The 57,671-nt window shown below is 53.9% G+C and carries 47 protein-coding genes (1 of these 47 running past the window's edge); 21 read left to right on the forward strand and 26 right to left on the reverse strand.

What is annotated here, in order from left to right; all coding sequences use genetic code 11:
* Nucleotides 1-113 precede the first annotated feature (113 nt).
* The 7 genes from AAAH10_RS15040 (at nt 114) to AAAH10_RS15070 (ending at nt 9,885) form a co-directional block, all read left to right on the forward strand.
* Nucleotides 114-1,022 (forward strand): ABC transporter substrate-binding protein, encoded by a 909-nt coding sequence (locus AAAH10_RS15040; protein ID WP_343565058.1) that lies wholly within the window; start codon nt 114-116, stop codon nt 1,020-1,022.
* Nucleotides 1,019-3,022 carry a Fe(3+)-hydroxamate ABC transporter permease FhuB gene (fhuB, locus tag AAAH10_RS15045; RefSeq protein WP_343565059.1) on the forward strand — a complete coding sequence of 668 codons (2,004 nt, stop codon included), beginning with the start codon at nt 1,019-1,021 and terminating at the stop codon, nt 3,020-3,022. The genes AAAH10_RS15040 and fhuB overlap by 4 nt, the downstream gene beginning before the upstream one ends.
* Nucleotides 3,022-4,074, forward strand: coding sequence for a siderophore-interacting protein (locus AAAH10_RS15050; RefSeq protein WP_343565060.1), 1,053 nt, complete (start codon nt 3,022-3,024; stop codon nt 4,072-4,074). The genes fhuB and AAAH10_RS15050 overlap by 1 nt, the downstream gene beginning before the upstream one ends.
* An 89-nt stretch (nt 4,075-4,163) precedes the next feature.
* Nucleotides 4,164-4,661 (forward strand): RNA polymerase sigma factor, encoded by a 498-nt coding sequence (locus tag AAAH10_RS15055; protein ID WP_343565061.1) that lies wholly within the window; start codon nt 4,164-4,166, stop codon nt 4,659-4,661.
* Nucleotides 4,662-4,751: 90 nt separating this feature from the next.
* Nucleotides 4,752-5,768 carry a FecR family protein gene (locus AAAH10_RS15060; RefSeq protein WP_343565062.1) on the forward strand — a complete coding sequence of 339 codons (1,017 nt, stop codon included), beginning with the start codon at nt 4,752-4,754 and terminating at the stop codon, nt 5,766-5,768.
* Nucleotides 5,769-5,889: 121 nt separating this feature from the next.
* A complete protein-coding gene (locus tag AAAH10_RS15065) occupies nt 5,890-8,211 on the forward strand; it encodes a TonB-dependent receptor (RefSeq protein WP_343565063.1) in 2,322 nt (773 codons plus the stop codon).
* Nucleotides 8,212-8,403: 192 nt separating this feature from the next.
* Nucleotides 8,404-9,885 carry an alkaline phosphatase gene (locus tag AAAH10_RS15070; RefSeq protein WP_343565064.1) on the forward strand — a complete coding sequence of 494 codons (1,482 nt, stop codon included), beginning with the start codon at nt 8,404-8,406 and terminating at the stop codon, nt 9,883-9,885.
* A gap of 40 nt (nt 9,886-9,925) precedes the next feature.
* Here the strand turns inward: AAAH10_RS15070 and AAAH10_RS15075 are convergent, their stop codons facing one another.
* The 6 genes from AAAH10_RS15075 to AAAH10_RS15100 are packed head-to-tail and all read right to left on the reverse strand — an operon-like array spanning nt 9,926 to nt 16,559.
* Nucleotides 9,926-11,209, reverse strand: coding sequence for an Hsp70 family protein (locus AAAH10_RS15075; protein WP_343565065.1), 1,284 nt, complete (start codon nt 11,207-11,209; stop codon nt 9,926-9,928).
* 48 nt (nt 11,210-11,257) lie between these two features.
* Complete coding sequence (locus tag AAAH10_RS15080; RefSeq protein WP_343565066.1) at nt 11,258-12,067, reverse strand: 4'-phosphopantetheinyl transferase family protein; 810 nt, start codon at nt 12,065-12,067, stop codon at nt 11,258-11,260.
* Nucleotides 12,042-12,818: a 2,3-dihydro-2,3-dihydroxybenzoate dehydrogenase gene (gene dhbA, locus AAAH10_RS15085; RefSeq protein WP_343565067.1), complete on the reverse strand. Its 777-nt coding sequence runs from the start codon at nt 12,816-12,818 to the stop codon at nt 12,042-12,044. Before dhbA ends, AAAH10_RS15080 begins: the two co-directional genes overlap by 26 nt.
* 14 nt (nt 12,819-12,832) lie before the next feature.
* Nucleotides 12,833-13,705, reverse strand: coding sequence for an isochorismatase (locus AAAH10_RS15090; protein ID WP_343565068.1), 873 nt, complete (start codon nt 13,703-13,705; stop codon nt 12,833-12,835).
* A gap of 15 nt (nt 13,706-13,720) precedes the next feature.
* Complete coding sequence (locus tag AAAH10_RS15095) at nt 13,721-15,355, reverse strand: (2,3-dihydroxybenzoyl)adenylate synthase (protein ID WP_343565069.1); 1,635 nt, start codon at nt 15,353-15,355, stop codon at nt 13,721-13,723.
* Nucleotides 15,356-15,371: 16 nt separating this feature from the next.
* Entirely contained in the window at nt 15,372-16,559 is a 1,188-nt protein-coding gene (locus AAAH10_RS15100; protein ID WP_343565070.1) for an isochorismate synthase, read from the reverse strand.
* A 98-nt stretch (nt 16,560-16,657) separates the two neighbouring features.
* Between AAAH10_RS15100 and AAAH10_RS15105 the strand changes: the two genes are divergently transcribed.
* The 3 genes from AAAH10_RS15105 to AAAH10_RS15115 are packed head-to-tail and all read left to right on the forward strand — an operon-like array spanning nt 16,658 to nt 22,781.
* A complete protein-coding gene (locus tag AAAH10_RS15105) occupies nt 16,658-18,250 on the forward strand; it encodes a condensation domain-containing protein (RefSeq protein WP_343565152.1) in 1,593 nt (530 codons plus the stop codon).
* Between the two features lie 25 nt (nt 18,251-18,275).
* Nucleotides 18,276-21,410 carry a non-ribosomal peptide synthetase gene (locus AAAH10_RS15110; protein WP_343565072.1) on the forward strand — a complete coding sequence of 1,045 codons (3,135 nt, stop codon included), beginning with the start codon at nt 18,276-18,278 and terminating at the stop codon, nt 21,408-21,410.
* Nucleotides 21,411-21,431: 21 nt separating this feature from the next.
* Nucleotides 21,432-22,781: a condensation domain-containing protein gene (locus tag AAAH10_RS15115; protein ID WP_343565074.1), complete on the forward strand. Its 1,350-nt coding sequence runs from the start codon at nt 21,432-21,434 to the stop codon at nt 22,779-22,781.
* Between the two features lie 67 nt (nt 22,782-22,848).
* Here AAAH10_RS15115 and AAAH10_RS15120 read toward each other — a convergent pair whose 3' ends face one another.
* The gene (locus AAAH10_RS15120) at nt 22,849-25,758 is read right to left on the reverse strand and encodes a condensation domain-containing protein (RefSeq protein WP_343565076.1); all 2,910 of its coding nucleotides are present in this window, start codon (nt 25,756-25,758) and stop codon (nt 22,849-22,851) included.
* 427 nt (nt 25,759-26,185) lie between these two features.
* Between AAAH10_RS15120 and AAAH10_RS15125 the strand changes: the two genes are divergently transcribed.
* Entirely contained in the window at nt 26,186-28,309 is a 2,124-nt protein-coding gene (locus AAAH10_RS15125; protein WP_343565079.1) for a TonB-dependent receptor, read from the forward strand.
* Nucleotides 28,310-28,406: 97 nt separating this feature from the next.
* On the opposite strand, the gene AAAH10_RS15130 is transcribed toward AAAH10_RS15125, so the two are convergent.
* From AAAH10_RS15130 to AAAH10_RS15145, 4 genes are read right to left on the reverse strand one after another with little or no spacing between them, the layout of a single operon-like run.
* Nucleotides 28,407-29,369 (reverse strand): ABC transporter substrate-binding protein, encoded by a 963-nt coding sequence (locus AAAH10_RS15130; protein WP_343565082.1) that lies wholly within the window; start codon nt 29,367-29,369, stop codon nt 28,407-28,409.
* A 14-nt stretch (nt 29,370-29,383) separates the two neighbouring features.
* The gene (locus AAAH10_RS15135; RefSeq protein ID WP_343565084.1) at nt 29,384-30,463 is read right to left on the reverse strand and encodes a FecCD family ABC transporter permease; all 1,080 of its coding nucleotides are present in this window, start codon (nt 30,461-30,463) and stop codon (nt 29,384-29,386) included.
* Nucleotides 30,460-31,524 (reverse strand): FecCD family ABC transporter permease, encoded by a 1,065-nt coding sequence (locus tag AAAH10_RS15140; protein WP_343565086.1) that lies wholly within the window; start codon nt 31,522-31,524, stop codon nt 30,460-30,462. The genes AAAH10_RS15135 and AAAH10_RS15140 overlap by 4 nt, the downstream gene beginning before the upstream one ends.
* A complete protein-coding gene (locus AAAH10_RS15145) occupies nt 31,521-32,309 on the reverse strand; it encodes an ABC transporter ATP-binding protein (protein WP_343565088.1) in 789 nt (262 codons plus the stop codon). The genes AAAH10_RS15140 and AAAH10_RS15145 overlap by 4 nt, the downstream gene beginning before the upstream one ends.
* A 130-nt stretch (nt 32,310-32,439) precedes the next feature.
* On the opposite strand from AAAH10_RS15145, the gene AAAH10_RS15150 reads away from it, so the two are divergent.
* Together AAAH10_RS15150 and AAAH10_RS15155 are read left to right on the forward strand one after the other, a co-directional pair.
* Nucleotides 32,440-33,741 carry an NtaA/DmoA family FMN-dependent monooxygenase gene (locus AAAH10_RS15150; protein ID WP_343565090.1) on the forward strand — a complete coding sequence of 434 codons (1,302 nt, stop codon included), beginning with the start codon at nt 32,440-32,442 and terminating at the stop codon, nt 33,739-33,741.
* Nucleotides 33,742-33,795: 54 nt separating this feature from the next.
* The gene (locus tag AAAH10_RS15155) at nt 33,796-34,833 is read left to right on the forward strand and encodes a siderophore-interacting protein (protein WP_343565092.1); all 1,038 of its coding nucleotides are present in this window, start codon (nt 33,796-33,798) and stop codon (nt 34,831-34,833) included.
* 78 nt (nt 34,834-34,911) lie between these two features.
* Here the strand turns inward: AAAH10_RS15155 and AAAH10_RS15160 are convergent, their stop codons facing one another.
* From AAAH10_RS15160 to choX, 7 genes are all read right to left on the reverse strand, one after another.
* Nucleotides 34,912-36,414 (reverse strand): CoA-acylating methylmalonate-semialdehyde dehydrogenase, encoded by a 1,503-nt coding sequence (locus AAAH10_RS15160; protein ID WP_343565094.1) that lies wholly within the window; start codon nt 36,412-36,414, stop codon nt 34,912-34,914.
* 144 nt (nt 36,415-36,558) lie between these two features.
* The gene (pdxR, locus tag AAAH10_RS15165; RefSeq protein WP_343565096.1) at nt 36,559-38,064 is read right to left on the reverse strand and encodes a MocR-like pyridoxine biosynthesis transcription factor PdxR; all 1,506 of its coding nucleotides are present in this window, start codon (nt 38,062-38,064) and stop codon (nt 36,559-36,561) included.
* A 176-nt stretch (nt 38,065-38,240) separates the two neighbouring features.
* On the reverse strand, nt 38,241-38,531 hold the full coding sequence (locus tag AAAH10_RS15170) for a hypothetical protein (protein WP_343565098.1): 291 nt from the start codon (nt 38,529-38,531) through the stop codon (nt 38,241-38,243).
* 127 nt (nt 38,532-38,658) lie between these two features.
* Nucleotides 38,659-39,849, reverse strand: coding sequence for a DUF3095 domain-containing protein (locus AAAH10_RS15175; protein ID WP_343565100.1), 1,191 nt, complete (start codon nt 39,847-39,849; stop codon nt 38,659-38,661).
* Between the two features lie 166 nt (nt 39,850-40,015).
* Nucleotides 40,016-40,708 (reverse strand): transporter substrate-binding domain-containing protein, encoded by a 693-nt coding sequence (locus AAAH10_RS15180; RefSeq protein ID WP_343565102.1) that lies wholly within the window; start codon nt 40,706-40,708, stop codon nt 40,016-40,018.
* Between the two features lie 382 nt (nt 40,709-41,090).
* Nucleotides 41,091-42,608, reverse strand: coding sequence for a choline-sulfatase (gene betC, locus AAAH10_RS15185; RefSeq protein ID WP_343565104.1), 1,518 nt, complete (start codon nt 42,606-42,608; stop codon nt 41,091-41,093).
* A 73-nt stretch (nt 42,609-42,681) separates the two neighbouring features.
* Nucleotides 42,682-43,629, reverse strand: a complete 948-nt coding sequence (gene choX, locus AAAH10_RS15190; protein ID WP_343565106.1) for a choline ABC transporter substrate-binding protein — start codon at nt 43,627-43,629, stop codon at nt 42,682-42,684.
* 130 nt (nt 43,630-43,759) lie between these two features.
* Here choX and AAAH10_RS15195 point away from each other — a divergent pair, with 130 nt between their 5' ends.
* On the forward strand, nt 43,760-44,650 hold the full coding sequence (locus AAAH10_RS15195; protein WP_343565109.1) for a LysR family transcriptional regulator: 891 nt from the start codon (nt 43,760-43,762) through the stop codon (nt 44,648-44,650).
* Nucleotides 44,651-44,689: 39 nt separating this feature from the next.
* On the opposite strand, the gene fliP is transcribed toward AAAH10_RS15195, so the two are convergent.
* The 5 genes from fliP to csrA all read right to left on the reverse strand — a co-directional run bounded on the left by fliP (nt 44,690) and on the right by csrA (nt 47,276).
* A complete protein-coding gene (gene fliP, locus AAAH10_RS15200; RefSeq protein ID WP_343565154.1) occupies nt 44,690-45,397 on the reverse strand; it encodes a flagellar type III secretion system pore protein FliP in 708 nt (235 codons plus the stop codon).
* A gap of 112 nt (nt 45,398-45,509) precedes the next feature.
* Nucleotides 45,510-45,893 (reverse strand): hypothetical protein, encoded by a 384-nt coding sequence (locus tag AAAH10_RS15205; protein WP_343565110.1) that lies wholly within the window; start codon nt 45,891-45,893, stop codon nt 45,510-45,512.
* A 40-nt stretch (nt 45,894-45,933) separates the two neighbouring features.
* A complete protein-coding gene (locus AAAH10_RS15210; protein ID WP_343565112.1) occupies nt 45,934-46,284 on the reverse strand; it encodes a hypothetical protein in 351 nt (116 codons plus the stop codon).
* 12 nt (nt 46,285-46,296) lie between these two features.
* Entirely contained in the window at nt 46,297-46,875 is a 579-nt protein-coding gene (locus AAAH10_RS15215; RefSeq protein WP_343565113.1) for an EscU/YscU/HrcU family type III secretion system export apparatus switch protein, read from the reverse strand.
* 146 nt (nt 46,876-47,021) lie between these two features.
* Complete coding sequence (gene csrA / locus AAAH10_RS15220) at nt 47,022-47,276, reverse strand: carbon storage regulator CsrA (protein WP_343565114.1); 255 nt, start codon at nt 47,274-47,276, stop codon at nt 47,022-47,024.
* Between the two features lie 296 nt (nt 47,277-47,572).
* Here csrA and flgB point away from each other — a divergent pair, with 296 nt between their 5' ends.
* The 7 genes from flgB (at nt 47,573) to AAAH10_RS15255 (ending at nt 53,594) form a co-directional block, all read left to right on the forward strand.
* Complete coding sequence (gene flgB / locus AAAH10_RS15225; RefSeq protein ID WP_343565115.1) at nt 47,573-47,971, forward strand: flagellar basal body rod protein FlgB; 399 nt, start codon at nt 47,573-47,575, stop codon at nt 47,969-47,971.
* An 18-nt stretch (nt 47,972-47,989) separates the two neighbouring features.
* Nucleotides 47,990-48,400 carry a flagellar basal body rod protein FlgC gene (gene flgC / locus AAAH10_RS15230; RefSeq protein ID WP_343565117.1) on the forward strand — a complete coding sequence of 137 codons (411 nt, stop codon included), beginning with the start codon at nt 47,990-47,992 and terminating at the stop codon, nt 48,398-48,400.
* 77 nt (nt 48,401-48,477) lie between these two features.
* Complete coding sequence (gene fliE / locus AAAH10_RS15235; RefSeq protein ID WP_343565118.1) at nt 48,478-48,786, forward strand: flagellar hook-basal body complex protein FliE; 309 nt, start codon at nt 48,478-48,480, stop codon at nt 48,784-48,786.
* Between the two features lie 119 nt (nt 48,787-48,905).
* Nucleotides 48,906-49,172, forward strand: a complete 267-nt coding sequence (gene fliQ, locus AAAH10_RS15240) for a flagellar biosynthesis protein FliQ (RefSeq protein WP_343565119.1) — start codon at nt 48,906-48,908, stop codon at nt 49,170-49,172.
* A 40-nt stretch (nt 49,173-49,212) separates the two neighbouring features.
* A complete protein-coding gene (locus AAAH10_RS15245) occupies nt 49,213-49,980 on the forward strand; it encodes a flagellar biosynthetic protein FliR (protein WP_343565120.1) in 768 nt (255 codons plus the stop codon).
* Between the two features lie 8 nt (nt 49,981-49,988).
* The gene (gene flhB, locus AAAH10_RS15250; protein WP_343565122.1) at nt 49,989-51,074 is read left to right on the forward strand and encodes a flagellar biosynthesis protein FlhB; all 1,086 of its coding nucleotides are present in this window, start codon (nt 49,989-49,991) and stop codon (nt 51,072-51,074) included.
* Between the two features lie 114 nt (nt 51,075-51,188).
* Nucleotides 51,189-53,594, forward strand: coding sequence for a response regulator (locus tag AAAH10_RS15255; RefSeq protein WP_343565124.1), 2,406 nt, complete (start codon nt 51,189-51,191; stop codon nt 53,592-53,594).
* A gap of 51 nt (nt 53,595-53,645) precedes the next feature.
* Here the strand turns inward: AAAH10_RS15255 and AAAH10_RS15260 are convergent, their stop codons facing one another.
* From AAAH10_RS15260 to AAAH10_RS15270, 3 genes are all read right to left on the reverse strand, one after another.
* Nucleotides 53,646-55,850 carry a TonB-dependent receptor gene (locus AAAH10_RS15260; protein ID WP_343565125.1) on the reverse strand — a complete coding sequence of 735 codons (2,205 nt, stop codon included), beginning with the start codon at nt 55,848-55,850 and terminating at the stop codon, nt 53,646-53,648.
* Nucleotides 55,851-55,868: 18 nt separating this feature from the next.
* Nucleotides 55,869-57,155, reverse strand: coding sequence for an MFS transporter (locus AAAH10_RS15265; RefSeq protein ID WP_343565126.1), 1,287 nt, complete (start codon nt 57,153-57,155; stop codon nt 55,869-55,871).
* 101 nt (nt 57,156-57,256) lie between these two features.
* On the reverse strand, nt 57,257-57,671 hold the 3' portion of the coding sequence (locus AAAH10_RS15270; RefSeq protein ID WP_343565128.1) for a TetR/AcrR family transcriptional regulator. The gene runs 233 nt beyond the window's last position; the window shows 415 of its 648 coding nt (coding positions 234-648); its start codon lies off the right edge, out of view; its stop codon occupies nt 57,257-57,259.

Raw genomic sequence — 57,671 nt, forward strand, 5'->3', positions numbered from 1 at the left:
GCAATTTGTTGATGATCTGCTCTGGTGTGTAACGACGTTGCTTTCCCATTTGATTTCTCCTTATTCGCGGGTGGAATAAGTCAAAATCCGAACTCAAACAATGGAACACTTCAATGGGGGCAGGTCAAGGGCTTCAGGCTTTGCCATCCCCTGCTTCTGCGTTGTTACTCAAAACGACAACTGCCGGAAGTGAGGGAGGCAAGATCGAAAGCTACCCCCGTCGCATTGTCTGTCTTGATCTCGGGTCGTCTTCTACGCTTATAAGGCTCGGATTGCCCCCTGTGGGCGTTATTGATGGTGCTTTCTGGGAGTACTGGGTTGGAGAACCCGAATTGCCGGACAGTGTCGTTGATATCGGGCAGGATCTGGTGATCAATCTGGAGGCGGTTTCTCGCCTGAAGCCGGATTTGGCGATTATCACTTCCTACACGGAAAGCCACAGGGCTGCTCTGGAAAAAATAACCCGGGTCCACTCCATTCCTGTCTTTGACGGGAAGGGGAATCCCATGAAGGTGTCCCGTCAGACAACTCTGGAACTCGGGGAACTTCTGGGATTGGAAGCAGAGGTTCAGGATTATCTGGCCGGCTTTGACCGGAAGATGGAAAAGGCGCGTGAACTTGTGGCGCGGAATGATTTTGCTCCGGTTGCCATGGTCAATTTCATGGATGATCGCCATGCGAGGATTTATGGCGAACATTCCATGTTTCAGGATGTGCTGGATTTTATCGGCCTGCAGAATGCCTGGAGCGGATCAACAAATTACTGGGGTTTTCAGACAATTGGTCTGGAGCAGCTCGCTATTGCTGCCAATGCCTTTGATGAAATGGACCTTATTGTCTTTGAGCCAATGGTTGATGATGTGAAAAGAACGATGAAAGAGAGCCCTCTGTGGACAAATCTCTCCTTCGTGAAACAGGACCGCTTCGTCATTTTCCCCCCTGTTATTGCCTTTGGAATGTTGCCGACAGCGGAACGTTTCCTCGATCTGCTGGTGGATTATCTGGAAAGTCGCTACACATGAGCGAAACACAAAGAAACTATGCGCCGGTTCTGGTCATGTTGCTGGGGCTGTTGGCCCTGGGATTGTCCTGGCTGTTGATGGGGCACGACCTTCAAGGCCTGCTCAACGGTGGTCTTCAGACGGATCACTATTCTATCGGGCAAATGCTTGTGCTTCATTCCGGTTTGCCCAGAATGACTGTGGCGATTATGTCCGGTTTGGCGCTGGGATTGTCCGGCGCTGTTTTGCAGCTTGCCCTCAGAAACCCCCTGGCCTCTCCGACAACAATGGGCGTGTCATCAGGGGCCTATCTGGCTCTGGTCATTGCCAGTCTCTACTTCCCGTCTGTTCTGGAACATGGGCGTGAAGCCGTGGCTCTGACCGGTGCAGGTTTGACCGCACTGATGGTATTCGGGTTGATGGCTCGGGGGGACTTTTCACCTGTTTCGCTCATTTTGGCCGGTTTGATTGTCAGCCTTTACTGTGGTGCTCTGGCCTATATTCTGGTTTTGCTGAATGAACGCTATCTGGCGACCCTGTTTATTTGGGGGGCTGGTTCCCTTTCCCAGCAGGGATGGGGAGGCGTGCAGGATCTCTTGCCTCAGCTTTCTGTTGTTCTCATTCTTTGTGCACTGCTGGTCCGTCCTTTTTCTCTTCTGATTTTGGGGGACAGCAGCGCATCTTCGCTGGGAGTGTCTCCGCGAACAATCCGCTTTTTCGCTGTTGCCCTTGCAATTGCAGCCGCAGCCCTGGTGACCAGCGCTGTCGGAGTGATCGGATTTGTCGGGCTTGTGGCCCCGATGATCGTTCGCTTGTGCGGGGCGCGAAGGGTTGTCTCCCAGATCGTTTGGGGCGCGCTGATGGGGGCTGTCCTCTTGTGGTTTACGGATGCAGGCATTCAGTTGCTGTCGGGGACATTCCGTGAATTTGTTCCGACCGGAGCGGTTACAGCCCTGTTGGGAGCTCCGCTGTTGCTTGTTCTGATTCCCCGGATGAAGTTTGATACGGTGCTTCAAAAGGCAGAATTGCCCCCGGTCTGGCGTGCCGGATCCGTTCAGTTGTCTCTGGTAATTTTCAGTGTACTGGCTGTCCTTGTCCTTGTCATGGCAATCGGGCTTGGACGCGGTGAAGCCGGTCTGGGATGGAGCCTTGATCTGACAAACACATGGGAAGAGCTTTATCAATGGCGTGTTCCGCGTGTCCTTTCAGCTTTTGGTGCGGGCATTCTTCTGGCACTTTCCGGTTTGATCCTTCAGCGCCTGACAGGAAACGTGATGGCAAGCCCGGAGGTTCTGGGCATTAATGCAGGTGCCATGATCGGTGTTGCAGTCTGTCTTTTTCTGGTTGGTAACAATGCCGGAACCCTGACAGTGGGTGCCCTGTTCGGAGCGAGCGCTGTTCTGGCGGCGCTTTTTGCCTTTGGACGGAAAAGCGGGTTCCAGCCTGAGAGAATGATCCTGATTGGTGTGGCACTGGGGGCCTTGATTGATGCCCTGATCAGCGCACTCGCGGCATCCGGAGACTTGCGGGCCGTTCATTTGTTGCGGATTATGTCCGGATCAACCTACGGTGTTTCACTGGAGGCTGCTGTTGTGGCCCTGATTATGGGTGTTGTCTTTCTTGTGCCGCTTTTGTGGGGCGCGCGCGGGATGGAACTTCTGGCGCTTGGCGACAGGGTTTCCGGTGCGTTGGGCATGAACGTCAGGCGGACGCGGTTTGTTCTGTTTGCTGTCGCAGCCTTTCTGACAGCAGGTGCAACAGTTCTGATCGGACCCCTGAGCTTTATCGGTCTGATGGCTCCGCATGTTGCACGGGCCATGGGGATCTGGCAGGTACGGGCCCAGTTGCTGGCTTCGGCTCTGATCGGGGGGACGCTGCTGGTGCTGGCAGACTGGATTGGTCGCATGCTGGATTATCCCTATGAAATGCCGGCCGGTTTGCTGTCTGCTCTGGTCGGGACACCTTTGTTGCTGATTTTGCTGAGCAGACAAAATGCTCTGGCCAGAAGCGGGAGTGCGTGATGCTGTCTTCAAGTCTTACTCTGGAATTGCCCTCTGCCGATGAAATCCTGCGTCAGCAGATTCCTCATATCGAGGAGCACGGACTTCATGCCCAACCGCTGGAAGACGGTCGTTTTCTGATCGAGAGCGAATATGGTCTGCTGTATCTTTCCGCAGATCAGGAGCAGATGACCTTCGCACTTGAAACGCAGAGGGAAGAGGCGCTGGAATTCATGCGCAGCTTTCTCAGTGAATATCTTCTGGAGCACATGCCTTTCCTTGCGGAAGAGCACCTTGTCTGGAAAGGGCATGTTCCGGATGAGGGAACACCATCCAATTTCCGGGTGATGACAGTGGTCAGGCGCGAGGTCCTGCATGAAGGAATGCTTCGCCTGACGCTCTCCGGCGAAGGACTGGAGAGCTTCTGCCATGGTGGCTTGCACTTTCGCCTGCTCTTGCCGGTCAATCCGGGACGACCACCGGTATGGCCCGTCAGGGCGCGTTCGGGTAAGGTCCGGTTTCCGGAAGGGGAAGAGGCGCTGTACAACCGTGTCTATACGGCACGGTTCGTTCGGCCGGAAGCCGGTGAACTGGACTTCGATCTGGTCCGACACGCTGGCGGTGTTGCGTCCGACTGGGCTGAAACGGTGGAACCCGGATCTGTCGTCGGCGTTATGGGACCGGGCGGAGGTGGCTTTCCCGATGCCAGGTGGCTCTTGATGGGGGGGGATGAGACAGCGCTTCCTGCGATCTCCAGAATTCTGGAAAACTGTGCCGCCGATGTGTGCGGACAGGTCTTTCTTGCAACGCGTCAGGCGGACTGGAAAGTCGGGTTGAAAAAACCTTCGGGTGTTGAGATTGCGTGGCTGGAGGACGATGGTGTCGCTCTTCCCAAAGCCCTGCTTTCAGCTCGGATCCCCGATATGGAGGGCAGTTATGTCTGGTTTGGCAGTGAGCAGCAGCAGGCGCGTGAGGTTCGGAAGGTTTTGAAGTCTGACTGGCAATTGAAAACAGATCAGTATTACTGTGCAGCCTACTGGAACAGACAGGCCAGTGGGGAACCGGAGCTGTAGGGCTCTGGTCGGCATTTTAATTGATATTGAAAATCAATCTTATTTGTATAGTATGTGGCGCAAATTGAGTTATAGCCCAGCTGGTATAAATGAAGCAGAGTGATGTTCAGCACTATTATGATTCCTATGGAGTGGAACTCCATAATTACCTGAAAAAACAGGTGAAATCACCGCAGGTTGCCGCTGACCTCAGTCAGGAGCTTTTCGTCAGACTGCTGAACAGCGAACCTGCAGGCAAACTCGACAATCCACGGGCCTATCTGTTTCGTCTGGCTTCAAACCTTCTGGTCGATCATTTCCGGAAGAAAAATCCTGCAGCACCTCTTGAGGGGGCTGATGTCCTTGATGCAATGATGGACCGCTCCCCGGACCCGGAGCAAAGCCTTCTTGATCGGGAGAGGAACGGACAGATTCGCAGGATCGTCCGGGAGCTTCCGGCAAGGCAGCGGGAAATTATAACCCTGCACAAGTTTCATGAAATGAGTTACGCGGAAATCGCTGAGAGGCTCGGGATTTCAAAAAACACCGTCATGGTCCACATGGTCAGGGCCCTGAACACCTGCCGCATTAAAATGGGTGGGAAATAGAATGTCTGTTGGAGTAATTGTTTTCTGTGCGTTAAACGTCTTGAGTCCCGAGAGATGCTGCGATCAGTGCCCGCGAAAGAGCAAAAAGACATGGTAAAAGAGCAGGAAAACCTGACGATTGAAGAGCGTGCAACGGAGTGGTTTGTAGCCTTGCGGGACCCGGATTTGTCCGAAGAACGACGTCTGGCCTTTGAAAACTGGCTTGCCCGGGATGAAAACCATCGCAAGGCCTATCAGGATATTCAGGAACTCTGGGACCTTGTGCCGGAAGTTGGCGAACCTGCCGTTTCGCAGGATATTCTTGAAGCTGCTGAGCTTCTGGAATTCAGGCAGAAGGGGAGAAGGAACAACGGAATTCCCAAGGGGGAAAGGACAGGACATGGCTTCCGGTCCTGGGCCGCGGCTGCAGCTGTGCTGCTGATGGTCGGAGCCGGTTATCTCTCTTTGCAGGGGCAGTGGCTGTTTGCCGATTATACAACGGCGTCGGGGGAGCAGACTCTTGTGGAGTTGCAGGATGGTTCTTCGGTTCTGCTCAATGTCTGTTCTGCTGTTTCTGTCCGCTTTGATGAGCAACAGCGCCACGTTTCCCTGTTTGAAGGCGAGGCCTACTTCTCTGTTGAGAAGGACAGGGGGCGTCCGTTTGTTGTCGAGACCGAACTGGGAAGCGTGCATGTTCTGGGAACGGCTTTTGCCGTCCGCAGGATTGGAGACAGTTTAAGGGTTTCTGTCACTGAAAACACCGTGAGGCTTGAAGGCCTTCGGGAGGCTCCTGTTGTCTTGCAGGAGGGAGAGACCATTGAGCTTGAGGCAGAACAGCTGAGTGTCAAGCGGCCACTGAACAGGCTTTTTGATCTGGCCTGGATGAAGGGGCGTCTGGTTTTTGAAAACGCGCCTTTGACAGATGTCCTGAGTGAACTGGAGCGTTATGGAGAGAGAAGAATTCTGGCAGTTGGCCCGGCTCTCGACGATATCTCTGTGACCGGTTCCTTTCCGCTTGATAACGTGGATGCGGTTCTGGAGGATCTTGAGAAAAGCCTTCCTGTGCGACTGGTCAGGGTTTCCGGTTATCTGGTCTTCGTTTATCCGGAGAACTGGACGCATTCGTAAAAAAATATTTTTTTGTGTAATTGCTTTTCCCGTTTCTGTCGTCTTCACAGCATACAATCAAAAATGAGAGGCATTCGCATTTGTGATGTGCCTCCCTGCAGTGAAGAAATCGAGATTGCATATGAAGACCAGTATCAGTTTGTTTGCCTTGGGTTTGGCCATAGGTATCGGGGTCGCGACCCCTGTTGTTTCACAGTCTGTTTATGCGCAGGAAAGTCGGGTTTTTGACTTTTCGATCAAGGCGCAGCCCCTGTCTCTGGCCCTGCTGGAATTCGGGGAAAAGACAGGTTACCAGATCCTCTTTGATTCCCGTCTGGCACAGGGAACCCTCTCGAACGGAGTAACAGGTTCCTACCGTGTTGATGAAGCTCTCCGGGAGCTGCTGAAAGGCTCTGATCTCAGCTACAGCATTACAGACAACAACACGCTGATACTGGAAGCAGGACAGCTTGAACAGAGTGGTGAAACGCTGACACTGGACCCCATTACTATCACCGGTGAGGGGGTGGCCCGGAGCCTCAGAGACACCGCTTCGAGTGTTTATGTTGTCGATGGTGAGCGCATTCAGGAAAGTCCGGGACCGCAGACAATTGAAACCGTGATCAATCAGGCTCCCAATGTGCTTGTCAACGGAACCAACAGTCTGGCACCGACCATTCGGGGATCGGATACAACCGGCCCGCTGACGGCAGCGCGGGGGCTGATCGGTGGTGCGCGTCCCCGCAGTACCATCAATATTGATGGGCGGGATTTGACCTACAACGAATATGTCTTTGGACGATTTTCTGTCTGGGATACCAGGAAGGTCGAGGTTTTCATGGGACCACAGACAACCAACAGCGGGCGGAACTCGATATCCGGAGCTGTCTTTGTCGAAACCAATGATCCGACTTTTGACTATGAGTTTGACAGTCAGGTGCTGGTCGGTTCCTCCAACACCCAGCAGTATTCTGCCGTTGTTTCCGGCCCCCTGATCGAAAACCAGCTTGCTGTGCGCGCTGCGATTGACAGCAGAAACCACGATACCTTTGTGACCCAGACGGGGCTGAGGCCCGATTTCCCTGTGAGTGCGCGTGACGATGATTATCTGAACGGCCGGCTGAAGTTTCTGCTCCTGCCAGATGATATTCCGGAGCTCAGCGCAAAACTGACGCTTGCCCGAAACGACAGTGTAAGACCCCAGTCCGAAGCGGTTGATCTGCCGGCAGAAAATCTGGTGAGAAACAACGATGAACACTCCGTTCTGGAAAACTCGACCAACAGTGCCGTGCTGGATCTGGAATATGAAATTGATGATACTTTCACTCTGAGGAACGTGTCCTCGATCACCCGGTCGGAAACGAAGCGCCGTCAGGAGCCGGGTTATGGCAATACAGATATCGAGCTTGATGAATATGCATCCGAACTCTACCTCGACTTTGATCCGGTTACCCTGCCTTTCAAGGGCCTGATCGGTACCTCTGTGCTGAAAAGTGACCAGGAGGATTACTTCAACACCTCCATTATCACCTTCGGAACCGGTGAGTCGGACTATGATGACGAGCAGTTGAGCTTCGGGCTCTTTGGCGAGGTGACCTATTCCTTTACAGAGGCTCTGGATCTGACACTGGGGCTTCGCTATCAGTACGACAGACAAAAGCGCGTTGGTGAAAACCGGAACGGGCTGGTTGCCATCGCTCTGGACTATGAGGAAAGCTTCGATGCCTTCCTGCCCAAAGCGGCTCTGTCCTACGATGTAAACGATGAGCTGACCATCGGGGCGAGCGTTTCAAAAGGGTTCAATCCCGGAGGAGCGACGCTGGACTTTACGACCTTCACGCCGGACACCTTCGACGAGGAAACGCTTGTCAACTATGAGCTTTTCACCCGGGCGAGTTGGCTGGACAACCGTCTTCGGACCAATGCGAACATTTTCTACACTGACTTCAAGGATGCCCAGCGTCTCTCTGTGGTCAATGGTGTGACCCAGCTCGACAATGCTGATGATGCGCGCTCTTTCGGTGCCGAGCTGTCCTTTGAATACAATCATTCGAAAGAACTGGATTTCTTTGGTGGCATGGGTCTGCTGCAGACAGAAATCGAGAGCTTTGAGGGCTCATCGACTGTTGTCAACGGGAACGAGTTTCAGCGTGCGCCGAATTACAATGCGACCTTCGGTGTGAACTATCGCCCCTTCGAAGGCTGGCAAATTACGGCCAATGGCCGGTTGAGTGATGGTTACTTCTCGGATGATGCCAATACAGAGATCAACAGGGTTGATTCCTTCTTTGTGGCGGATGCCAGGCTTTCCTACAGCTACAGGAATATTGAAACCTTTGCCTATGTGACGAACATCTTTGACGAATTCTATGAACTCGAAAAAAGACAGCACGGCACTGCAACGGCCTTTTCCATCGTCGGGGATCCCCGCGAAGTCGGTGTCGGACTGCGGGTGCGGTTCTGATCTGATGGCTGTCAACTCGCGGAAACAGGGGATGTTACGGACATCCCCTGTTTTGTATCCATAAGTTTTATAGCGAAATCACAATTTTGTAAGTTTTGTGACAGAGGATTTGTTGTAAAGTTTACAGCTGTAAGCAGCTGCTTGTGTGTTGCACTCCTTACTCGCTTAACAAATAAAAACAGGGATAAAGATATGAAACGCCTTCTTATCACCTCAACAGCTTTGAGTCTGTTGGGAACAGCGGCCTTTGCCGATGGCCATCTTCCACAGGAAAACAACGACTGGTACAAGGCTGCGCAACAGGAACTGAAAGCCAAAATGGCTGTGGCGCCAATCACAGGCAAGGCCAAGAATGTCATTGTTCTGGTGGCAGATGGAAATGGTGTTGGCAGCAACTATGCAACGCGTATCTATCAGGGCCAGCAAAAGGGTGGCTTTGGTGATGAAAACGTTATGTCCAAGGAGCAGTTGCCGCATCTGGCGCTGGTGAAGACCTATAACGTCAATGCACAGACACCTGACTCAGCGGGAACAGCCACTGCGCTTTTCAGTGGTGTGAAGACCAAGGCGGGTGTGATCGGTGTGGATGAAACGCTCAATCGCGGAGATTGCAGCACTGTTGAAAGCGCGTCGGTTGCCTCCATTGCGGAAATTCTCTCTGATGCCGGAAAATCCGTTGGTCTTGTGACCACAGCGCGTCTGACCCATGCGACGCCTGCTTCTGCTTACGCCCATGCGGCTGACAGGAACCACGAAGACGATTCCAAGCTGCCTGAAGGCTGTACAACTCCCGATATTGCATCGCAGTTGATCTCTGCGATGGAAAAGGGAACTGTCGATCTGGCAATGGGCGGCGGTCGTCGTCACTTCCTGCCGAAAGAGGCAAGGGACAATGAGGGCAAGAACGGCAAGCGTACAGACGGCAAGAACCTGATTGAGGCAGCAAAGGCCAATGGCGTCCAGTATGCCTGGGACAGCAAAACGGCGGATGCGCTGAAACTGGATGGTTCTCCTGTTCTCGCTCTCTTTGAGTCCTCTCACATGAAGTATGAAAACGATCGTGCCGGAGAGCCGTCACTTGCCGAGATGACGGAGAAAGCGATCAGGGCTCTTTCGAATGATCAAGACGGCTACTTCCTGGCCATTGAGGCCGGACGTGTGGACCACGCCAATCATGATGGCAATGTGCACCGCACTGTGACTGACGGTGTGGCCTTTGATGACGCTGTCCGGGTTGCCATGGAAATGACCAATCCGGAAGAAACGCTGATTGTTGTGACGGCTGACCATGACCACTCCATCGGTTTCAACGGAACCTGCGGTCGTGGAACACCCATTACGGGTCTGTGTTACGGCGTGGACAACAACGGTGTGAAGCACACCGGTGAACTCAACCTTGCCAACGACGGGAAGCCCTATTCTGTCGTGGGTTACCTGAACGGTATTGGTTCCATTCTGTCCGAAGGCGGGCAGGGATCCCGTCCGGTTGTGACACAGGAAGAAGCTGTTGATCCGGATTACATCCAGCAGGCTCTGATTCCGATGGATTACGAGACCCACTCTGCTGTTGATGTGGCTGTCTATGCCCGTGGTCCCTGGGCTCATTTGCTCAACGGGACTGTTGAACAGAACTTCATCTTCCATGTTATGAAGTATGCTGCAACCGGACACTGATCTGTCCACCGGAAAAAGCCTCCCGAAAAGGGAGGCTTTTTTATGCTTCCAGAGCCTCGAGGGCCAGTCCCTGACAAACGGCCGAGAGCTTGTCCATTTCCACCATTCGGGCACGGGGCAACATGGCACGGGTTGCATCTTTCAATGCTGTCAGATTGGTTGAGCCACCGGTCATAACTGCATGTGACACCTGATCTGCGCGAATATTGCCCAGTTGAAGCGTTTCTGTGATGGCCCTGTTAAAGCGGTCCAGATCGCTTTGAAGGATTTCAGAAACCTCCTGCAGGTCCAGTGATGTTTCTAGCCCGTGCTCAATGGCTTTGAGGTTCATGCTCCATTGATCCTGCGAGGACAGCGCGATCTTGGCTTCCTCGACAGTGTTGCAGAGGCTGTGCCCGAGTTCCCATTCGATCACGGTTTTCAGCCGCTGCATTTCTTCCCGTGCGGCGCCGTTCTGGATGATCCAGTTCACGTCGGACCGCTTTTCGCGTCCATAGAGGAAAACAATCTCTGACCAGGTGGCCAGCATTTTGAAAACCCAGTCCGGAAGCAGCAGGTTTTTGTCACCTTTTAAAAGTGTTTTGTATCCCAGCAGGGGCATGACCTTGGCAAGAGACAGTGCCTTGTCAAAGTTCGTCCCGCCCAGACGGATACCGTGGTTGGCGAGAATGGCCTCTTTTCTGAGAGTTTCGGACGCGCCGCCAGAGGCAAAATCGAGAAGGGTGAAATCTGTTGTACCCCCACCCACGTCGACGATCAGGGCAATGCCCTGATCTGTTTTGTCTCTGTTCGTCGCAGCAAAGCAGCGCGCTGCCGCCAGAGGCTCGTATTGAAAACGGATGTCTTTGAATCCCGTTTCTTCCAGAATGCTGCGAAGGGAATTCTCTGCGGCATCATTGTGCGTCGTGCTGTTGTCAACAAAATGAACCGGGCGCCCCTCGACAACGCGCTCGAGTTTCTGCCCGGAGTGTTTTTCCGCACGGATTTTGACGCGCTCAATGTAATCCTGAATCACAGATGTAAAGGCGCGACGCTGTCCGTTCAGGACGGTCTGTTCGCTGATCAGGCCTGTTCCCAGCAGGGACTTGATCGAGCGCAGAAGACGTCCTTCCTCACCGTTGAGGTAATCCTGGATCGCCTGACGTCCCATGGTGATTTTGGGCTCGTTGTTATAATAGAAAAGGGCTGTTGGCATGGTGATCCTGCCCTCTTCCAGTGGACAAAGAGTGATTCTGCCATCCAGAGCCAGGCCGATTGCAGAGTTACTGGTGCCGAAGTCGAGACCGCAGCTGATCATCGCAGAGCCTTTCCGTTCAGGTCGCATGGAGGCGCCTGATCTTTTTCCAGGAGATGTGTGTCGAGGGAGGACCGCTTATAGGGGGCGCTGGCTGCTCATGCAACCTGTTTGTTGTTCTTTCCTGACACGAACCGATGTAAGGACAAGGTCCTGTGTGGCCTGATAGCAAAAGGGAACAACATGACCGCTTGCCCAGCGCGGAGACAGATCTTCTGTCAGGCGCAGGAGGCCTGTGCCGGGTGTGAGCAGCCTGAACAGTTCGGAGCTTTTGAAATCGGAATAACGGGGAATGTCAGGATAGAGAGCCTTGAAGAGGCTTTCCTTCGCAGAAAATAGAAGTGTCAGCATCCGTGAATTCATTTGCCGGCTCCAGAGCGCCTGTTCCTTTTGTCCCAGAATGACACTGGAAATCGCCGGAAGTTCTTCGGGCAGAATGGTTCTCTCGAGATCCACTCCAATGCCCCGGTAAAGGCGGGAAGGACCAACAGCCGCAATGGCGAGGTTGTGGCTGTGTGTGATGGAACCCGTCAGACCTTCCGGCCATGAGGGAGAACCATCCGGGTTGCGTGTGGGGAAGCTTTTCTGCCCCCTGGTTTTCTGGATTGCTTCTGCTGCACAGAGCCGTCCGGCGATGAATTCTCTCTGGCGTCTGGCAAGGGCATTTTGCAGCTGATCCGGAAGGTCCAGAGCGCGGGGAGCTGTCAGCTTTTTATCAAATCTCATGGCGATGAAAAGACAGTCGTCTGTGCTTTCAGGCCACGGGGATATTTCTACAGGGCAATTGAGAGGCAGTCTGTGAAGACCATCAGGCCCGCAATCCTGAAGGGCTGCGGGCCTGATGCTGGTTGAAAGCTGTTGGTTATGCTGCAAGTGTTGCGCCGCCATCAACGACGATATCCTGCATGGTGATATGGCCGGCCTGATCGGAAGCCAGAAACAGCACGACATCGGCGATGTCATCCGGTGTTGCAATCTTGCCGAGGGGAATACCCAGCTTGTAGTGTTCCGGCAATCCGGAAATCAGACGATCCCTTGCTTCCGGTGCACTGAGCATGCCCTGTAACATGGGGGTGTCCGTTGAACCGGGCGACACCACGTTGCAACGTACTCCATAGGGCGCAAGTTCCAGTGCAGCAGTATGGCTGAGACTGATCAGGGCTGCTTTCGAGGCTCCGTAACCAATCATGCCAATGCGGGGAACGTGGGCGGCGTTGGAAGCAACGTTGACGATACTGCCATGGCGCTGTTTCCTGAAAACGGGTGCCCATTGCTGAAGCATGAAGAAAACACCACCGGCATTGACGCTGATGCTTTCCTGCCAGTCTTTCGGATCTGTGTCCTCAAGAGTGCCGAGGCGCAGGACCCCGGCAGCGTTGATCAGGATGTCGAGCCTGTCGGCTTCGGCCTTGAGGCCGTTGCACAGGCTTTCGACCTGTTCCGGATCGCTGATGTCTGCCTTCAGCAGTCTGAAGGCAGGAGGAACGTCCACGGAACAGTCACGGTCAAAACCCGTAACGTCTGCTTTCAGTTCTGACAGGCGTTCGGCAATGCGTCGCCCGATGCCGCGTGCTGCACCGGAGACCAGAACACGTTTGCCTTCGAACAGGTCTGCAGGAACCGGACTGTCTGTTCTCATGTCATGATATCCGTTCAGGCTGCCAGTTTTTTCTGTTCAATCAGTTCCTGCCAGGCCTTCAGCGTTGGAACGCGGGCAAGCTCTTCAAAGCCGACGACGATGCCGCGCTCCTTGAGTTCCGCAGCAAGCTTCATCACCTGCAGGGAGTCCAGACCGTAGAAGATCAGGTTTTCTTCCGGATCGATCTCCTCGGAATCCTCGATCAGTTGCTGCACACGGGTTGCAAGCCACTCGGCCAGTGGTTCATCCTCTGCGGCGTCACCGGTGACCTGTTGTGTATGGACCACGTGTCCGCATCGTGTTGCAACATACTGAAGAGCCATTCTGTGCTCGGCTTCGGAGAAGTCTGCAACAGCGTCGCCGACCATGAAGGCCTGAATGTCGTTCATAAAGGCGTCGACAGAAGTGACCATGCAGCCAATGTGAGCGTAAACCCCGCCGACCAGCAACTGGTCGCGGCCCCAGTCCTTCATGCGCTGCTGCAGATCGGAGCGCTGGAAGGCACTGTAACGCCACTTGGTCAGGACAACATCGTTTTCATCGGGTGCGAGTTCGTCCGAGACCTTTTGCAGTTCCGGATCAACAACAGTCAGGCCGGGCCCCCACATGTCGTTGAGCAGTGCGCGGTCTTCCGGAGACTGGTTGTGAGGCTGTGCGGTATAGACGACCGGAACACCGTTTGCCCTGGCCCATTTTTTCAGGCGGACAAGATTGTTTGTCAGTGTTTTGACCAGTTCGCCGTCCTCGCTGTAGAAGCGCAGGAAATAACGCTGCATATCATGGATGAGGAGAACAGCACGTTTACTGTCCGGGCTCCAGGGAGTCTTGTTGACCGGAAAGCTGGAAGGAACGGGCATTGGATAGTCGGCAATTTTTGGGATGGCCATTTTTTGTCTCGTTTTCTATGCTGTGAGGGCTGTGGGATGAGCCTTGGCTGCGAGCTGGTTGCGCAAGGCTTTCTTGTCAATCTTGCCGACGGCTGTCAGCGGCATCTGATCAATAAAGAGAATGCGGTCCGGAAGCTTGTACTGGGCAATCCCGAGATCCATGAGATGGCGTTTCAGGGCAATGGCTTTCAGATCGGAGTGGTCCGGGACAATGAAAGCGCAGCTTTTCTCGCCTAGACGCTCATCTGCGATGGCAACAAGAGCGGCTTCCCTGACACTCTCGTGGCGGAGCAGAAGGTTTTCGACCTCTTCCGAGGCAACCTTCTCGCCACCGCGGTTGATCTGATCCTTGATGCGTCCGACAACGCGCAGGTTGCCTTCTGCTGTTTTCATTACCAGATCGCCGGAGTGGTAAAACCCGTCCTGATCAAAGGCTTTCGCATTCTGTTCCGGACTCAGGAAATACCCCCTGAAAGTGTAGGGTCCCCGGGTTGCCAGAGCGCCGGCCTGACCATCGGGAACTTCTGTGCCGTCTTCATCAAGGATCCGGATTTCGTCGTCGGGGCTGATTGGTCGGCCCTGCGAGGTCAGGATCTGCTCTTCGGGATCGTCGGGTCTGGTGTAGTTCACCAGACCTTCAGCCATGCCGAAGACCTGCTGTAGCTGGCAGCCGAGCTTTGTCTTCACGGATCGGGCAAGAGTTTCGGCAAAGCTGGCACCGCCAACCTGTAACAGTTCAAGCGAAGCAAGCGAGGTCGAATCCTTCTCAGCATGCTCAAGCCAAAGCTGAACTGCCGAAGGCACCAGCGCTGCCATTGTCACCTGATGCTTTCTGATCTGTTCAAAGCAGATCAGAGGCTCCGGGCTGGAGGTCATCACGACTGAACCGCCTGCATGGAAAACGCCCAGAGCACCTGGCGAGCTGAGCGGGAAATTGTGTCCGGCCGGAAGGGCACAGAGAAAACGGGTTTCAGGCGTCACCTTGCAGATTTCCGCACTGGCTCTGATGCTGTAGTCGTAATCGTTGTGAGTGCGCGGGATCAGCTTCGGTGTACCGGTGCTTCCGCCGGAAAGCTGGAAAAAGGCAACAGCATCAGCAGGCGAGGGCGAAGGTTTGAAGGACGGAGAGCCCTCTTTCGCGAGGACGGCGGTCAGGTTTTTCTCTCCGTTTTCCTCGCCTGCCAGCAGTACAGTTTGCAGGTTGGGCTGTTCGGACTGTAACTGGCTGATAAAGTGATCATTGGCGAAAAGCTCGTGCTGTCTTGAAGCAATCAGCAGCTTTGGCTTGATCTGATCAGCGTAGGAGGAAAGTTCAAGTGCACGGTGACTGAACAGAGCGTTGACCGGTGCCACTCCGGCTTTGAGCAGGCCGAAGAAAACCACATGGAACCCTGCAGTGTTCGGGAGCTGAACGAGGGCGGTGTCGCCTTCTCCCAGACCCTTGTCCTGCAGGAAGGACGCAAGATTTCCGGCCTGCTTGTCGAGTTCTGAATAGCTGAGAGTTCTGTCACCGCAGATCAGCGCGGTCGCATCAGGCCGCTCCCGAACCTGCTCGTCCAGGATGCGGGTGAGGGGTTGATCGATCCAGTAGCCTTTCTGACGGTAAAGATCCGAAAGCTGCTCCGGCCAGGGGGTGTAGGGGATTTTCATAGTCTGATCCTGTCGCCTAGGCCCCGAGACCGCATGCATTGAGCATGGTGCTCATTTTGGTCTGGATCTCGTTCCATTCAGAGTCAGGCTGGGATGCTTCAACAATGCCTGCACCTGCAAAGACCCGGATGACATCGTTGTGGACAATACCGCTGCGGATGGTAATCACCCACTCTCCGTTCCCCTGCAGATCGCTCCAGCCGACAATGCCTGTGAAGAGGCCGCGTTCAAAGGGTTCCACAAAACGGATCAGTCTGTGAGCCAGCTCGGTCGGGAAACCGCAGATGGCAGGTGTCGGGTGAAGAAGACAGGCAACCTGAAGCGCTGTCATGGACGGATCTTTCAGCTCGGCTTCAATAACGGTGGAGAGATGCCAGAGCGCGGATGTGCTCAGAAGGGAGGGACTGTCCGGAACAGAGAGTTCGGCACAATGAGGTTCCAGAACCCGTTTCATTTCCCGAATGACAACGCTGTGTTCGTACTGGTCCTTTTCCGAACCAAGAAGCTTTTCGGCGACGGCATGATCCTGCTCGGGATCAGCCTGGCGTTTGGCGGAACCGGCGAGCGGATTACAGGTGATGTGACCGCCCGTCTTGCGCACCAGAAGCTCGGGGCTGACGCCGATCAGCTTGCTGCCATCCGACAGCGGAATACGGAACTGATAACCGTCCTTGTTTTGTGCTCTCAGACTGGCAAGCAGCTGTTCCACATCGACAGTTTCTGCAAACTGGAGTTCGCGGGTTGCGGAGAGGACAGCCTTGTCCACATCGCTGTGCTGCAGGTTCATCACAGCCTGTTTTACAGCTCTTTTGAAGCCTGCCTCATCCGGAATGCTTTTGTCTGCCAGCAAAGTCGGAGACTTTTGAAGGGAGGCTTGAGCAGAGTTTTCGCTGCGGTCCACCCATTCGAACTGTTCCGGGATGTAAAGGCAGGAGGGCTCACTGGTGTCGAAGGGGATGGCTCCGACAATAATCTGGTTTTGCTGACCGTTTTTGCTGGCTTCGCTCAGAGCTGCGTTAACAGCAATCTGGAACGGGCTGGCACCGTTTGCGCCTCCGTTGGCCGGGACCTGTATCCGGGTGTGATGTCCGGACGTGCGGAGTTCACGATTGCCGGACGAGAACAGGATTTCCTGCGGGTTCGAGTTAACATCACTTGAGCAGTCTGATTGCGAGTTCTGCGTCATAAAAGTGCCGTTCGTCATTATATTTTCCTGTCGGACTGGTTGACGTATGAGCGAAATTAATTATAAAAATCATCAATTGTCAATTGCTGAGAATGATTCTTATTAACATGAATGAAATGCAAGCAGCTTACTGGTCAGGACGACTCCACAAAGGGCATTTGGGGAATGTCTCTGCTCATCTGTATGTAGAGTTCTCCGGTTATAATATTGATATTTCAAGATTAAACTCTGCGTTGATCAGGATTTTCGAACATCATGACATGCTGCGTCTCAGAATTTCTGCCTCGGGAGAGGAAAAGTTCTGTGACAAAAAAATGCCAAATTTGCTTGAATCAGAGGATCTGTCAAAAAAAGATAATTTTTCTATCAAAAAGAGCATTTTGTCGCAGCGGGAAAACTGGACCAACAGGATCATGAATCTCGCGGAACATGGGCCCTTGGCAATGGGGATCACGCTTCTTCCTGACGGAGAGTTCCGCCTGCATGTTGATACGGACATGATTGCGATTGATCCGCCAAGTTTTGTCCTGTTGATGGAAGAACTGGCCCGAGTCTATGAACAACCAGAAGCAGTGCTGCCGGAGAAACAGAGCGATTACCTGCTCTGGCAGAGCACCCGTCAGCAGGATCAGCAACTGCTGGAACAGAAGCGTCGTGACAGGAACTGGTGGCAGAACAGGCTCCCTGCTGTTCTGCCGGAACCGTCGCTGCCCTATCTGGAGCAGAGTGGCACAAATCCTGTCCGGAGCCTGAGACTTCACGAAGGCTTGTCAAGGGAGCAAAGAGCAGGTCTGGAGCAGATTGCCCGTCAGTGCAGGGTTACGCTTTCCACCCTGATGCTGGGGGCCTTCGCGCTGGTTTTGGGGCGTCACCTGAAGGAACAGAGGTTCCGTCTGAATGTTCCCATGTTCTGGCGCAGTCCGCATGTCCCTGATGTCGACAGGCTGATTGGCGAATTTGCCAATGTCCTCATCGCCAATATTGATGTGTCCCGCGATATGTCTCTGAGGGAGTTTGTGCAGGATCTCGGGCAGCAGATGATCGACTTGCTGGACCACTCATCCTATCCCGGCGTGAACGTGATGCGCGATCTGTCGCGTCACAAGGGGGAAATGCAGTTTGCGCCGGTGGTCTTTACAGCGGGTGTCGATGTGCCCGGCAAGACGCTTTTCTCTGAGCGGGTAAAGCGCGTCTTTGGAGAAATGTCCTGGGCAATTTCGCAGGGACCCCAGGTTGCTCTTGATGCCCAGGTTGCAGCAGTTGACGACGGTATTCTTGTGAACTGGGATATCCGGCTGGATGCCTTGCCCGAAGACTGGATCAGGCGTGTTTTTGATGATTACGTCGACTGTTTGCGCAAGCTTGCAGTGAATGATGACCTCCTGGGGTTGTCTTTGACGGAACTGACGGGCAGCAGTGACCATGACAGCTCAACACTCGACATGGTGCTGGTTCTGCTGAAACGTTTGACGGGACAGCAGGATATCGAAAAAAGCCAGGCTTTTGCTGAGAACGGGTTAAATGCTGCTCAGCTGGAACAGCTGCGGCTGTTTCTCAACAACACTTTCAGGTCGCTCGATTTGAAGCCCGGAGACTTTCAGAACAACAACACACCCTTGCTGCTGGCAAGGCGGATCGAAAAGCAGACTGAAGGGCATTCGGAAACAATAGCCCGGGTCTTCCTTGAAACTCTGGTTGCAGCCTCATAACCCTTGAAAAGACAGAGATTGAAACATGGAACAGGCACTGAATTCCCTGCAAAAGGCCTATCTGGTCGGGCGAAGCACGCATCTGCCGCTTGGGGGAGTGGCAATGCAGGATTTTCGCGAGTACCGCGGCAGACTGGATTGTGAGCTTTTCAGGCAGCGATTGTCTGCCCTTGTCGAAAAACACAGCTCCCTGAGAACCTGTATCGACGAGGTGCGTCTGGTTCAGAGCATAAGGGAGGATGTTGTTCTCAACCTTGAAATCGTTGATTTGACGCAGGACAGCCATGAGCAGGCCCTGTGCAGGATCGAGCAGACAAAAGAGGACTATGCGCACAGACTGTTTGATCTGTCTGCAGGCTCTCCCTGGAAGGTAACCCTTTGGAAACTGCCCGAAGGAAGTGAACAGGAGGACACTGTTGTCGTCTTTGTTCTTTTTGATGCCTTGCTGCTGGACGGGTTTTCCATTTCGCAGATGATGAAGGAACTCTTTTCAGACGGGGACATTGCTGTGGCTGGAAACCGGCCGGAACCTGTTGAATTTTCGGCACAAACCAAAGCATCTGATTCTGATGAAGCATACTGGCGGGAAAAGCTTGAAGCCGTCACCGCTGCACCAAAACTTCCCTGGACGCAATCACTGGAAACGGTCCGGTCCTCGCGCTATCAGCGCTCAACGCTGTGCGTGAGCCGGGAAAGGTTCCGGGCGCTTGGGAAACTCGGGGCGCGGCAGGGCCTCTTCAGGAACACGGTGCTGATGTCGCTGGTTCTGGAGGTTCTTTCCACCTGGCTGTCCGAAGGCAGTCTTTGTGTTGGAGTTCCTGTGGCGCCGGGAAATGCCGAACAGCTTGGCAACCGTTCCGGCTTTATTGCTGTGGACTGGAATAGCGCGGAGGGCAGCTTTGCCAGTCGTGCGCAGAGCTTGCAACAGGATATCCATTCAGGGTTGGAACATCTGTCTTTCTCCGGCATTGAGATCAACAGACTGCTGATGAAAGACAGCAGCGAAGGGCCTGCCCTTCCGGTGGTTCTGACCAATGCGCTCAACTGGCCGATGCTCGATCAGGACAGTCCGGTTTCATTTCACTCCGGTTTGACGCAAACCCCTCAGACAGCCATGGATATCAGGCTTTCTCTCAATGCCGATGGTGATCTGCTGATCGATATTGACTTTGCAAGGGAGGCACTGGAAGCCGGGGTCGTGGATGATATTCTGCGAACGCTGGATGAGGTTGTGACAAACCTTGATCAGCCTGAGGATCTTCTGTCCCTGAATGCAAGTGATTATGTCGATCTGAGCCATTACCGTTTCAATCAGACCGGAGAGGATTACCGCCCCGGTGATTACCTGGGCAGTCTGGCAGACAACCTCTTTTGCGGAGTGTTTGAGCAGAGTGCCCTGATCTGTGGCGGCGAGAAAACCAGCTACTCCGAACTTGGGCAGAAGGTGGCATCCATCCTTGCTGCCTTTGAGCAGAGAGAGCTGGGACGGGGGGATGTGGTTGCCATTTGTCTTCCGCGCAGTCCCGAACATATTGCCGTGACGCTGGCCTGTGCCCTTGCAGGTTTGATCTGGGTGCCTGTCGACGCTGCTTCTCCGGATGACCGTTTGGAGTATCTGCTGGAAAACTGCTGCCCTTCGCTGGTTGTTTCAACTGGCAGGGCCAGCGGGAGAACAGACTGTCCGATCGCATCACCGGACGAGCTGTTGTCTGCACCGGCACCGGATGACCCCAGAGCGCTGCTGCCTGACCTGCAGGAGCTGTCCCGCAGTATGGACCCGGCTTACTATCTCTACACCTCCGGTACGACCGGAAAGCCGAAATGTGTTGTCCTGAACAACAGGGCCACTGACAATGTGGTCGGACAGACAATCGAAAACTGGCAGATTACAGAGCAGGATGTCTTTATTTCTGTAACGCCGCTGCATCACGATATGTCTGTCTTTGATGTCTTTGGCAGTCTGGTCGCCGGAGCATCACTGGTGTTGCCTGAACCGGGAAGCGAGAAGGATGCCATTCGCTGGAACCAGCTGGTCGCTGAACACGGGGTAACCATCTGGTGCTCTGTTCCTGCCATTCTGGAAATGCTTATGGCCTGCCTCAGGTCGGAAACAGTCAGATCGTTGCGGCTGGTGGCGCAGGGAGGTGACTATATCAAACCTTCTGTCATTCAGCGTCTGCACAAACTCTGCCCCAAAATGCGCCTGATTTCGCTGGGAGGACCAACCGAGACGACAATCTGGAGCATCTGGCATGAAATCATGCCGGAGGACATGGAACTGGTTCCCTATGGCAGGGCCCTGCCGGCCAATGGTTATTACCTTCTGAACGAAAAGGGAGGGCATTGCCCCGCGGGTGTCAGGGGGCGCATCCATACTGTCGGTGCCAATGTCGCTCTTGGTTATCTGGAAGAGGGAAAGCTGGTTCAAAAGGATTTTGTCTCAGTATCCGGAGACAAGGGGCAGCCTGTGAGAGCTTTCAGAACTGGTGATCTGGGGTGCTTCAGGCGTGACGGCACTCTTTTGTTCGCCGGTCGGGTCAACAATTACATCAAGGTTCGCGGGGTGCGCGTGTCCTTGCCGGATATTGAAAACGAACTGCTGAAATCTCCGGAAATAAAGCAGGTTCTTGTGGTGGATTATGGTTCTGTTTCCGGTGGAGACAGTGTGCTCGGGGCCTTGTGCGTCTGCGACGACAGTGACGGTGTTGCGTCCGCGGTGCTTCGGGATTTTGCCAGAAGCTGTTTGCCTGAGTCCCATGTGCCCAGCCGTTTCCTCTGTGTCCGGGAACTTCCGCTTTCTGCCAATGGCAAGCCTGACAGGAAACAGGCTGCACAGCTTTTGTGTGAGCAGCCCCGACAGGCGACACCACAGGAGCGAGAGGACGATGCTGAAGCTGCTGTAGAGGACTGTCTGGGCAGCAGGCAGGAACAGTTGCTGTCAATTTGTCTGAAGGTGACAGGAAAACCCCTTGTCGGGATAGTTTCTCCTGAAACAAATCTGGTTGAGCTGGGGCTTTTGCCCACGCATTTCAAAAGTCTCTGCGCCAGGCTGGAACAGGAGATGGGCATCACGGTGAAACCCGTACAGCTTTTGAAATGCCGCAATCTTTCCGAACTTGAAAATCTGGTTTTGATGCAATCCGCAAAAGCTGTTGCTTGAGCTTTTGGGAGGAGATGAAAAATGTCTATGTCCGATACGAATGAAGAGTGGATGCCGCTGACACTGCCTCAGCTGGATTTCTGGGAGGAGTTTACCTTCCATCCCGACCTGCCGGTTTCGACAGTCGCTCACTGTCTGGAGATCAGGGGAGAGGTCCGGGAGGAGGCTCTGATCAGAGCCATTGAGCAGACCGTCAGCGAAGCGGATGTTCTGGCTCTCAGGTTCCGGGAGCAGGACAATCCCAAAGGCCTGTTCCAGCGTTATGAGGTCCAGGGCAGACCAGAGCTTGAACTGATGGACCTGCGGCAGGAAACAGATCCCATGAAGGCTGCAGAGGATGTGATGGATCACGACATGCAGCAGAACCTGAACCTGCGTGTCCAGTATCTCTCCCGCCTCATTCTGTTGCGCCTGTCCGAGCAGCATTATCTCTTTTATATCCGGGCGCATCACATCGTGATTGACGGCTATGGCTTTGCCCTGATCGAACAGAGGTGCGGGCAGCTCTACAGTCATTTCTGCGGACAGGGTGAAGCGGGGCATCCCTTCAATTCCTTCAGAAGTTTCCTGCAGGAGGAAGAGGCCTACAGAAACAGCCGGCGCTGGGAGAAGGATCGCAGCTACTGGGCAAACTATCTGGACCCGTCCGTTTCCCTGCCTGTTCTGAACAAGGGAGTTGAGGATTACGGGGTCTCGGGGCTGCACGCTCACGGAGCTTTCCCCGACAGTTTCGGAGAAAGACTGCAGAAAATGGCGCAGGAACTGGATACAGGCTGGCCGGATCTGCTGATCCTGCTGTCCGGTCTTTACCTGTCCCGCACACTGAGCCGCGAGGAAGGGGGAGGGGATGCGATCACGCTCTGGCTGCCCTTTATGAGCCGATGGGGCAGCGTGGGGGCTCACATGCCAGCCCTGATGGTCAATATTCTGCCATTCCAGCTGCAGTATAGTCCGCAACAAAGCATCAGGAGTTTCCTTTCGGAAGCGGTTGCGACCCTCAGGGAACAGAGAAAGCACGGTCGCTACAGGATTGAGCAGATTGCAGCGGATCACGGCATGAAAAAAGGCAATCGCTTCTTCTTCACCCCGCTGGTGAACGTTTTGCCGTTTAACTCTTCTGAATTCTTCGGTTGCGAGGTTTCACGCCGGGTGCTGGCCAACGGGTCGGAGGACGGCTTCAATCTGACATTCCGGGGGGAAACCGATGGCAGCGGTCTGGTGTTCTATGTCGATGCCGATCCTGCAATGACCAGGCAGGACAGCTTTGAACGTCATCAGAAGGATCTGCCGTCATTCCTGCTGGAGGCACTCGCTGTTGAGGCTCTGGACAGGACTGTGGGCGAACTCTGGAACGGTTTCTCCCGGGTGTGAAGCTCTCTGCTGGGGATATGAAAAAAGGGCTGCTTTCAGGCAGCCCTTTTTTGCAGGAGATGATGAATTATCTTGTGACTTCGACAAGACTGGCTGTGCTGCCAGAGGAAAAGAGCTCGAACATGTCAGCCATTTTGTCTCTGATCTGCTTGACCCGTTCTTCATTGTAACGGTCTGCACGATAGCTCATCAGAACGCGAATGGAGCGCTCGCCCCTGATGACCTCTTCCATGACTTCAAACTGAAGTCCCAGAAGGGACTCATGCTTGTCAGGGTCGACCTGCCGGAAGTTGATCTCGCTCCTGTCTTCCGCTTCCAGAACCCCGTTGAGTTTGTTCTGGGCATGGATCTGGATAAAGACTTCAAAAAGGTGATCCTTGCCCGGTGCCATCCCGAGAGCTTCTTCGACAAGGTCGATCGGGACATCTGTGTAGGGCATGGAGCCGTTTACAGTGTTCTTGACGGCCTCGATCAGTCCGGGGGCAGTCATGCCTGTCTCAAAGCGGATCCTGTGTGCAACGACAGTGGTGAAATAACCGATGGTGTCAAAGTAGGCCGGGTCTGTTCGCCCTGATGCGGAGGTGCCAACCACCAGGTCTTTCAGTGCCCCCAGACTTTGCAGGGAAGCGGCAATGGCCGCGTAGGTGACATTGAAAAGGGACGCATTGTTTTCCCGTGCACAGTGATAGAGGCCATCAGAGGTTTGTCTGTCGAGTTTGAACTCGATCCAGCCTCCTTCGGGCGAGCTTTCTCCTTCAGCCTTTGCTGTGCTCTGATCCTCGGGGAAGAGATCCAGCTTTTGCGGGGCATCTTTCAGGTCATCCACCCAGTAGGCCAGATGGCTCGGGTCCAGTCCCCTTTCTTTCTGAAGCCGGGCAAAGCCTGTAAAGTCCAGAGGAGCTTGCCCCGAAGTGGTCCAGACAGGCGCTTGTCCGCTGGTTCTGGCTTTGTAGGCTTTGGCAAGTTCGTCCATCATCAGGTTGACGGACCATTCGTCCAGCACAATGTGGTGGAACAGGAAGGAGAGTGTTTGCCGGCCTGTCTCCGTATCTTTCAAAAAGCGCAAACGGATCGGCAGTTCCTTTGAAAGGTCAAAGACATGTCCGGCTTCATCGTGTCTGGTGACGCCCTGGCTTTCCTCGCTGGACCAGAACCATTTGTATTCGTCCAGGGTGTCGATGGCGATGATTTCCTGATGCACCTCTGTCTCTGTCCGGATGAAGAGCGCGCGCAGGCCCGCATGTCTTTCGAGGATATCCCTGAAGGCCAGTCTGAAGACATTTTCATCAACAGGCTGAAGAAAATCCAGAGCAAATGGGATGTTGAAAATCTCGCCAAAGCCAAAAGCGGCATAGGCTTTCCAGAGTGACATCTGGGCGATGGACAGGGGAGCCGTGCCGGAGGATGCCTGTGTGTTTGCTGTGTCCGCTGGCAGCGTTGCGCCTTCTGAGAGTTTGGCCTTTCTGGCAAGCGAGTTGGCTGTCGGATTGCTGAAAAGATCATTGAAATGCAGCTCAATCCCGTGTTTTTCAAGCAGGAAACCAATGATGCGGGTCGCAATCAGGGAGTGACCGCCATAGTCAAAAAAGTCCTCGTCAGCTGTCATTCGGGGGGCAGAAAGCGCGTCCCGGAATTCTGCAAGAATGAGGGCGGCTGTCTTGGCCCTGTCTGGCGTTTCATCAGGGTTTCGGGCTGGGGCAGGCTGCTGTGTCGGGTGTGCGCGCAGGGTTGGAAGGTTTTCACCTCTGCAACCTGTGCCGCTGTTGAGCAGAACATCACAGAAGCTTTCCAGAAGGAAGGCTGACACATGGTCGGAGACTCCCTGTCCCGTTTCCAGTGTGAGCCGGAGCTTTCCATTTTCACAGAAGAGCAGGCTGAGCGTGAGATCATTAAGAGCATTGCCCGGGCTGGAGTGACGTGTTTGCAGCGGGGCCTGCCCGAGTTTTATTTCCGGGTTGCTTTCATGCCATCTGATGGAGACAAAAGGCAGATTGTGGGTTTCACTGTTATCTGCAAGAGCTTCTGTCCTGTGAAGATCCAGAAGCTGATCTGCAGTTGCCTCGATCGTTTGATCCAGATTGAGGAGGTATTCGAAGCAGCGGTTGACATCGTTGCTGTTCAGCTCGCTTTGCAGTTCGAGAACAAGGCTTTTGTGTCCTCCCAGAGTACAAATGAAACGCCCGAAATGAGCGGTGATCTGCGCATAAAGGGAGTTCTCGTCCTCTGCAGAGAGCTGCAGGTTTTCCTGTTGAAGCTCAACATGACTGCAGTTGCTCCGGCCGTTCTGCGTGGCGAAGGCTCCTGTGGAGATGGGGGCATCCTGTCCTGTGTGTCGCTTGATCCAGGGAACAGCAGAAGGAGCACTCAGTCGATTGAGGGGAAGAAGGAAGTCCGGTTTGATCTCCAGTCGGGAGTGGTTGCGTGTGTTGTAAAGCGCTGCCAATGCCTGCATCAGGGAGGCGGCGGAGCCTGCCTGATCCAGAATTCTGTGTTTGATCAGGGCAATCAGTGTTGTTCCTGAAGAGACGAGGACAAGAATTTTGAAGGCCGGATTTTCTGCGAAATGACCGACGGATTGCTGTGCATGCCGGATGATTTCGCTGGCCTGCTCCTCCGTGGTGAAAGGAACAACGTCGATCAGGGATTGATCCGGGGCGCCCGGACTTTTGATGAAATCATCCTCATCGTTCAGGTTGTACAGGGACTGCAGCGACGGGATTTTTTTTAAAAGCGTCTGGGCCGCATTGATCAGCTTGAGCAGGTCGGGCTTTTCCGAAAGAGTCCACAAACCGGTTTGGCTGAGGTCCAGCTCCGGTTCCTGCTGCTGAAGGAGCCAGACAGCCTGTTCGTATTCACCGGGTGTTTCCGGATTGTTGTTGGAAGAAGAAGCCGGCTCGGAATTTTCCAGTTCGGAAAGTCCCTGTTGAAAGCGGGCCATTTCATCGTCTGTCAGTAGCAGGTTCGCTGTTTCGTTCATTCTGTACCCCGATCGAAACTGGCAGGGCTGTTTTGCCCTGGGTTGTTTTATTTGAAAGCTGCACTTGGATTGTATTGGCGAGTTTTTTAACGCGTTTGTAACGTCCTGCCTTGCTCCTTCTGTACTCTTGCAGGAAGAGGGGTTGAAGGGGATGCGACAGGGTCGTAAAAGTTGTTTATATGCAATTGAGAATCGATATCAATATATTTTTTTGTGTTTTTTTTGAAGCAGTTCAAATTTTTCAAAAAACGCAGGAATCCACTCTTTTTATATTTTTATCAGATGTTTGACTCCACAATTGAAGTCTTTTTCATGAGAATTTATTGACATCTTTTTAAGAATGATTTTCATTATCGACAAAACTAAGACGAAACTCTGCAATCAATGGATGAGTTTTGTGCGCGTTACTGTTTTTAGGGGGAAATCCATGATTTCACGGTTTTCACGGTCTTTAATGGCCGGCGTTAGTGTGTTGTCCATTGTCTGCATGACGACTGGATCTGTAGTTGCTCAGGAAGCTGCTGATCAGGCACCTTCCAGTGATGAGGAAAGCGGTGTTCTAACTCTGGAACCTGTGATTATCACAGGGGAAAAGGTTGAACGTGATCTTAAGGATACGGCGTCTTCTGTTTTCGCCTATTCAGCCGATGACATCGAGCGTCAGGTTGAGGACAGCCAGCTTCAGGATATTGTCGGTAACAGTCCGAACATCATTTACACAGGTGAATCCAGTGCACCGATCATTCGTGGTGTTGATACGCAGGGGCCGCTTGAAGGTTCTTTCGCTTTTCTTGGCGGAACCATTCCACGAACAAGAGCAAACATTGATGGACACTATCTGAATTACAACGAAACTGTTTTTGGTTCGTCTTCGATCTGGGATGCTGAGAGCGTTGAAGTCTTTCTGGGACCTCAGACCACGACACAGGGTGCGAACTCCATTGCTGGTGCGATCATTGTAAAGACAAAGGATCCGACCTTTACGCCGGAAATGAAAGGTCAGGTGCAATACGGCAGCAGAAACAGCCGTCGTGCGTCTGTTGCTGTTTCCGGGCCTCTGTCGGATGAGGTTGCTGCCCGTGTCGCGCTTGACTACAGGGGGCGAGATACCTTCATTGATTATACAAACCCGGCATTTGTGCAGGGTCAGACAGATCAGGACATTCGTGATCTGACAGGCCGCGTCAAGCTGCTTTGGGTGCCGGATGCCATGCCGGAACTGGAAACAAAGCTGACGCTTTCTCACATGAGCGCAAATCGTCCGACAATTGAGGCTGCAGATCCTGATTTTGACGATCTGGATATCTTTGCGACCGGAGCGCCGAGCTGGGAAAGTCGTACGACTTCGCTTGTTTCCGATGTTGAATATGACTTTGGGGATGATCTCGTTCTGACAAACCAGTTCCAGCTTTCCAGAGGGCACGTCGAGAGAACTGTGGCGAGTGGTAACGGAGCAGCCAAGCTTGATACTGTTGATGTCTCAAATGAAGTTCGTGTCAATTACGGGAATGAGGCTTCGGAGTTCAGTGGTTTCACCGGGCTGTATCTTTCTAATTTGAGGTCTGATGAATTTTTGTTCCAGAGTGGTGACAACAATTTTGATGACGAAAAGCAAAGCCTGGGAGTTTTCTCAGAACTTTCCTGGCGCCCGGCAGAACGGTGGACGCTGACTGGTGCGTTGCGTTACCAGTATGATCGCGTGAAGCGCGATGGGGATGTGATCCCTGCTTTTGGTTCTGAGTATAACTCGGACCAAAGCTTTGATGAAATTCTGCCAAAGTTCACGGTTGCCTACGATGCTACTGATGATGTTACCATTGGTGGTCTTGTCAGTCGCGGCTATAACCCCGGTGGCGGTACACTCTCTTTTGATAGCCTGACGGCTTATGAATTTGACGAAGAGACTTCGACGAACTTTGAAATTTTTGCCCGGACGAGTTTCCTGAATGATCGTTTGAGAGTGAACTCGAACATCTTCTTCACGCAGTATGACGACTATCAGGTCAGTGTTCCCGAACGAACTGTCGAAGCAACCAGAATTGTGAATGCCGATGAGGCAGAAACATATGGTGCGGAAATCAGTGCCGATTTTCAGGCAATGGAGACCTTGCGTTTGAGAGGTTCCCTTGGATTGCTGCATACGGAAATTACAGGATTTTCTGCTGAGGCCGCTGCCATCGCCGGCAGTGACTTTGAAGGAAACGAGTTCGCCTCTGCTCCGAGTGTGACAGCACGTATTGGCGCTGACTGGAATGTGGTTCCTGACTGGACGCTGAGCGGTGAAGTGGTCCACGTTGGCTCCAACAACTCCAGATCCAACAATGCCGATGAATACAAGGTCGGTTCCTACACGGTTGCCAATGCCCGTGTGCTTTATGATCTGGCAGACAACTTCCAGTTCTTCGGTTATGTGGACAACGTTTTTGATGATCGTTCGCCGATCCAGAAGCGTCATGATCGCAGCAGGTCAGCTGGCCCGGTTCTGGGACCGATTGTTGCCAATGTCGTCAAGCCGAGGGAAATCGGCGTTGGCATGAAAGTGAATTTCTGACAGAAGAAGGCTCTGTGGTGACAAGACCGCAGAGCCTTTTTTCGGGGGGAAGCCCTGCCGTGGTTGTATCCATGGCAGGGCTTTGTTTTTTGGGTCCTTACTGGTTTGTACTGCTGGTCTGAAGCCAGGCCTCGATACTGTCGAGAGTATGGTTTGCACTTGCAATGGTCGGGGTTGTGACCTTGCTGGAGTCCAGATAGACGATCCTGTTTTCCTTTGCGGGTTTCAGGAAATAGTTCCAGCCGGGTGTGATCTGGTCCAGAGCCTCTTTGGCGCCGGTTTTGTGATCTGCTGCCCGGTTCTGAAAGCTGTTCATGACCACGAGCAGATCCGGATCGAGGGTCCCGAAGACTTCTGAACTGATCGGAACGAAGAGAATGGAATCACGCTGAATATCCTGCTCGCCGAGGGAAAGGCGCTGATAGCCCAGATCCTCAATGGCCTGAATGGCGCCGGATATCTGTTCAATGGCATTGATCTGGTCTGTCAGGAAAACGGCCAGATAGGATGGATTGACCTCTGCCTTGTGAAGGGTCTGTGCCAGCTTCCTGACCCTTTCCCTGTAGTTTGCCTGCAGGGTTTCAAACTCCTTTTCCTTCCGGAAAAGCTTGGCGAGCTGCTTCTGGATATTGAAGCCGGATGTCTGCGGGGTTCTGACATGCTTGATGTAAACCGGTGCAATGGGTTCAAGCTGATCCAGCTTGTTGAGATCAAGTTCAGAGGCGAGGATCAGATCCGGTTTCAGGGAGCGAAGCTTTTCCAGACTGATTTGCCCAACTGTTCCGATGCCTTCCGGTTTTCTGATATCGGCATCAAAGATTGTCTCGATAAAATCCACACCGATCAGGCTTTTTCCGCTCGGTGCGCGGCCATAGCTGCCAACCGGAACAATACCCAGTTCGATCAGGGGGATGCCCAGCACCGGTTCGTGCATCACCACGATGCGTTGTGGATCGGCAGGGATTGTTACGCTGCGCCCGGCATCGTCCGTCACGGTGCGTTCATTCGCCCAGGCCATTGTGGATGCCAGCAGCCCGGCGAGGAAAACCAGAACTTTCATTGCCTTGTCCTTGTTCAGTGTTGTGTCTGTCGGTTGATGGCCTGCAGCCTCAGGGCGAGGATAAAGAGAGGAACGCCAATGAGAGTAAGGCTCAGGCCAATGGGAACGGGAATATCGCTTTCGAGGCTCCGGGTGAGAACATCTGCGGAGATGACCAGAAGGCCGCCGACGAGTCCTGAAATGAAAAGGCGCGCTCTGCCTTTGAGAGGGGTCAGAAAAGCAGCAATGTGGGGAGCCAGAATGCCGAGAAAGGTCAGGGGGCCAACGGATGTGACCGCAGCCGTGCTCAGCAATACTGCGAAGCCGAGGATGAGCGGGCGGGTCAGTCTGATGGAAAGCCCCAGGGCCATGGCAGCGTCATTGCCGAGCTCGTAACGTGAAAGGCAGGGGCCGATCAGGAGGATGCCTGCAAAGCTGAAGACAAAGAAGGGCAGGAAGGTCAGGACGTTTTCCGCTGTTGCATTGAACAGGGACCCTGCGAGCCAGTCGGCCAGAGCATAGGAGACTTCCTGGGGAGTATAGAGAATCAGCAGGGAGGTGATGGAGGAGAGAACGGTTTCCAGGGCGATCCCCATCAGCAGGATCGCAAGGCCGTGTGTTCGCGCCCCTCCGCCAACAAGCCAGATCAGAAGTGTGGCGACCAGAAGTCCTCCGATCAGGGCAGAGGACATGATCATGAGTTTCGAGGCGGCTGGAACCAGAACGATCAGCAGCAGGATCATTGTGGTCGCGCCCTGATTGAGGCCGAACAGTCCCGGATCGGCCAGCGGATTTCTGGCGAGGGACTGCATGACGGCTCCTGCGATGGCTATGGACCAGCCAACCATAAAAGCCATGAGCAGTCTGGGGATCCGGATGGTCCAGAGGGCATAGTCCTGTTCTTCATCAAGGACAGAGCCTGACAGGGCTTCCAGCAGTTCCTGAATGGAAATGCGGGTTTGTCCAAGATGAACGGACACAGCAGCGAGCAGACAAATGCAAAGCGTCAGCAGAAGCGCTGTACTCAGGTTCTGTGTTCTGATTTCAGTGCCGTTTTCAAAACGCAGAACCTTTCGGCCATCCAGTGACCGGCCAGGGGTGGGAAGGTATCTCATAGTGCTGCTCTTGCCAGATACACACGTTTTACGATGAAAGCGAAAACCACACCGCCGATCAGATCCATAAAGAGGCCGGTGTGGAGGATATAGGGCTGGAAAAACAGCCGTGCCCCCATGTCGGCGATCAGGCAGACAACCGCACCGACCAGCACACTTGCGGCCAGCAGGGACAGGACATTGTTGCCAACAAAGGGGCGGACCATGTGGGGAACGATCAGGCCTATGAAACCGACAGGACCGCAGATGGCGACTGCCGAACCGGACCCCAGCAGGGTTGCTGCAAGGGCTATCCGGGTGATGCCTTTGACGTTGACACCGGCGGACTGCGCTTTTTCTGTCCCCAGCAGCAGGAGTGTGAGCGGACGGGCCGTCAGGAAGAGCGTCAGAAGGGAAAGCAGCCCGATCCACCAGAAATCTGACAGGCGGTCAATATAGGCGTGGTTGATGTTGCCGGTCACCCAGCCCAGGAACTCGCTGCGTTTCATGGGATTGGACAGCAGGAAGGCATTGGTGATGGCCACAAAGAGCATGGAAACCAGAACTCCCGACAGGATGAGTGACAGGCCTCTGGGATCATTGGAGCGGCCCGCCATTCTGGCGACTGAAAGACAGCAGAAAAAGCCGAAAAAGGCTCCGGCAAGCGCAGCCAGTCCCTGCGCTTCAACACCAAAATCAAAGAGAAAGGCGCCGCCAACAACAAAGAGGGAAGCTCCTGCGTTTGTTCCCAGTGTCGATGTGGACGCAAGAGGATTGCGGGTCAGGGTCTGCAGGATCACTCCGCCACTTGCCATGACAGCACCGACGTAAATAGCAATCAGCGTTCGGGGAAGTCTCTGATAGTGGACGATGATCTGGTTGTAGTTGTCCGTATCAGGGCCGAAGAGCGCCCCGGTTACGTCGTGTATCGGGATGGAGGTCGCACCCAGTGAGAGGTTGCTGATGAAGACGGCACAGAGCGTGACGGTCGCAAGCCCGAAGAAGATCCAGAGCCTGAAGTCTGTCTTTCGCTCCGGTTTCAGGCTGACCCTGTTTTTGTCATGGATGATGGCCGGTTTCATGACAGGACGGTTTCCCCTGCAATTTCACACGGAAGGCAAACCAGTCGCCCATTGTGATTGAAGATGTCTGCATCGAGACCAAAGGTGCTGCGGACATTGTGGTCTGTGATGGTTGTATCCGTTGAACCCTTGGCGATGATCCTGCCGGCGTTCATCATCAGGACCTCATCTGCAAAAGCTGCAGCGAGATTGAGGTCGTGCAGCACAACAATGACGGTTTTTCCGCGTTCCCTGCAGAGTTTTTTCACCAGGTCCAGAACGGCATACTGGTATTTCATGTCGAGGTGATTAACCGGCTCGTCCAGCAGGACCAGATTGGTGTTCTGGGCCAGAACCATCGCGATCCAGGCTCTTTGTCGCTGCCCGCCTGAAAGCTTGTTGACCTGCTGGCTGGCCTGATCAGCCAGTCCGACAGTGGCCAGGGCGTCTGCAAAAAGCTCCCTGTCGCGTTTTGACGGGCCGGAGCCAAAAGCATAACGGGCGTAACCGGCAAGCTCGACCAGTTCGCCCACTGTCATGTAGTCCGGGCACTGGCACTCCTGGGGCAGATAGGCCATTTCCCGGGCCATCTGTTTCCTGCTCAGTTTCCGGATGTTGTGATCGTTCAGAAGAACCTCTCCGGTTTCAAGGGGCAGGAAATCCATCATGGCCTTGAGCAGGGTCGATTTGCCACATCCGTTCGGACCGATCAGGGCTGTCAGTCGTCCTGTTTTGAACTCGGTATCAAGCTCTTGTAAAACAAAGGTTTTGTCATAGCGGACGCTGATGTTTCTAACTTTCAGCACGAAAGTTCAACTCCTATTTGCATTTTCGCAAAGATGTAAACTATAATCATTCTCAACTCAATAATGTTTTTGACGATTGTACTAAGAGAATTTTGGATAACTTGCTGTTTTTTAAAGCGGAATTTTATTTATGAAAAAAACGGAAAAACTTCATGTTGCGATGTCGCTTGCGCCCACATGGTTGAGCGGAGACGGCTGGCGCCGACAGGACAGCAATGTGGAAAGTCTTTTTGGCAGTGACTTCTATCTTTCGGTGGCAAAAAAGGCTGAGGCCGCCCATCTGGATTTCGTGTTTTGTCCGGATACCCAGTTCATCAAGGTTGATGCGCTGGAACAGGGCGCCGGCTTTGCCAGTCTTGATCCCAATATCCTTCTGGCCTCGCTTTTCCGGGAAACCTCGAAAATAGGTTTTCTGACGACGCTTTCGACGACCTTTTATCCTCCCTATATTCTGGCTCGGCAGCTTCAGTCCCTGAACTGGCTCAGTGGCGGACGGATTGGCTGGAACATTGTGACGGCGCTGGATGGGCATGCGAACTTCGGTATGGAAAGACTGCCATCAGCGGATGATCGTTATGCCCAGGCCGCCGAGTTTGTGGACCTGGTCAAAAAGCTCTGGAGCAGCTTTCCGAACGAGGCTCTAGTGCTGGATCGGGAAAGCGGACACTACGCAGACACGGGCCTTGTGCGGCCTGTGGCTCATTCGGGGGCGCATCATTCTGTTCAGGGGCCTCTGGGTCTTCCTGCTGCGCCTTCTCCCATTCCGCTTGTACAGGCCGGTGCCTCGGTTGCCGGACGTAACTTTGCAGCTTCGATTGCCGATGCCGTCTTTGCCTCGACGCCTGACAAGGCTGCTGCCCGGGAACTGCGGCAGGATCTGCAGGCAAGGGCGCAGAGCCAGGGCCGGTCGCCCGAGGCCATTCGCGTGTTGCCGGGATTGAGCCTCTATCTGGCCGACAGTAAAAAGGAGGCGCAGGAGCTTTTTGCCGAGACCCATGCCAGGGCCAGTCGACAAAAGGCTGTTGGCAAGGTCATTGAACTGATCGGTCTTGATCTGACGGACTGGTCCGATGACAGGGCTGTCAGGGCGAATGATCTGCCTGCGCCTCTCCCCAATCCGCGCAGCCGGACACATTCCGACCTGTTGCGCAGGCTGGTCGAGCGTGAAGAGCTGACCGTTCGGGAGCTGTTGTCCAGACCGGAAGTGATCGGTTCGGCGCACTGGCAGGTGATCGGAACTGTTGACGAGGCCTTTGAGGCGGTGCGTGACTGGCACAGGGAAGAAGCAATCGACGGCTTTATCTGTGTGCCGGGCGGGTCGGTCGACTGCATGAGCCTTGCCCTTGAACAGCTCATGCCACAGCTCTCCGAAGAAGGACTGCTGCGCAGGAACTATGACAGCGACAGCTTTATGGGACATCTGAGCGAATAGGCTCCGGCGTCCACCCCCACCCTTAATCCCCTAAATGTCTGGACGGGAAAAACGATGACTGATGTGTTGAGCCCTGCTTACGTGGAAACTGCACTTGCTGACCTTTCACAGGAAAAGGTTCTGGAGATCTTTGATGAAAAGGCCAGAGACCATGACTTTGTTCTGGAGAAAGTCGGGGAGGGACATCACAGCATTGCGACGGCTTATGGATTGATTGAGGTTTTTACCGGGAGCCTGCCGGTTCGCGTTCGTCTGTCTTCGCCCAACCAGCAGAAACTCTGGTATCTGAAGGAAAGTATTGACGAGGATCTGGAGGAGATCGGTCTGGAGGCAAACTGGGACGGAACACTGGTCAACAATGGCTTCCCGCCGGGGTTCAGTCTTTCCAGAGTGGTGCGCAAGGAGCGTCTGAACGAGGATTTCATGCGCCTGACTGTAACGGGAGAGGGTATTGACCGCTTCTTCCGCGATGCGATTCATTTCAGGCTTGTTTATCCGAAAAATCCGGATGTTGTGCCTCAATGGCCCTGTTTGAATGAGGCCCGGAAAACCATCTGGCCATCGGGTGAAGACGTTTTGATGAAACCGGTTTACACCATCCGCTCTTTTGATCGTGGGGAAGAGACCTTTGACTTCGATGTTTTCCTGCATGAAGGCGGACCGACAGCCGAGTGGTCCCTGCGCACGGAGGTCGGAGACACTGTCGGTCTGCTCGGGCCTGCAGGGGGGTGGATGCCGGTTGCAGATCGCATGCTCTTTGCCGGTGATGAAACCGCCATTCCCGCTCTGGCCCGCTCCCTGGCCTATCTGCCGGAAAGCACGGTGGGGAAGGTCTTCATCTCCACGGAAAGCAGCGATTGTGTTCAGCTTCTCGAAAAGCCGGAGGCTGTTGAAATCGAATGGTTTGTCCGGCAACCGGGAGATCACGATGCCCTGACGCAAAAGGCAATCTCGGCTTCCGAAGAAGATGCCCCCTATGATTACGTCTGGTTTGCGGCTCACAAGTCAGCAGCCAGAGCGGCAAAAAAACACTTTCAGGACAAGCTGGGCTTTAATGGTGAAACGGCCTATATCGCCGGTTACTGGAAGTAGCCTTTACAGCGCTGGAACACAAAGAGCAGGCCTCCACTGAGAGCCTGCTCTTTGTCTTTGACGTTTGTTGGCCGGGACCTAGACGTCCTTTCCGCCTGTAAAGTGGAACTCTGCTCCGGTCCGGATGCCGGAAGGCCAGCGGGTGGTCATGGTCTTGAGGCGTGTATAGAAACGGACACCTTCCATCCCGTGAATGTGATGATCGCCAAAGAGTGATCGTTTCCATCCGCCAAAGGAGTGATAGGCCACAGGAACCGGAATTGGAACGTTGACACCGACCATGCCCACGCGAATACGGGCCCAGAAGTCGCGGGCAGCATCTCCATCACGTGTGAAGATTGCCGTGCCGTTTCCGTATTCGTGAGCGTTGATCATGTCGACCGCTTCGTCATAGCTCCCGGCGCGAACAACAGACAGGACCGGGCCGAAGATCTCGTCCTTGTAAATGGACATGTCTGTGGTCACGTGATCAAAAAGACAGCCGCCGATGAAGTAGCCGTCCTCGTAGCCCTGCAGATTGACATTCCGTCCGTCCACCACGAGTTTGGCTCCCTTGTCCAGGCCCTCGTCGATATAGCTGTGGATGCGATCAAAGCTCTGTTTGCTGATCACCGGGCCAAGTTCCGATGAGGGGTCTGTATAGGGAGCGACCTTGAGTGCCTGAATACGGGGGATCAGGGCTTCGACCAGACGATCTGCCGTTTCCTCGCCAACCGGTACAGCTGCGGAGATCGCCATGCAACGTTCACCGGCCGAACCGTAGGCCGAACCGATGAGGGCGTCTGTGACCTGTTCCATATCGGCATCCGGCATCACCACAAGATGGTTTTTTGCTCCGCAAAGGGCCTGGACCCTTTTGCCGTTTGCAGTACTACGTGAGTAGATGTACTCGCCAATGGTCGTCGAACCGACAAAGCTGACGGCTTCGACAAGCGGATGATCCAGCAAGGCATCAACAGCTTCCTTGTCACCGTTAACGACATTGAACACACCGGCAGGAAGACCGGCTTCAACCAGAAGCTCTGCAATGCGCATCACAACGCTCGGGTCCTTTTCGGACGGCTTGAGCACGAAGGTGTTTCCGCAGGCGATGGCTACCGGATACATCCAGAGGGGAACCATTGCGGGAAAGTTGAAAGGCGTGATTCCGGCCACAACACCGACGGGCTGGCGCACCGAGAAACTGTCAACATTGCTGGAGACAGCTTCGGAATATTCCCCCTTGAGAAGATGGGGAATGCCGCAGGCAAACTCGACAACCTCAATACCGCGGGCAACTTCACCCTTTGCATCGGGAATGGTCTTGCCATGCTCTTTCGAAAGCATCTCTGCAAGTTCGTCCGTGTGCTTTTTCAGCAGGTCGCGAAATTCGAACATGACCATGGCGCGTTTGGCCGGTGGTGTCGCTGCCCAGGCGGGCAGAGCGTCAGCGGCTGTTTGCACAATGGAATCAACATCCGCTTTGGAGGCAAGTGTAACCTTGCCGATTTCGCCACCGGTGGCCGGATTGGTGATGCTGGCCACGCGGCTTGTTGTGCCTGGCCAGTGTTCGTTTGATACGAAGTGTCCAATGGAATTCATGGTTTTTTCTCCGTCAGGGACAGTCTTGGATTTCCCGGAGTGAGAGATGGGTTTCTGCCCTCTCACAGGCCCGCAGTTGCCAAACGGTAACCGATGTGTAAATCCTGACGAAGATACAGATTGATGTGTTTTATGGGTACAGATTTAAACTGTATCTATTGCCTGCCTGAGGGCGGCCAGGCCGGGGGCAATCTGTTTGGTGGACACGGCAGACAGCCCTATTCTGAAGGCGTAATCTCCCCAATCTGTCGTGAAGTAACAGGGGCTGGTTGCCTCAACGATAACGCCGCGTTCCCGCGCAGCGGAGACAATGTCGGCCGAATGGCGCATGCGGGTTTCGTCCCTGAGGAGGAAGTTTGTTCCACCCGCACGGCCTTTGATGGTGAAATCCCGGAAATCCCGCTGAAGAATGTCTGCTGCAATTTCGTATCGGCGTCTGAAGGCCTTGTGCAATCTGGAACAGAGGGCTTCATGGTGTCCGAAGCGCAGGAACAGGGCTGCTGTGTGCTGCATGACAAGTGGTGGATGCCGGATCATCAGTCCGCGCAGGGCCCGGGCTTCGCGCACCAGTTCCTCCTGCGCGACGAGGTATCCGATCCTGAGGCCGGGAGCGAGACTTTTGGAGAGACTGCTGGTGTAGATGACACGCCCATTCCTGCTGTCCTTGTAAAGGGGGGAGGTGATCATGGAGCGAAAGTCGAGATCGCTGTCATAGTCATCTTCAATGATCAGAAAATCCTCGTCCTCTGCCATCCGGATCAGGCGTGAGCGGCGTTCAGCAGACAGGATCGCTGTGGTCGGATACTGATGATTGGGGGTGACATAGACGAGATCACAGCCTTTCAGGCGATCATCAACAATCATGCCGTCATCGTCGACCGGGATGAAGCGCACTTCATCAAAGAGCTGTTCAAACATGTTGCGGGCATCTGCATAGCCGGGGTCTTCCATGGCAACAACCCGTCCCTGCCCCTGCATGAGCGTGCCCACAAGATAAAGGGCATGCTGGGTTCCAAGGGTGATCAGGATGTTTTCAGGGGCTGCGGCAATACCCCGGCGGGGGAGAATGCGCATGCAGAGCTGATCAAGAATTTCCTGTGCATCCCAGTAGTGATTGTCGCCTGACCAGATGTCCAGATCGCGTTTGTTCATTGCCATGCGTGTGCATTCCCGCCAGGCGCCAAGAGGGAAACGGTTGATATCAATCTGGTTGCAGACAAAGGGGTACTGGTACTTTGACCAGTCCGGCGGGCGGAGAATATAGGTGCTTTGGGAGGGAAGCCTGCGCTTTGTAATGCGCTCGAGGATGGAACTGTTCCGGGGAGCGGGAGATCTTTCGGGCGGTGTCTGGGAGAATTCGGACAGCTCTTCGCTGACAAAGAACCCAGATTTCGGGCGGGAGATGATCAGGCGATCCTCACAGAGACGGGCATAGGCCCCGAGGACAGAGTTGATTGCAATGCCAAGGTCTCTGGCCAGTCTGCGACAGGACGGAAGTTTTGTGCCGGGGGAAAGAATGCCTTCCGCGATAAGGCGCGAGATTTCCGATTGCAGTTGATCCCTGATGCCAATGGACAGGGACCGGTCAATGGAAATCAGCGGGACAAAGAGTCCGGCAGCCGGATTTGTCTTGGTGCTTGCCTTCTGCAAGTTGGAGTGCTCCCTGAAAGCGATACTTCTTCTTTTTCGGGAACTATACAGGCTTTGGGTTTTCTGACAACAGACCGGATGCTGTCAGAGAGAGTGTTTCGGGGCAGATTGGTTTGGGCGGTTTGCTTTGGGGCAGACTGTTTCGAAGACAAGGTTTTTCAGGCAGAAGCTGTCAGTTATTGCGGGTCGGGTGTTTCTGCGACCAGTTTTTCATCCTTTGGCGGGAAGAGGATTTCGATGTCCTGTTTGGTTTCGCTTTTTTCTTCGAGCTGGGCACTGACCTTTTTGCGCCAGGAAATATCCTGCATGACATCGGACAGGCTCATGACCTTGCCGTTTCTGTCTTTGGCTTCAATGCTTTCCTGCGCGAGGGCATGGGAAGGCATGGCAAGGCAGGCCAGGGCGAGTACAGCGCAGACAAGGGATTGTGCTCTTTTGATGGTGTTGATCTGTTTTGTCTTCATCATGCCGGGGTCCTCCGTTGGGGTGAGGCCCGCTCATCAGAAGCAATAAGGGGTTAATTGCAGGGGAGTTGACTTGCAGGCCTCACTCATAAGACGGAGGAGGACACAGAAAGTTCAAAAGAAAGATTGATTATTGTTTTTTATGTTCTTTCAATGCTTTAGCGGCCAGGGCGAAGCCTCCGTCCGAACCGTCTACGAAATGAAGGTGATTGCCTTTGCTGAGATCAAAGACCAGACAGGTCATCAGGGCACTGGATGAAGCCTGCATGCCGAAGTTGATCAGTCCCTGATCCTGAAGTTCGGTCAGTCTTTTTTCCATGGTCTGTTTTTCTTTTTCAGAACAGTCCAGTACGAGCCTCAGAGTGTCATCAAAGCGTCTGAAATCCGTATTGCGCAGAAGCTGCTCGTGATATCTGGGCGCATTGTAGGAGCCGACAGTCTTGCCCTGGCTGTGTGCAAAAATCTGGATTGCACTTTCTGAGAGTATTTTCAGGGCTGCGCCGATCCATGACAGGGGGTTACTGCCGGAGGCGTGTGCCCTGCATTCGGACAGAAAGGCAGAGGGCGGCCAGGCAACGCTGGTGTTTTCCTTCTGGGCCGGATTGTGATCCTGAAGTTTGAGGCCCAGTGTTTCCTGAACGGTTCTCAGGCCGCTGTTGAGGGCATCCAGTCGTTTGGCTTCGTCTTCCAGGGGAGATGAAATCAGAAGTGTCAGCATGACACCCTTGCGGGCATCCAGAGGAGACCAGCGGCAGGTCAGGCCCGAGAGGTCGGGTTTTCTTCCGCTGTCATTGTCCGGAAGATTCCACTGGCCTGCATGTTGGTCCGATTTCATCCAGTATTCGGAAAGCTCGACACCCCCGCCGCTGAACAGGGCTATGTAGTTGCCCGGACTGATGCGGAATCTGGCAACACAGATATCCTTGTTCTGTTCTCTGATGGCTGAAACAGGGATCAGGGCTGCGCGCATTTTCAGGCCAAAGCGTTCCCTGCTGAGGTTGATGACGTCCCGAAGGGCTTCCTTCACCGGAATTGCTGCACTGGCGGGAATGGCAAGCGTGCAGCCATCACCGCCGAAAATGTAGGGAATGTCCTGATTTTTCAGTCCGAGGCTTTTGACAGCATTCAGGCAGGCGGTGATACCGGAGGCTCCCATCAGGTTGACGTCCTTGTAACGTCCTTGCTCAAGGGCCTCTCCGGAGCTGACGATGTCGGTCATGGCGATCAGCCAGTCATCGGGCAGGGGGCTGTACAGTGTTGTGTTCGCAAAGGAAGTAAAATCGTCAAAAGCGTCCAGCTCGCTGAAGAAATGCAGGGTCATGCTCTTGTCTTCGGGAAAAGAATGAAAGGGGACAACAGTTCTTATAGGAGCATAACGCCATTCCGGATGAAAAAGGACCTGCTTTATTCCTGGCCGAAAGAAGCAGGTTGAAAGCTTTTCGGATTTGCGCAGGCCTTTTCTGTTTTGCAGACAGGCCGGGGCTGGTTCAGAAAATGTTGAGCTGCTCCGAAAAGAACAGGCTTTGCTTGGCCAGATCGGAACTTGCCAGAAGCTCCTTCATCGTCTCCACCTGCTCTTCAGGTGTTTTGAGGGATGTGGTCAGATAGAGCAGGGGTTTCATGATCCTCTGATGGAAAATCAGATCGTCGGGATCGCCGCCGCTTTCCTCCACAAGGTGTCGGGCCAGTTTTTCATCCGTAAACCAGTAGTCTGCCCGCCCTGTCTGGAGGAACTTCAGGCAGATGTCTTCGGTGCTGGCTTCTGTGTAGTTGCTGTAGATGCTGTCCCGGATCCATCTGAGCATTGGCGTTTGTGTATGAACACAGACCCGGGAGTCAGAAGGGATGTTCTGGCCTTGCGATGATGGAGGCAGATGGGTGTAGTCAATCTCGCTGTTGAGCTTTTTGAAGGACATGAAACCCAGATTGATCTGGGACAGGGGGGCTACCCATCGATAGAGTTTTTCCCGATAGGGGATGCGGGCCAGGGTAATCAGAAAGACACCCGGTTGGTTCTCCATGATTTTCTGGGCACGTTTCCAGGGAAGGAACTCTATTTCAAGCGGTATGTTCCTGTTGCGCGCGGCGATGATAAAGGGTTCCAGATTGATCCCTTTGTTCTTGCCATTTTCTGTGTAGCTGTACGGGGGCAACTCTCCTGCAAGAATTTTGATAGGCATTGCAGAAGGCTCTGTTGCCAGACTTTTGAGAGAAAGCAATAGAAACGACAGAACAAGTGGTATGACATTCTTCATGTGCTTTGTCTGATATTGTTCTATGGTTGATAAAGTTTCTCATTAATTCCTGCTTTTTGGAAGATTTTTCTACAGTCATATTTTGTTAAATAAATGACGGGTTGATATTATCCAATTGTTTTTACTTTGATATTATGCCGTTTTTCTTTTATCAAAAAAGTGTGAGCGGGCAGAAAAAGCTGCCTTTTAATACAGTGAAGGGTTGTGACAATCATGCGGGATTGCCCGATTTTTCAAAAAAAGAGGGTGACAATCCTGGGTTGATTGTCACCCTCAGGTGCTCCCGTCCTAATGGGAAGTCGGGACCTTAGTCCCCACGCGGGAAGCGTTGGTTGTTCTCGACATCGTTCAGATCAAGGTGATTGCGCATGTAGCGTTCAGACGCGCGCTGGAGTGGCTGGAAATCCCAGGGGTAGTAGGCTCCGTTTCGGAGGGCTTCGTAGACAACCCACCTGCGGGCCTGACTCAGACGGACAGCATTGTCGAAGTCTTCCATGTTCCAGTAATCGCGTGTGCGTTGGGCAAAGCTCTCCGAGATGTCCCTGAAGTCCGGATTGTCGGCCAGATTGTTCAGTTCGTTCGGATCTTCCCGGAGGTTGAACAGCATCGGTGGATCCAGCTCACAGTGGATGTATTTCCAGGGACCTTCGCGCAGGCAGACAAGCGGGGCATAGGAGGCTTCTGCAGCATACTCCATACGCACCGGTGAGGTTCTGCTTTCACCGTTTGCCAGTTCAAGAATGCTCTCGCCTTCCGTCCAGGGTTCGATTGAACCGAGATCAATTCCGGCGAGGTCTGCGAGCGTGGGCACGACATCAAGTGTGCTGACCGGGTCGGTGACCAGTCCGGCTTTCATCTGGCCGGGCGCGGAGATCATCAGGGGGACGCGGGCTGAGCCTTCAAGGAAGTTCATCTTGAACCAGAGACCGCGTTCACCCAGCATGTCTCCGTGGTCGGACAGGAAAATCACGATAGTGTTGTCGGCCTGCTGGATGCCGTCCAGAGCCGTCATGATTTCACCGATCTTGTCATCGATATAGCTGACATTGGCAAAATAGGCCCGGCGGGAACGTTTGACGTCTTCTTCGGTGATGTTGAAGTTGCGCCAGTCGTTTGCGTCGAAAATGCGTTTGGCGTGCGGATCGTGATCCTCGTAGTCCCAGGCTTCCACTTCCGGCAGGAGGTGATCGCAATCCTCGTAAAGATCCCAGTATTTCTTGCGGGCAAGATAGGGATCGTGCGGATGCGTGAAGGAGACAGTCAGGCACCAGGGGCGCTCATCATGTCCGCGCCCCAGATCATAGATCTTGCGCACCGCGTTGTAACAGACCTCGTCATCGTATTCCATCTGGTTGGAGATCTCGGCGATCCCTGATTCCGTGACAGAGCTCATGTTGTGATACCACCAGTCGATGCGCTCACCCGGTTTGCGATAGTCGGGTGTCCAGCCAAAGTCGGCAGGGTAGATGTCTGTTGTCAGACGCTCTTCAAAGCCATGCAGCTGGTCGGGACCGACGAAGTGCATCTTGCCGCTGAGAGCCGTCTGATAGCCGGCGCGGCGCAGGTGGTGTGCATAGGTCGGGATATCGGATGTAAACTCTGCTGCGTTGTCATAAACCCGGTTTCTGGACGGGAGAAGACCGGACATGAAGGCCGCGCGACCTGGCGCACACAGAGGGCTGGCCGTGTAGGCATTTTGAAAACGTGTCGAGTTTTCAGCCAGCTTGCGCAGGTGTGGCGTGTGGAGGAAATCAGCAGGACCATCCGGGAACAGCGTTCCGTTTAACTGGTCTGCCATGAGGATCAGGATATTCGGTTTTTTCATGGCTTCACTATCCGAAAGGTGAACCATGCACCGTCTGGAGGGCATGGTTCACGGGTTGCTTTGGAGCGCAGGGTTACTGGATGCCCAGATGTGCCCTGACGGCTTCCAGACCATTTTGGCCGTCCAGTGTCTGAACACCGTCCAGCCATGCTGTCAGGGAAGCGGGGTTGTTTTGCAGCCACTGTGTGGCAGCGTCTTCTGGGGAAAGGCCGTCGTTGAGAATGTTCCCCATCAGGGCGCTTTCCATTTCAACAGTAAAGGTCAGGTTCTCGAAAAACTTCGCTGCATTCGCGCATTCACCGGACCAGCCGGTGCGCGAGAGGGTAAAGACATCTGCGCCACCGAAATTCGGGCCAAAGTACTCGTCGCCACCGGAAAGATAGGTCAGGTCAAATTCATTGTTCATGGGATGTGGTGCCCAGGCAAGGAAAACGATCCATTTCTCGCGGCGGACATTGCGGGAGACCTGGCTGAGAACGCCCTGTTCGCTGGACTCGACGACTTCCCATTCCTTCAAACCGAAATCACCGCTGTCGATCATGCGCTGGATGTTGGCATTGGCAGGAGACCCGGGCGCGATGCCGTGAATTTTGCTGTCAAATTTTTCGGCGTGTTCTGCAAGGTTGGAAAAATCGCTGACCCCGGCCCCGGAGATATAGGAGGGAACGGCAAGGGTGAATTTCGCACCCGCCAGATTTTTGTTCAGAACATCGACGGCTTTGGCTTCGTTCAGTTCGTCGATGAACTTTTGCTGGGCCGGCATCCAGTTGCCGAGAAAGACATCAATCTCTCCGTTCTTCATGGCTTGGTATCCAATCGGCACCGAAAGGGTGGTGACAATCGGATCGTATCCCAGTCCTTCAAGGATCGTGGTGGCAATGCCATTTGTGGAATTGATGTCAGTCCAGCCTGGATCCGACAGGTTGACAGTTTTGCAGGATTCCGGGTCTGCAGCCTGTGCAGGCTGCAGGGCTGTTGCTGCGAGAAGTGCGGCAGTCATCATGGAAAGAGCGTTTTTCATCGCCAATCTCCCTGTTTTTGCTTGGTCAGATTTTTCTTGTTTTCGTTTTTTTATGACGTCAGGTTAAAACCGGAAATTTCACATTGTGAACGTCTTTTTTCTTTATCATTCCCATAAAGGAATTTTATGGATGAGTCAGATTGAACTGGATAACCTGCGGATTTTTGAAGCTGTGGCCCGTCTGGGGAAGTTTACGGCGGCTGCGACAGAAAAGAATCAGACGCAGCCGGCGGTGAGCTATAAAATACGTCTTCTGGAAGAACAGCTCGGTGTCAGGCTCTTTGATCGCCTGCACCGCGGTGTTGAATTGACGCAGGAGGGCCTGAAGCTTTACCGGGTGGTTTCTTCAGCCCTGTCCGAGATCGACAGCGTTGTGGATGAACTGCAGAACCGTTCGGCACAGGAAGAAATCAATCTGCGCACCGATTTCGGGTTTGCGTCCTTCTGTTTCATGCCCCAGCTTGCAAGTTTCAGGGAACGGCATCCTGACTATGATGTTCGTCTGATTGCCTCCCAAAGTGAACCGGAAGGCGGTTTTCATGATTCGGAGGTTCGCGTGACCTTTGGCAGCAAGGCCCATGTCTCAGAGGTTGCGCAGCTCCTGATCCCCGAAGGTGTTGTGCCTGTTTGTTCCCCGTATTTCCGGGCGCGCTACGAGGGCAGAAGTGACGAGGATTTCCTCTCATCGGCCGAGTTGTTGCACCTTGAGGCACACTCGCCACGCTGGCTGGTCTGGGATGACTGGCTGTCCTGGCAGGGCGTGAAACGGCGCACAAGCCAGAGTGATGTTCATCTCAACACCTACAGCATGGTGATGCAGGCTGCCCTCTCCGGGCAGGGGATTGCGCTGGGCTGGAGTGGTCTGGTTGATGATCTGCTGGAGGCAGGGGTTCTGGTTGCGCTGGGGGAGACACTGTCCCGGCCGAGCTATGGTTACTGGCTGGATTACATTGCCAACAATGACAATCCGGCCGAAGAGGCCCTGCGGCACTGGCTGCTGGAGCAGTTTGCCGGGGAATAACCGGACGGAAGACTGGCTTGGGCTTGCCGTGTTGTTCCGCTACCCGGCCCCGGTGGCGAAACTGCGAACAAGGGAGCCTGCCAGAAGATACCAGCCATCGACGAGCACGAAGAAGATCAGCTTGAAGGGCAGGGAGATGATGATGGGGGGAAGCATCATCATACCCATCGACATCAGAACAGAGGCAACAACCATATCGATCACAAGGAACGGCAGGAAGATCAGGAAGCCGATTTCAAAGGCGCGCCGAAGTTCACTGATCATGAAAGCGGGGATCAGAACGCGGGTCGGTGTGTCCTCAATCGTTTCAACTTCCGGAATGTTTGCCAGTTCCATAAAAAGGGCAACATCCTTTTCGCGAACCTGAAGCATCATGAACTGACGCAAGGGGAGCGCGGCCCTTTCGATGGCTTCGATTTCGTCGATGTCCTCTTCCAGCAGGGGTTCGATGGCGGTGTCGTAGATCGCCTCGAAAGTGGGCTGCATGATAAAGGCCGTCAGGAACAGCGCCAGCGAGATCAGGACAGTGCTGGGCGGAGCCTGTTGAATCCCCAGCGCGGTTCGCAGGAACGACAGCACAACAATAATGCGGGTAAAGGATGTCACCATCACCAGAATACCGGGGGCCAGCGAAAGGATTGTCAGCAGGGCCAGCATCTGGAGAATGCGACTTGTTCCCGTGCCGACGATTTCCTCGTTCAGATCAAGCGTCAGAGCCTGCGCAAGACTGTCGGCAGGCAGCAGCATCAGAGCGCTCAGCAGAAAGGGCAGCCCCAGAAAGAGGCTGCTGATCCAGTTCTTCCGTGCAAAGGACAGTGCAAGGCCAGGCAGGATGCGCAGTTTCGAGTGAAGTGAAGTCCTAGCCATTGTCACGCTTGGCATCCTTTTGCTTGAGTCCGGTTCTGCGCAGCAGCTCTTCGGGAAGACTGGTTTTTTGAACCTTTTGGGATGTACCGGTCTGTTTTTCGGGTTCGGCGGGGCGGGTCGAAAGATGCAGGTCCTGCATTCCGCCTGTCAGAATCAGGTGGTCTTCCCCCCGCCATCGAATCACACTCAGGCGACGCTTGCTGTCGAGTGCAGAGCTTTCAACAACCTGAACATCGCGTTTGCTGCCATGTGGTGTGGTGTTGATCATGCCCGGAAGGGTAATGCCGGTTTTCCTGACAATCACGGACACCAGTGCAATCAGGGCAATGACAAACAGCAGCGCTGTGATGAACTGCATGTAGTTGACAATATCCATCTGTGCCTGGGTCCTGTCTGACTGGTGAGGGGAATGGTGATCAGCGTTTGGGGCTCGGGATTGTCGAGCTTTTGCCGTAGGCCTTTGCAGCCTGGTGGCGTGTGGAGTTGCCTTTGAGCTCCTGCTGCACGGAACTGAGGTTCTTGCGCATGATGTCAGACAGATTGTCCAGCTCTTCAATCAGGCCGACGACCTTGATGGACAGCGTTTTGCGCTCCTGTTCCGGCAGGTGGTTCAGCGCTGTACAGAGGTGCTCCACGGTTTGAGGCAGATCAGCCAGATCGTGGACAGTGCCTTCTCGGGCTTCTCTGGAAAAGGTTGTCAGGCGGGAGCCCAGGATTTCGATCTCGGTTTTGAGTTCTTCAAAATTCTTGTCGTGTTGCTCTGTCATCTTGTGCTCGGTTCAATGTGATTCCGGTTTGCCATCTTCCGGTGTTTCGGAAGGATCGTGTTCGATTTGCAGCTTTTTGCCTGTTGCCAGAGGCAGTGCGTTTTGAAGCTCTTTGACCTCTGCGGGTGTCAGGCGCTGTGTGGCCTGTGTTGTCTGAACACTGTCTCCTTCGGGTTGCGCGGGATGGCTTTTGCTGACGGGATAAGCAGAATCTGTGCCTGTTTTACCGGGTTGGTATTTATAGACATAATTCAGGATTGTTGCCACTGCTGCAAGAGCTTCCAGAGGGATCTCGCTGTCAACATCCAGATGGGACAGGATTTCGGCCAGATCAGAGTCCGTCCTGACCTTGATGCCCTTCTCGAAGGCAAGCTGCAGGATCTGTTCTGCAATGTCGCCTTCACCCTTGGCCAGAATGCGGGCGCCTTCGTGGTGTCTGCCCGGTCCCCTGCCTTGCAAAGCAACGGAAATCTTCGGGTTTTCCTGCTCCTGCTGTGGTTCTGCAGTTGGGCTGTCTACAAGGTTGACGCGCTGATCGCCCAGCAGCCTGTTTGAAGGCCCTGTCTTGGAAGGATCTGGACGGGAAGACATCAATAAACCTGCCAGTGCGTTGCAAAACGTAAAAGGAACAGAACCATTCTACTGTGATTTCAGACAGGCAGGAACAGGGTAATTTTTACCGTCCTGCCGTTCAGAATGACAGCAGGGGGCAAGAATTGCAGGGTGATTGTGCAGGATTATTCCTCGCTGAGATCCAGAACATCATCATCCGGAAGGGATGTGTCCAGAAAGGCATCCAGATCGGCCATGTCGGAAAGTGCGGCGCGGTTTTCATTCTGAATGCGTTCGTGAAGCTCCTGCCTCAAAACCGTAGCTGTTTCAGGAAAATCGAACCCGAGCTTGACCGTTTTGCCGCGGACTTCGACAACCTTGACTTCGATGTCATTGTTTATAATGACAGATTCGCCAATCTTTCGTGTGAGGTAAAGCATGGTTTCCGGACTCCCTGTCCCATGATCTGCGCCGTTTCCCCGATGGAAGACAGCACGGTCTGTACTAACTGTAATGCTTTCTTCATAGCGGGTATTTCCCAAAATGTCGAGTGTGATGTGACAGGAAGGGATGAAAGGTGATTCATTTGGTTTGCTGTTTTTTGTGCGGGGAAGTGAAAATCCGGAACGATTTTTGCTTTGATGTTGGGAGAGTTTTAACAAAGCTTGTGATTTAATGATGTTTTCCTGTAGTCTGTTCAGGCAATCTACAGGTATTGGAAAGTAGGCCGGGTACGATGGATGATAAGCTGACAGTCAAGGATGTCATCGGCGAGCGGATGCGTTTTCTGACGCAACGCCAGAAGGTTATTGCAACCAATGTGGCGCAGGCCGATACACCGAACTACGAGGCACGCGATCTTGATGATCGTGCTTTCAGAAATCTGGTCGGGCGCAAGGGCGCCCAGCTTTTGCCGGCATCCACATCTGCAGGGCACATTTCAAACAATCCGCTTGTTGGCAAGCCTGCCCGCGAACAGGATGACAGCGACCCTTACGAGGCGTCTCCGTCCGGAAACCTTGTGAACCTTGAAGAGCAGATGATCCTTTCCGCGGAAAACCAGATGAACTACCAGACCATGGTTCGTCTCTATCGCAAGCAAAACGAAATGATGAAGCTGGTTCTGCGTCGCTAGAGGTTGGAATAGGGTACCATGTCAGATTTAACAAAATCCATGTTCATTGCCGTATCGGGCATGCGGGCGCAGAGCGAACGTTTGCGCGTGATTGCCGAAAACGTGGCAAACGCTGATTCTGTCGGAGCCGCGCCGGGTGATGAACCCTATCGCCGCAAGGTCATCACCTTTGATGCTGTGCTGGACAGGGAACTGGGTGCGGAAAAGGTCGAGGTCAAGTCCATTGATCGGGACAAGGGCGATTTCAAGCGGGTTCACCAGCCCGGACACCCTGCTGCAGATGCAGAGGGCTACATTCTGAAGCCGAACGTCAACACGCTGATCGAAGTGACAGACATGCGCGAAGCACGCCGAAGCTACGAGGCAAACCTGCAGTCCATCCAGGCTTCCAAGTCAATGCTGCGCAATACGCTGGAGATCCTCCAGTAACAACGGGTCCCCGGTCTGCAATCTGATCGGCAGACCGGCAACGGGAGGGACGCCTCCCCGAAAGGAAGGAAGAAAAAATGGCAAACTTTCTGGACGCCATTAATGCCTACAAACAGGTCGACAACAGTCCGCTGTCGCAACCCAAAAGTGCCAGCGGAGATGCTGTGGGGGACAGTTTCGCAAATGCGTTGCGGGAAACGGCGCAGGAAACTATCGGCACGTTGAACGAAGCGGAAAAACAGGGTTTGGCTGCGGCTGCAGGGCAGGCAGACATGTCCCAGCTTGTTGCTTCTGTTTCCGAAGCCGAGATTACCCTGCAAACTGTTGTTGCGGTCCGTGACAAGGTGATCGGTGCCTATCAGGAAATTCTGAAAATGCCGATCTGAGCGGCAAGGTTTTTGTCGTGGGTGTGCAAGGTTTGGCCGGTCGGGGACTGTCCGGAAAAACGGCATTGAAATTCTGCCCGGAACTCTGTCCGGAATTATGTTGGAACAGGTGACAGAAAATGAATGAAGTGGAGGCAATCGAGATTGGCCGTGAAGCGATTTGGGTCATGCTCAAAATCTCCATGCCTGTTTTGATGATCAGTCTGATTGTCGGTCTGGTGATCTCGCTCTTTCAGACCATGACACAGCTGCAGGAAATGACCCTGACCTTTGTTCCGAAGCTGATTGTGATCTCTGTTGCCCTTATCGCGCTTTCGCCTTTTATGCTGCACTCTCTGGCCGAGTTCTGGAATGTGCTGATGGACAGAATGATTTCCCTGCAATAGTCCTGTTTTCATTGAACAGGCCTGAACGATGGCTTTTTGAATGCTTGTCGACGTCCTTCCAGCCAGTGTTTATGTTTTCTTCGTGGTCTTCACGCGCCTTGCGGCCTGTATTGCGTTGCTGCCGGGGATGGGGGAAAGCTATGTGTCCATGCGTTCGCGGCTGGCTCTGGCGCTTGTGGTGACCTTTGTTCTTGTGCCTGTTCTGGAAAACGCAATTCCGCCGGAACCGGCCACTGTTGCCCCTCTTGTTCTCCTGATTGCCGGGGAGGCAACGGTTGGAACCTTCATCGGACTGATTGCACGGGCTATCCTGGGGGCGACGGCGACGGCCGGGATGATTGTTGCAAACATGATTTCCCTGGCAAACGCTTTCACACAGGATGCGACGCAGGCCCAGCAGGCCTCGATTGTCGGTTCCTTCCTGTCCGCTGTTGCGCTTGTGGTGATCTTTGCCACGGGACTGCATCACATGTTTTTCCGGGCACTGGTTGACAGCTACAGCCTTTTCATTCCCGGGGAGGCCATTCCCTTTGCCGATGTCTCCATGGTGATGTCGATGCTGGTCAACAACACCTTTGCGCTGGCTGTCCAGATGGCCTTGCCCTTTATTGTGGTGGGCATGGTGTTCTTTATCGGACTGGGCTTTATGGCAAAGCTCATGCCCCAGATGCAGGTTTTCTTTGTTGCGATGCCGGCCCAGATTCTGCTGGGACTGGTGGTTTTTCTGTTCTCGATGACTGTCATGATGCGCAGCTTTGTGCTGAAGTTTGAAGAGATCTTTGCGTCCATGCTTTCCGGGCAGATATAGGGGGAGGCATGTCACAGGATCAGGACGAGTCACAGAAGACAGAAGAACCCACCGAGAAAAAGCTTGAAGACGCGCGCGAAAAGGGTGACGTCCCCAAATCGCAGGAGCTGAACTACTTTTTCTCCTTCATGGCAGTGCTGATCATCATGGTTTTTGGCCTGGGCTGGATCATGCGGGGTGTCCACACCCTGATGGTTCCCTTTCTGGAGCGTCCGGACAGTTTCAATCTCGATCATCAAACCTCGGATATTCTTGCGGGACTTGCGGCTGAAATTGCGCCCTATCTGCTGTTGCCGATGGGTTTGATCCTCTTCTTTGGTATCGCTTCGGGCCTGATGCAGCACGGACTGCTTTTTTCAACCGAGCCGATTACGCCAAAGCTGGAAAAGCTCAGCCTGATCAATGGTTTCAAACGCATGTTTGGCAGTGAGGCTGTTGTGAACCTGATCAAGGGGGTCGCAAAGCTTTCCCTGGTCGGCTTTATCTTTGTTTTTATCCTCTGGCCCCAACAGGATAAAATTCCCCAGCTTGCACTGCTGGACACCCATCAGGTCCTGCCGCTCCTCTATGACTGGGTTCTCTATCTGCTGATTGCAGTTACTGCGGTCATGGCCCTGCTGGGTTTTGCCGACTTTGCCTACCAGAAGCACAAGTACACCAAAAAGCTCATGATGACGCTTCAGGAGGTCAAGGACGAGTTCAAGCAGACAGAGGGCGATCCGCTTGTGAAGGGACGCCTGCGACAGCTGCGGATGGAAAAGGCCCGACAGCGTATGATGGCTGCTGTTCCGAGCGCCGATGTTGTTGTCACCAACCCGACGCACTTTTCCGTTGCCCTGAAATATGAGCCGGAAACCATGGATGCGCCGAAAGTCGTGGCAAAGGGGCAGGATGAGGTGGCTTTGAGGATCAGAAAAGTCGCCAAGGAACACGATGTCATGATCCTGGAAAATCCGCCTCTGGCGCGGGCGCTCTATGCCGGTGTCGAGATTGATCAGGATGTCCCGCCGGAACACTATCAGGCCGTTGCTGAAGTGATCAGCTATGTCATGAAGGCGAAGGGAGAACTGCACAGGATCACCTCGGGGCAGTAATTAAATCTCTTAACCATACAAAATGAATTGTTATCAGCCCTTTATAAGCTTAACCTCTTTTGGGAAAACAAATGGGAACCGGGGCGCATTTGGGGTGAATTTACCGGAAAACGCATGTCTTTTGATGATACAACCATGACTTTGTTGATTGCCTTTTTGATGACCGCTTTGCTGGTCGCGCTGCTGGTCGCCGGACTGCTGTACTATCGCTCCTCGATCTTTTCCCGCTCTCTCAGTGCCATTCCTTCTCCGCGTCAGATTGTTTCGCCCAAGGGCAAGGTTCTGCATGTGAACTCGGCTTTCGCGAAGTTCTTTCCCGGAGAGCAACGGCCCATTCCGACAATCCTTCTGGAAAAGAGCAAGGGACATGAGGATGTGCAGCGCTCAATCAAGTCGCTGGCGCTGAATGTCCGCAATGGTGTTTCCGGTCAAATCGAGATCGAGCTGCCCGTCAGCCAGGGGAGCGCTTCCCTGTCAGGCCTGACAGCGGAGCGCCGTTCCGGAGACACCCAGTGGCTCCGGATTTCGGCCTATCCCGTCGAGCAGCGGGCCGGTTATGCCTTGTGGCTGCTGGATGACATTACTGTCCGGCGCCAGATGCAGCAGATCCTTGATGATCAGCAGGAGCGATTTGTCGACCTGCTTGAAAACGCACCGATCGGGTTCTTCTCTGTTGATGAAGAAGGGCGGTTTCTTTTTGCGAACCAGACGCTGACCGAGTGGCTGGGATATTCGTCATCGGAACTGGAAAGCGGGGCGATCAATCTGCATGGATTGCTGGCCAGTCCCCTGCCGGATGACATCCCGGCCTATCATCCCTTTTCCGATATGGGCAAGGACACGGATGAAGTCCTGCTGACAGTTCGCGGAAAGGATGGCGAGACAGAACAGATACTTGTGTCCATTTCACAGCATATTGCCCGGGACAACAGTGGAGACAAGGGCTTCAGAACGCGTTCGGTTGTGCGCAACCTGACACGCGAGAGGGAAATGCTGGTTGCTCTGGAACAATCGGAGAAACGTTTTCGCACCTTCTTTGATGAAGCGCCTGTGGCCATTGTGCTGGTTGATGCCAATCTCAGGGTCAAGGAGTGCAACGCTGCCTTCCTGCATCTTCTTGGCGGAGAGACCAAGGCAGAGCTTGATGCCGGGCAGCTGGAAAATCGTGATCTTGTCACACTCTTTGCTGACGAGCATGCTGAAGCTGTGGCGGAGATCTTCGAAAACAAGGAAAGCCATTCCGGGCTTGTCGATGTGATCCTCAATCATCGTGTCTGCAGCCTTCAGGTCACGGCACTGGAAATTGGCACCGGGCTTGAGGGGGGCTATCTTCTGAATTTTATCGATGCCACCGAGCAGCGCAATCTCGAGGCGCAGTTTGCCCAGTCACAGAAAATGCAGGCTGTTGGCCAGTTGGCAGGAGGCATTGCCCACGATTTCAACAACCTGCTGACCGCCATGATCGGGTTTTCCGATCTGTTGCTCATGCGCCACCGTCCCGGGGACCAGTCCTTCTCGGACATCATGCAGATCAAGCAGAACGCAAACAGGGCAGCCAACCTTGTCAGGCAGCTGCTTGCCTTTTCCAGACAGCAGGCGCTTCAGCCCAAGCGTTTGAATGTGACAGATATTCTGGCCGAACTGGCACACCTGCTGCGTCGACTGATGGGGGAAAGTCTGGAGCTCCGGATTGCTCACGGCCGTGATCTGGGGGACATTCGTGCCGATCAGGGACAGCTGGAACAGGTGATTATCAATCTGGCAGTCAATGCCCGCGATGCGATGGATCACGGTGGACGTCTGGAAATCGTGACCTCCAATGTTGTTGTCGATCAGCCGTACAGCTATCGCGGCGATGAAATTCCGGCAGGGGACTATGTCCTGATCAAGGTGCAGGACAATGGTCACGGAATTCCGGGTGAAATTATTGATCGTATTTTTGATCCCTTCTTCTCGACCAAGGAACTGGGGGCAGGGACAGGGCTGGGACTCTCGACAGTTTACGGTATCGTCAAGCAGTCCAACGGTTTTATCTTTGTTGATTCCGAGGCAGAGAAGGGGACGACCTTCACCCTGCTCTTCCCGCACTATCAGCAAAGCGAGGAAGAGCTCGAACAGGAAGCCCTGATTGAGGACAAGGCCCAGGATCTGACCGGTATTGGTTCCATCCTTCTGGTCGAGGACGAGGATGCAGTCCGTGCTTTCTCGGCGCGGGCGCTTCGCAACAAGGGATATGACGTGCTGGAGGCCAACTCGGGTGAACATGCCCTTGAGGTTCTCGATGAGCACGGGGACCGGGTTGATCTGATCATTTCGGATGTTGTGATGCCCAATATGGATGGGCCGACCCTGATCAAGAAGCTGCACGAACATAACCCCTCGCTCAAGGTCATCTTCATTTCCGGTTATACGGAAGATGCCTTCAGGCAGTCGCTCAGCGATAATGAAGGCATTGATTTCCTGCCCAAGCCCTTCAGCCTCAAGCAGCTTGCGAGCAAGGTCAAGGATGTCCTCGGATAAGAAAAAAGGAGAGCCTTCAGGCTCTCCTTTTCTGTTCCGGACTGACAGGGATCAGAATTCCTTGGTCAGGCTCAGATAGAAGCGGCGTCCCTCCGCATTGATCGGGGTGTTGCGCAGGGAGGTTGCAACGGGGTTTTCCTGTTCCCTGTCCAGAATGTTGTCGATACCAAACTGGAACAGGCCGAATTCGCTGTCATAGTTGAGACGGCCGTTCAGGGTGAAGGTCGGGTCCAGTTTGAGCTGGCGGGTGCCACCGTCATCGGCATCGCGCCCTGCGGTATAGACGGCTTCTCCGTAAACTGCGAACGCATCGCTGAAGCGGTATCCGCTGAAGACATTGGCCTTGAAGGGCGTGTTGATCCGGCTGTTCGGGAGGTCGTCATCCAGACGCCCGTCGCCGTCCTGATCCCATTGTCCTTCCTGATAGGCCAGAACGGTTCCGACATTCCACTGGCTGGAAACCTTGTGATTCAATGTCAGCTCGGCACCGTAGATGCGCTCTTTGTTCTGTGAAAGTGCAAGGGCATCGCTGGTGATGTTTGTGCCCTTGTCGGATGTGGACAGGAAAGCCGAAAGGCTGAAATCCGTATCCAGGCTGTTGAAGCGCGTTCCGATCTCGTAGTTGTTGACCACTGCGGCATCCGGTGCGATGTCAGAGAAATCAAAGGACGTTCTGCTGAGTGCCGCAAGACTGCTGCTGTCTACAGCCCTTCGTGTAAAAGCACCAATATCCGGAACGGAGTAGCCTTGTGAGAAACCGGCAAAAATATCTGTTTTCTCGGTAACATGCACGACGGCCCCCGCATTGAAAACAGTGGCTTCGTACGTTGTATCTGCTCCTGTAACCTGTGCGGCTGCAACAGGTGCGACAGGGAGAAGGGGGTTCCCTGTCAGGAAATTGGCGGCGGGCCTTGTGAAGTCATCAATCTCGATATCAAAGCGCTCGTGCCTGATCCCTGCGCGCAGGTCCAGATAATCGCCGACGGGGACTTCCAGCTGGGCAAAGGCGGCATAGGAGTTCTGTTTCATGGGGGCGATGATGTCCCGGCCATCCAGAATTTCCTGCCGGACATCGTTGAAGCTGTAATCGACACCCCAGTTCAACTGAACACCATCATGGATAAAGTCGAGATCCGATGAAACCGTGGTTCTCAATCCCAGTTGCGTTGCGAACAGCACGGACTGCGCATCGGGGTCCTGGACAAGACCGGGATTGTCAGGATCGCTGTAAACAAAGGGATTGGCCAGTGCGTCAGCGGCGACAAAGGAGGCGCGCTTTTCAGCATCATTGAAATAGCCGGTGATGTTGATGTCGCCAACGGGCAGATCGTAATAGTCAAAACTGAGACTGAGATTGACGGTATCCTCCAGGGGAGGTTCTCCGGGATAGGAGGAATCAAAGTTTACGGAAACCGGGTCCGTCTGGAAGTTTGACAGATGATCAATGTCCTGTTCCAGATGAACGAAAGAGCCGAAGAGCGTGATGTCATGGTTCTCGCCCTGATAGCTTGTCTGGGTTGAAATGTCGTACTGTTCAATCCCCGAGCCACCGCCCTGACCGATCAGTGGATCCTCGGCGATCTGGTCGCCATCGCCGTCAAACATGTCACCCGTGGTGCGGATGCGGGCATCCAGTCGCGAGCTGAAGACTTCTTTCCTGTAGGCCACTGAGGCAGAGCTCTGGGTGCTGAGGCCATCGGCCAGATCCTGTTCGCTGCTGGAAAGAGTGCCGGAAAGCTCTGCGCTCCAGCCTTCTTCCCGGGCATCCTTTGTGATGATGTTCAGAATACCGCCGGTACCCCCGTCACCATAAACGCCACTGGCGCCTGCAATGACCTCGATGCGTTCAATGGTGTTCGGATTGATCAGGCTCAGAATGCGGCTGATGTTGCGCAGTCCGATGTTTCGCGGTGTTCCGTTGACCAGAACCTGAACCGTTCTGCCGCGGAATGTTTCTCCGCCTCCGGCGAGTGTGCCGTTGTCGAGGGAAAAGCCGGGGATCATCTTGCCGAGGGCCTGGGTGATGTCACCGGTTGCCTTCGAGGCTTCGACGATTTCCTCGCCGGAGATGATCTGGACGGTCCCGGGAATGGAGGATACAGGGCTTTCGGACCTGCTGGCTGTGATGACGACAGCTTCCAGTTCCTCCGGTGTTTCCGCGGATTGGGCGTAGGCTGAAAATCCGGGATTGAGGACAAGGGCGGTGGTTCCCAGCATCAGCATTTTCCTGATGCGGGCTGTTTCAGTGTTCAACATGGCTTTTCTCTGTTTATCTCATCGAGTGCTGAGCTCTGAGGCGTGTTGTTGGCTTTGCGACAGAAGGCGCATGGCTAGGAGAATGCCGGGGACTGCAAGGATAACCGCAAGGGCGAAGAGGATGCTGTATCCCCAGTGCTCTGCGATGACGCCAGCGAGGAAGCCCCCGAGCATGTAAATGGACAGGTTGGCGCAGGACAGGATTGTAAAGTCCGTTCCTGCCTGCTGAAGGGATGAAAATCGCATGAAGGCGCTGTAGAGTGCCACGATCTCCATGTAGCGAATAAAGGTGTGAAAACCCGAAAGCAGGATCAGCGAAAGTTCGGGCGGCTGTTCGCTTTGGGCGAAGAGAAAATAGAGAGCAAAGCACGCGATGCGCAGCCCGCCGATCATCCAGAAGAACCGGAGCAGCCCGAACCTCTTGATCAGGAAGACTGCAATGGCCGCTCCACCCAGCCCGACACAGGCAGCACTGGTTCCACTGATCAGACCGATCTTTGTCAGGCTCAGTCCCTGATCGACAAGAAAGGCCTGTTCAACACCCTTGACCAGTCCTTCCGGCAAGCGGAAAACAAAGGCAAAGAGCAGAACCGGGACCGCCCAGCCGGCTTTGAAGAAGTTTTTCAGGCTGGCTTTTTCCTGCTGGTTCGCAAGGGGTTCCTCTTCATGTCTTTTGCCTGTGTCCTCTGAAAGGAACAGAGCCGGGAGCAGGGCTGTGAACGCCAGAAGGGCGCAGAGGACAAGAGCTGTCTGCCAGCCTGCAAAATCGTGGACGAAGAGGGTGAGAGAGCCACCGACAATCACACCGGCTGCAACACTGCCACCCTGAATGGCATTGCCAAGCGGGATCTGTGACGGGGGCAGATGCTCGACAGCATAGCCGTCCGTGGCAATATCCTGAGTGGCAGAACAGATGGCCATCAGCATCAGCAAGGGGAAGAGAAGAGAAAGGTTCTCTGCGGGCTCAAGCTGCGAGAGAAAGAGGATGAGGCCGATGCTGACAAGCTGCATGGGAACAATCCAGCTTTTGCGGGGTCCAAAGCGGGTGTTTCCCCATCGGTCCACAAACGGAGCCCAGAGGAACTTGAGCACCCAGGGCAGCATGAGAATGGCAAAGGAACCAATGGCAACCAGATCCACCCCTTTGCTTCTGAGAATGGCCGGAAGTGCCGCTGCAATGAAGTAGATGGGGATGGCCTGCGCCACATAGAGGCCCGCCAGAGCGAGGAAAACCCGGATATCGAGTTTTTCCCTGTCAGATGGGGAAGCGTCTTTTCGAAAGGCTTTTTGTGGGGATATCAGCATGAAAATGCACCGATATGTAACTGATAATCATTCTTATCATGTTTCTAGTGCAAGTTCTCTTGTGGGTGCAATAAAAAAATGAGCAATTGCTCATAAAAAAATCAAACTGTGCCGGATTTCCCCAGGAACGCCTGTTTCATTGTCAGTTTGCTCCACGCCAGAGCATCCCGGCGCAGTTCTGCAGAGGGAGCATTGGCGATGGTGTTGAGGCAGGCAATGGAGATCTGGTTGATGAAATGGGCCTGCAGCAGAGCCTGGTCCGGAGCAGGCTCCAGTCCGAACTGCTTTTGCATTTTCAGCAGTCTGCTGAAAATTTCACGTTGATGGCTCTCTTCCAGTGCAGAGAGTTCGCTGGAGACAACCATGGAACGCCTGAGCTTCCAGTGACCGACGGAATTGATGGTTTCATCTTCTGAAAGCTTGTCGAGCAGGGCCTCGATGCAGTCTTCGATCCTTTCGCTTCCGGTGAAGGAGTCGGCTACAGAATCAAAAACACGCAGGGTCTGTTGCAGCCAG

It is taken from the genome of Carbonatibacter coralli, from assembly GCF_039592655.1.
GTDB classification, from domain to species: Bacteria; Pseudomonadota; Alphaproteobacteria; order Kiloniellales; family Kiloniellaceae; genus Carbonatibacter; species Carbonatibacter coralli.

Excerpts from the sequence above, each read along its gene's own strand:
- AAAH10_RS15120 (WP_343565076.1), bottom strand. The coding sequence starts at position 25,758 with ATGAACGAAACAGCGAACCTGCTACTGACAGACGATGAAATGGCCCGC.
- AAAH10_RS15215 (WP_343565113.1), bottom strand. The coding sequence starts at position 46,875 with ATGTCTTCCCGTCCAGATCCTTCCAAGACAGGGCCTTCAAACAGGCTG.
- AAAH10_RS15050 (WP_343565060.1), top strand. The coding sequence starts at position 3,022 with ATGCTGTCTTCAAGTCTTACTCTGGAATTGCCCTCTGCCGATGAAATC.
- AAAH10_RS15245 (WP_343565120.1), top strand. The coding sequence starts at position 49,213 with ATGCTTGTCGACGTCCTTCCAGCCAGTGTTTATGTTTTCTTCGTGGTC.
- betC (WP_343565104.1), bottom strand. The coding sequence starts at position 42,608 with ATGAAAAAACCGAATATCCTGATCCTCATGGCAGACCAGTTAAACGGA.
- fliQ (WP_343565119.1), top strand. The coding sequence starts at position 48,906 with ATGAATGAAGTGGAGGCAATCGAGATTGGCCGTGAAGCGATTTGGGTC.
- AAAH10_RS15210 (WP_343565112.1), bottom strand. The coding sequence starts at position 46,284 with ATGACAGAGCAACACGACAAGAATTTTGAAGAACTCAAAACCGAGATC.
- AAAH10_RS15150 (WP_343565090.1), top strand. The coding sequence starts at position 32,440 with ATGAAAAAAACGGAAAAACTTCATGTTGCGATGTCGCTTGCGCCCACA.
- AAAH10_RS15205 (WP_343565110.1), bottom strand. The coding sequence starts at position 45,893 with ATGGATATTGTCAACTACATGCAGTTCATCACAGCGCTGCTGTTTGTC.
- AAAH10_RS15100 (WP_343565070.1), bottom strand. The coding sequence starts at position 16,559 with ATGACGAACGGCACTTTTATGACGCAGAACTCGCAATCAGACTGCTCA.
- AAAH10_RS15095 (WP_343565069.1), bottom strand. The coding sequence starts at position 15,355 with ATGAAAATCCCCTACACCCCCTGGCCGGAGCAGCTTTCGGATCTTTAC.
- flgB (WP_343565115.1), top strand. The coding sequence starts at position 47,573 with ATGGATGATAAGCTGACAGTCAAGGATGTCATCGGCGAGCGGATGCGT.
- AAAH10_RS15160 (WP_343565094.1), bottom strand. The coding sequence starts at position 36,414 with ATGAATTCCATTGGACACTTCGTATCAAACGAACACTGGCCAGGCACA.
- AAAH10_RS15140 (WP_343565086.1), bottom strand. The coding sequence starts at position 31,524 with ATGAAACCGGCCATCATCCATGACAAAAACAGGGTCAGCCTGAAACCG.
- fliP (WP_343565154.1), bottom strand. The coding sequence starts at position 45,397 with ATGCTGCTGCCTGCCGACAGTCTTGCGCAGGCTCTGACGCTTGATCTG.
- AAAH10_RS15090 (WP_343565068.1), bottom strand. The coding sequence starts at position 13,705 with ATGGCCATCCCAAAAATTGCCGACTATCCAATGCCCGTTCCTTCCAGC.
- AAAH10_RS15130 (WP_343565082.1), bottom strand. The coding sequence starts at position 29,369 with ATGAAAGTTCTGGTTTTCCTCGCCGGGCTGCTGGCATCCACAATGGCC.
- AAAH10_RS15175 (WP_343565100.1), bottom strand. The coding sequence starts at position 39,849 with ATGACCCTGCATTTCTTCAGCGAGCTGGACGCTTTTGACGATTTTACT.
- AAAH10_RS15125 (WP_343565079.1), top strand. The coding sequence starts at position 26,186 with ATGATTTCACGGTTTTCACGGTCTTTAATGGCCGGCGTTAGTGTGTTG.
- AAAH10_RS15170 (WP_343565098.1), bottom strand. The coding sequence starts at position 38,531 with ATGATGAAGACAAAACAGATCAACACCATCAAAAGAGCACAATCCCTT.
- AAAH10_RS15265 (WP_343565126.1), bottom strand. The coding sequence starts at position 57,155 with ATGCTGATATCCCCACAAAAAGCCTTTCGAAAAGACGCTTCCCCATCT.
- dhbA (WP_343565067.1), bottom strand. The coding sequence starts at position 12,818 with ATGAGAACAGACAGTCCGGTTCCTGCAGACCTGTTCGAAGGCAAACGT.
- AAAH10_RS15105 (WP_343565152.1), top strand. The coding sequence starts at position 16,658 with ATGCAAGCAGCTTACTGGTCAGGACGACTCCACAAAGGGCATTTGGGG.
- AAAH10_RS15135 (WP_343565084.1), bottom strand. The coding sequence starts at position 30,463 with ATGAGATACCTTCCCACCCCTGGCCGGTCACTGGATGGCCGAAAGGTT.
- fhuB (WP_343565059.1), top strand. The coding sequence starts at position 1,019 with ATGAGCGAAACACAAAGAAACTATGCGCCGGTTCTGGTCATGTTGCTG.
- AAAH10_RS15040 (WP_343565058.1), top strand. The coding sequence starts at position 114 with ATGGGGGCAGGTCAAGGGCTTCAGGCTTTGCCATCCCCTGCTTCTGCG.
- AAAH10_RS15065 (WP_343565063.1), top strand. The coding sequence starts at position 5,890 with ATGAAGACCAGTATCAGTTTGTTTGCCTTGGGTTTGGCCATAGGTATC.
- AAAH10_RS15260 (WP_343565125.1), bottom strand. The coding sequence starts at position 55,850 with ATGTTGAACACTGAAACAGCCCGCATCAGGAAAATGCTGATGCTGGGA.
- AAAH10_RS15110 (WP_343565072.1), top strand. The coding sequence starts at position 18,276 with ATGGAACAGGCACTGAATTCCCTGCAAAAGGCCTATCTGGTCGGGCGA.
- AAAH10_RS15255 (WP_343565124.1), top strand. The coding sequence starts at position 51,189 with ATGTCTTTTGATGATACAACCATGACTTTGTTGATTGCCTTTTTGATG.
- AAAH10_RS15155 (WP_343565092.1), top strand. The coding sequence starts at position 33,796 with ATGACTGATGTGTTGAGCCCTGCTTACGTGGAAACTGCACTTGCTGAC.
- AAAH10_RS15055 (WP_343565061.1), top strand. The coding sequence starts at position 4,164 with ATGAAGCAGAGTGATGTTCAGCACTATTATGATTCCTATGGAGTGGAA.
- choX (WP_343565106.1), bottom strand. The coding sequence starts at position 43,629 with ATGAAAAACGCTCTTTCCATGATGACTGCCGCACTTCTCGCAGCAACA.
- AAAH10_RS15070 (WP_343565064.1), top strand. The coding sequence starts at position 8,404 with ATGAAACGCCTTCTTATCACCTCAACAGCTTTGAGTCTGTTGGGAACA.
- AAAH10_RS15080 (WP_343565066.1), bottom strand. The coding sequence starts at position 12,067 with ATGGCGGCGCAACACTTGCAGCATAACCAACAGCTTTCAACCAGCATC.
- AAAH10_RS15075 (WP_343565065.1), bottom strand. The coding sequence starts at position 11,209 with ATGCGACCTGAACGGAAAGGCTCTGCGATGATCAGCTGCGGTCTCGAC.
- flgC (WP_343565117.1), top strand. The coding sequence starts at position 47,990 with ATGTCAGATTTAACAAAATCCATGTTCATTGCCGTATCGGGCATGCGG.
- AAAH10_RS15060 (WP_343565062.1), top strand. The coding sequence starts at position 4,752 with ATGGTAAAAGAGCAGGAAAACCTGACGATTGAAGAGCGTGCAACGGAG.
- flhB (WP_343565122.1), top strand. The coding sequence starts at position 49,989 with ATGTCACAGGATCAGGACGAGTCACAGAAGACAGAAGAACCCACCGAG.
- fliE (WP_343565118.1), top strand. The coding sequence starts at position 48,478 with ATGGCAAACTTTCTGGACGCCATTAATGCCTACAAACAGGTCGACAAC.
- AAAH10_RS15115 (WP_343565074.1), top strand. The coding sequence starts at position 21,432 with ATGTCTATGTCCGATACGAATGAAGAGTGGATGCCGCTGACACTGCCT.
- AAAH10_RS15180 (WP_343565102.1), bottom strand. The coding sequence starts at position 40,708 with ATGCCTATCAAAATTCTTGCAGGAGAGTTGCCCCCGTACAGCTACACA.
- csrA (WP_343565114.1), bottom strand. The coding sequence starts at position 47,276 with ATGCTTTACCTCACACGAAAGATTGGCGAATCTGTCATTATAAACAAT.
- AAAH10_RS15195 (WP_343565109.1), top strand. The coding sequence starts at position 43,760 with ATGAGTCAGATTGAACTGGATAACCTGCGGATTTTTGAAGCTGTGGCC.